This is a genomic window from Burkholderia sp. A2, from assembly GCF_001729305.1.
GTDB classification, from domain to species: Bacteria; Pseudomonadota; Gammaproteobacteria; order Burkholderiales; family Burkholderiaceae; genus Burkholderia; species Burkholderia sola.
This window is the reverse complement of sequence record NZ_LZXX01000087.1, coordinates 111,361-168,277: the sequence shown is the minus strand read 5'-3', so window position 1 is coordinate 168,277 and position 56,917 is coordinate 111,361. Positions and strand designations below refer to the sequence as shown.

Below are 56,917 nucleotides of genomic sequence, written 5' to 3'. Positions count from 1 at the left end.
CACGACGAAGAGACTGAACGTGATCGCGTAAAACTGCCAGCCCTGTTCGAAGCGGTTGCCGGCGCGCGACTCGAGCCAGAAGCCGAGCGCGCCGACGATGAAGTACAGCACGATCAGCTCGCCGATCCGCACCCACGCGTTCTTCTTCGTCGCGCCGAACGGCACGACGGCGAAGAGGCGTTGGTTCAGGAACGGCAGGTTGGCGCAGACGAGCGCCAACAGCACGATGAACCAGCCGGCTGCCGACATTACAGCGGCAGCGTGTGACGGATTGCCTGCAGGCAGGCGGTCAGCAGCGGGCTCGGAATGAGGCCGAGCACGACGACGGCCAGGCCGTTCAGCACGAGGATCGTGCGCTTGCAGAAATCGCCCGAGATCGGCGTCGAATCCTGCGGCGCATCGAAGTACATCAGCTTCACGATGCGCAGGTAGTAGAACGCGCCGAACAGCGACGTGATCACGGCCAGTACGGCCAGCCACGTGAGACCCGCGTTGACGGTCGCCTCGAGCACGGCGAGCTTCGCGTAGAAGCCGACGGTCGGCGGGATGCCGGCCAGCGAGAACATCATGACCATCATCACGAACGCGAACACCGGGCTGCGCTTGTTGAGGCCCTTGAAGTCGTCGATCGTTTCCGCCTCGAAATCGCGGCGCGCGAGCAGCATCACCACGCCGAACGAGCCGAGCGTCGTGATCAGGTAGACGATCGCGTAGAACATCGCCGAGCTGTACGCGTTCGCCGGTGCCGTCGCGTCGCCCTTCACGATGCCGGCGAGCAGGCCGAGCAGCACGAAGCCCATGTTCGAGATCGCCGAGTACGCGAGCATCCGCTTGATGTTGCGCTGGACGATACCGGTGATGTTGCCGACGATCAGCGACAGCGCGGCGAGGATCACGAGCGCGGTCTGCCAGTTCTGCGCGAGCGGCAGCAGGCCCATCACCAGGAAGCGCAGACCCCACGCGAACGCGGCCACCTTCGGGCCGCCGCCGACGAACAGCGTCATCGCGGTCGGTGCGCCCTGGTAGACGTCCGGCACCCACATGTGGAATGGCACGGCGCCCAGCTTGAACGCGATACCGGCGACGATGAAGACCACGCCGAACATCAGCACGGCCGCGTCGGTGTTGCCGCCGACGGCCTTGTACACCTCGCCGAGCTCGAGCGAGCCGGTCGCGCCATAGAGCATCGAGATGCCGTACAGCACGAAGCCCGACGCGAGCGCGCCCAGCACGTAGTACTTCATCGCGGCTTCGCTCGACTGGGCGGCGTCGCGGCGCAGCGCGATGACCGCATACAGCGACAGCGACATCAGTTCGAGGCCGAGGTACAGCGTCAGGAAGTTGTTGCCCGACACCATGACCAGCTGACCGAGCAGCGAGAACATGCCGAGCAGGAACACGTCGCCGCGGAACATGTCGCGGTCTTCGAGGTACTTGCGCGAATAGACGAGCGACACCGCGAAACCGAACGACACGACGGCCTTCATCGTGCTCGCGAACGAGTCGACGACGACCATCTTCGAGAAGAAGTAGTACTGCTGCGGGTCGAGCGCCTGGACCGAGAACCACACGCCGGCGACGACCGACGAGACGACCGCGATCAGATAGGTCAGGCGGCGGCCGGACGCACCGGTAAAGGTGTCGTTCAGCCATGCGACGACGATGGCGGCCAGCACCAGCGCGTCAGGCAACAGGACATTCATAGGGGCGTTTTGCATGATCTTGAGTTCCTCCGCTCGCGATTACTGGGCCAGCGGCAGCTTCGACTGCGCGACGTGGGAGAGGAGGTTTTCGACGGAAACGTGCATCACGTCGGTGAAAGGCTTCGGATACAGGCCCATCAGCAGCGTGAACGCGGCGAGCACGGCCAGCATCAGGAATTCGCGACGGCCGATGTCCTTCAGCTTGGCGACGTGATCGTTCGCGACCGCGCCGAAGTACACGCGCTTGTACATCCACAGCGTGTAGGCCGCGCCGAGGATCAGCGTGAAGGCCGCGCCGAAGGCGATCCAGAAGTTGTACTGGACGGCCGCGAGAATCACCATGAACTCGCCGACGAAACCCGACGTACCCGGCAGGCCGCAGTTGGCCATCGAGAACAGCATCGCGAATGCCGCGAACTTCGGCATCACGTTGACGACGCCACCGTAGTCGGCGATCTGGCGCGAGTGCACGCGGTCGTACAGCACGCCGATGCATAGGAACATCGCGCCCGACACGAAGCCGTGCGAGATCATCTGGATGATCGCGCCTTCGACGCCGAGCTGGTTGAAGATGAAGAAGCCGAGCGTGACGAAGCCCATGTGTGCGATCGACGAATACGCGACCAGCTTCTTCATGTCGGCCTGCACCATCGCGACGAGGCCGATGTAGATCACCGCGATCAGCGACAGCGTGATCACGACCGGAGCCAGGAAGTGGCTCGCGTCAGGCGTGATCGGCAGCGAGAAACGCAGGAAACCGTATGCGCCGAGCTTCAGCATGATCGCCGCCAGCACGACCGAGCCGCCCGTCGGCGCTTCCACGTGCGCGTCCGGCAGCCACGTGTGCACCGGCCACATCGGCACCTTCACCGCGAACGCGAGGAAGAACGCAATGAACAGCAGGACCTGCGGCGTCATCGCGATCTTCGCGTTCTGCCACGTCGCGAGGTCGAACGAATGCGTCTGCGTGTACAGGTAGATCAGCGCGACCAGCATCAGCAGCGAGCCGGCCAGCGTGTACAGGAAGAACTTGAACGCCGCATACACGCGGTTCGGGCCGCCCCACACGCCGATGATGATGTACATCGGGATCAGGGTCGCCTCGAAGAACACGTAGAACAGCAGGCCGTCGGCCGCCGAGAACACGCCGATCATGATCCCGGACAGGATCAGGAACGCCGCGAGGTACTGCGCGACGTTCTCGGTGATCACTTCCCAGGCGGCGATCACGACGATCACCGTGATCAGCGCGGTCAGCACGACGAACCACATCGAGATGCCGTCGACGCCGAGGTGATACGCAATGTCGAAGCGTTCGATCCAGGTCGACTTCTCGACGAACTGCAGCGCAGCCGTGCTCGAGTCGAAGCCCGTGATCAGCGGGATCGTGACCGCGAGGCCGAGCAGCGCGCCGATCAGCGCGACCCAGCGGGCCGTCCCCGGATTTTTGTCGTTACCCACCGCCAGCACGAGGAGGCCGAAAACGATCGGCAGCCAGATCGCGGTACTGAGAATCGGAAAAGCGTGCATTAGTGTTGTCTCCCGCCTTATTTGCCGCCGAGCGTTACAAACAGGGTCAGGAGCCCCAGCATGCCGATGATCATGGCGAACGCGTAGTGATAGATGTAACCGGATTGGAGGAAGCGGATCACGCCGGCGAACCAGCCGATGAACCGGGCGCTGCCGTTGACGAGGCCGTCGATCACCACGACGTCGCCCTCCTTCCACAGGCCGCGGCCGATCGCCACCGAACCGCGGGCGAACACCACTTCGTTGATCTTGTCCATGTAGTACTTGTTGTCCAGCAGCGTGTAGATCGGGCCGAACGCGCGGCGGATCGACGCCGGCAGCTCCGGACGCTTCAGGTACAGGAACCACGCGACGACCACACCGGCGAGCGCGAGCCACACCGGCAGGCCCGACACCGAGTGCAGGCCCATGCCGACCCAGCCGTGGAACTCCTCGGCCATCTCGGCCAGCGCCGGGTGGTTTTCGCCGATGAAGATCACCTTGTCGAATGCGACGCCGTGCTGGAAGAAATCGCCGAACAGCATCGGGCTGATCGCGATCGCGCCGATGATCACCGACGGGATCGCCAGCAGGACCAGCGGCACCCACACGACCCACGGGGTCTCGTGCGGCTCGTGCGCGTGGTCGTCGTGACCGTGGTCGTGGCCATGGCCGTGATCGTCGTGGCCATGTGCGGCAGCCATGCCCATCGGCGATTCCGGATGCTTCGGATGGCGGAAGCGCTCTTCGCCGTGGAACACCAGGAAGTACATGCGGAACGAGTACAGCGCCGTGACGAACACGCTCGCGACGACCGCGAAGTACGCGAAGCCCGAACCCGGCAGGTGCGACAGCTTCACCGCGTCGATGATCGAGTCCTTCGAGTAGAAACCCGAGAAGAACGGCGTGCCGATCAGCGCGAGCGAACCGACGAGCGACGTGATCCACGTGATCGGCATGTACTTGCGCAGGCCGCCCATGTTGCGCATGTCCTGGTCGTGGTGCATGCCCATGATGACCGAGCCGGCGCCGAGGAACAGCAGCGCCTTGAAGAACGCGTGCGTCATCAGGTGGAACACGGCGACCGGGTAAGCGGACACGCCGAGCGCGACCGTCATGTAGCCGAGCTGCGACAGCGTCGAGTACGCGACCACGCGCTTGATGTCGTTCTGGACGATGCCGAGGAAGCCCATGAAGAGCGCCGTGATCGCGCCGATCACCGTGATGAACGACAGCGCGGTATCCGACAGCTCGAACAGCGGCGACATGCGCGACACCATGAAGATGCCGGCCGTGACCATCGTCGCCGCGTGAATCAGCGCGGAGATCGGGGTCGGGCCTTCCATCGAGTCCGGCAGCCACACGTGCAGCGGGAACTGCGCCGATTTACCCATCGCGCCGATGAACAGGCAGATACAGGCGACGGTCAGCAGGCCCCAGTCGGTGCCCGGGAAGTGCAGGCTCGCGAGTTCCGCGCGCTTCGCGAACACTTCGCCGTAGTTCATCGAGCCGGCGAACGCGAGCAGCAGGCCGATGCCGAGCAGGAAGCCGAAGTCGCCCACGCGGTTCACGAGGAACGCCTTCATGTTCGCGTAGATCGCGCTCTCACGCGTGAAGTAGAAGCCGATCAGCAGGTACGACACCAGACCCACCGCTTCCCAGCCGAAGAACAGCTGCAGGAAGTTGTTGCTCATCACGAGCATCAGCATCGAGAACGTGAACAGCGAGATGTACGAGAAGAAGCGCTGGTAGCCGTCCTCTTCCGCCATGTAGCCGATCGTGTACACGTGCACCATCAGCGAGACGAAGGTCACGACGACCATCATCATCGCGGTCAGCGAATCGACGAGGAAGCCGACCTCGAGCTTAAGCGAGCCGACGTTCATCCATTCGTAGACGGTCGCGTTGAAGCTCGCGCCGCCCATCACGTCGAAGAAGACTTTCGCCGACAGGAGGAACGCGATCATCACGCCGAGGATCGTGATCCGGTGTGCGCCCTTGCGCCCGACTGCGTTCCCGAACAGCCCCGCAATCAGCGAGCCGGCCAGCGGAGCGAGCGGAATCGCCAGCAGCAGGTTTTCATTGAGTGTCGTTGACATAACAGCGTTGCCTGAAATTAACCTTTGAGCTGATCGAGATCCTCGACATTGATCGTGTCGAGCTTACGGAACAGGGTCACCAGAATCGCGAGGCCGATCGCGGCTTCCGCTGCGGCGACGGTCAGCACGAAGAACACGAAGATCTGGCCGTGCACGTCGCCGAGGTAATGCGAGAACGCGACGAAGTTGGTGTTCACCGCCAGCAGCATCAGTTCGATCGACATCAGGATGATGATGACGTTGCGGCGGTTCAGGAAAATCCCGACGATCGCGATCGCAAACAGGATCGCGCCGAGCACAAGGTAGTGAGCAAGAGTCAGCATGGTTTTCTTTTCCTCCGCTTAGCCGTTGGTGCCCGAACCGGCTTCGCTCTGCGCCGTCTCCGGCTGCGGCTTGTCCGCTTCCATCTTCACGAGGCGCACGCGGTCGTTGCGACGCACCTTGACCTGATCCGACACGCGCTGGCGCTTGCTGTCCTTGCCCTTGCGCTCGGTCAGCCCGATCGCGGCAATGATCGCGACCAGCAACACGAGGCCGGCGATTTCGAACGCGAAGATGTAGTCGGTGTAGATCACCTTGCCGATCAGGCGCGTATTCGACCAGTTGGCCATCTCGCCCGTCGCCATCGCATGCACGGTGTGCGTGTCGCCGTAGCCGCGCCACAGGATCAGCGCGGTTTCGATCACGATGATCGCGCCGACCACGGTCGCCATCGGGACGAAGCGCTTGAAGTCGCGGCGCAGGTAGTCGATGTTGATGTCCAGCATCATCACGACGAACAGGAACAGCACCATCACCGCGCCCACGTAGACCAGAACCAGCAGGATCGCGAGGAACTCCGCTTCGAGCAGCATCCAGATCGCGGCGGCGTTGAAGAACGCCAGCACAAGGAAAAGCGCAGACGCCACCGGGTTGCGCGAAGTGATCACCTTCAGCCCTGATACCACCAGGAGCAGCGCGAAGATGTAGAACAGTACGGTCGTGAATTCCATGATTACCGGTTCATCGTTAGGCCATAGTCAGGCGCGGCTTGCGGAACGCCCGCACCCGTCGCGGCGGCTCGGCCCGTTCATCGTTCATGCCGGGCCGGCACTGCAAACACAATCAACGATACGGCGCGTCGGCAGCCTTCGCCGCGGCGATGTCCTTCTCGTAGCGATCGCCCACCGCGAGCAGCATATCCTTCGTGAAATACAGGTCGCCGCGCTTTTCGCCGTGGTACTCGAGAATCTGCGTCTCGACGATCGAATCGACCGGGCAGCTCTCTTCGCAGAAACCGCAGAAGATGCACTTCGTCAGGTCGATGTCGTAGCGCGTGGTGCGGCGCGTGTTGTCGGCGCGCGTTTCCGATTCGATCGTGATCGCCAGCGCGGGGCACACGGCCTCGCACAGCTTGCACGCGATGCAGCGCTCTTCGCCGTTCTCGTAGCGGCGCAGTGCATGCAGCCCGCGAAAACGCGGCGAAATCGGCGTCTTCTCTTCCGGGAACTGCACGGTGAACTTGCGCTTGAACGTGTAGCGACCGGTCAGCGCGAGCCCCTTCAGCAGCTCGGTCAGGAAGAAGGTCTTAAAGAAGTGTTGGATAGCCGTCATGATTTCGTCCTTACTTCACCCAGATGTTCAGCGGCGACATCATCCAGAAGCCGACCACGACCACCCAGACCACCGTGACGGGCAGGAACACCTTCCAGCCCAGACGCATGATCTGGTCGTAACGGTAGCGCGGGAACGTCGCGCGCACCCAGATGAACACCGACAGCAGCGCGAAGACCTTCAGCACGAGCCAGAAGATGCCCGGGATGAACGACAGGAATTCGAACGGTGCGTCCCAGCCGCCGAGGAACAGCGTCGCCGCCAGCGCCGAGATCACGATCATGTTGATGTACTCGGCGAGGAAGAACAGCGCGAACGCCATGCCCGAGTAATCGATCATGTGACCGGCAACGATTTCCGACTCCCCTTCCACCACGTCGAACGGGTGACGGTTCGTTTCGGCGATGCCCGAGATGAAGTAGACGACGAACGCCGGCAGCAGCGGCAGCCAGTTCCACGACAGGAAGTTCACGCCGTGGCCGGCGAAGAAGCCGTGCTGTTGCGAACCGACGATTTCCGACAGGTTCAGGCTGCCGGCCGTCATCAGCACGAGCACCAGCGCGAAGCCCATCGAGATTTCGTACGACACCATCTGTGCCGCGGCGCGCATTGCACCGAGGAACGCGTACTTCGAGTTCGACGCCCAGCCCGCGAGAATCACCGCGTACACGCCGATCGACGAGATCGCCATCGCGTACAGCAGGCCCGCGTTCACGTTCGCGAGCACGGCTTCGGCCTGGAACGGGATCACCGCCCACACGGCGAATGCCGGCACGACGGTCATCACCGGCGCGATCAGGTACAGCCAGCGGCTGGCGGCGCTCGGCTGGATGACTTCCTTCAGCAGCAGCTTCAGCACGTCGGCGATCGGCTGCAGCAGGCCGCCGGGGCCGACGCGGTTCGGGCCGAGACGCACGTGCATCCAGCCGATCAGCTTGCGTTCCCACAGAATCAGGTACGCGACGCACAGCAGGATGACGACGGAGACGACGAGGATGCGCACGACGGCCCATACCGTCGGCCATGCGAAGCCGAGAAGCTGGGACCCGCCCGCGTTGATCGTATCGAACAAGCTCATTTACGCCTTCTCCACCACCAGTTCACCGGACAGGCTGCCGAGCGCTGCGCCGGCAGGCGTTGCCGCCGACACGCGAACGACCGTCTCCGCAAGATTCGCGTCGCGCACGGCCGGCAACTGCACCGCACGCTCGCCCTGGCGCACGCGCACCGCGTCGCCTTCCTTCAAGCCCAGCTTGTCGAACAGCGCGGCCGGCAGGGCTGCGGCATTCGCCGCCTTCGCGGCGGCCGTCAGGTGCAGCGCACCTGCACGGCGCACGAGCGCGTCGGCGTGATAGATCGGCACATCGGCCAGGCGCTCGAAGCCGCCGTTCGCGGCATTCGCTGCAGCGCGAACCGGCGCGACCGACGTCTGGTTCGACAGACGGCCCGCGACGCCGGCGTCGCCGAGCGCGGCGACACGCACTTCTTCCGCGGTCTCGTATTCGAAGTTCGGCAGACCGAGCAGGCTGCCGAGCACGCGCAGCACCTTCCAGCCCGGACGCGTGTCGCCGAGCGGACGCACGACGCCGTTGAAGCTCTGCACGGTGCCTTCGGCGTTGATGAACGTGCCGGCCGTTTCCGTGAACGGCGCAACCGGCAGCAGCACGTCGGCGTAGTCGAGGCCGTGCTTGAACGGCGACATCACGACGACCATCTCCGCCTGGTTCAGTGCGGCCAGCGCCTGTGCCGGATCGGCTGTGTCGAATTCCGGCTCGACGTTCAGCAGCACGTAGCCCTTGCGCGGCTGCGCGAACGCTTCGCGTGCATTCAGGCCGCCTTCGCCCGGCAGTGCGCCCACGACGTGCGCACCGACCGTGTTCGCCGCTTCCGTCAGGAAGCCGAACGTGGCGCCGGTGTTCTCGGCGATCCACTGCGCGACGGCGTGCAGCTTCGCGAATTGCGGATGACGGACCGCGACGTTGCCGAGCAGCACCGCGCGGCGGTCGCCGTTCGCGAGCGACTGTGCGACAGCTTGCGCGGCCGGCGATGCGGTGACGCCAGCCAGCGCGTCGGGCAGCGCGACGCCGCGCAGTTGCGCGACGGCGGCGGCGATGCCGGCCAGCTCGTCGAGCCATGCGGACGGTGCAGCAACGATGCGCTGCGCGGTCGGGATCAGTGCATCGTCACCGGTCGCGTGCAGGAAGTGCAGCTTCGCGCCGTTCTTCGCAGCCTGACGCAGGCGCGATGCGAACAGCGGGTGGTCGCGGCGCAGGAACGAACCGACGACGAACGCGGCGTCCACGTTCGACAGGTCGGCGATCGGCATCCCGAGCCACGGTGCGCCCTGGACCGGCGCCGAGAAATCCTGCTGGCGCAGACGGAAGTCGACGTTCGGCGTCTTCAGTTCGCTGGCGAGCTGCTTCACAAGGAACAGCTCTTCCGCGGTGCTGTGCGCGCTCGCGAGCATCGCCAGCGCGTTCGCGCCGTGATCCGCGGCGATGCCCTTCAGGCCCTTCGCGACGTATTCGAGCGCGGTTTGCCAGTCGGTTTCGATCCACTGGCCGCCCTGCTTCAGCATCGGCTTCGTCAAGCGCTCTTCGCTGTTGAGGCCTTCATACGAGAAGCGGTCCTTGTCCGAGATCCAGCATTCGTTGATCGCTTCGTTCTCGAACGGCAGCACGCGCATCACGCGGTTGTTCTTCACCTGCACGACGAGGTTCGCGCCGACGGAATCGTGCGGGCTCACCGACTTGCGGCGCGACAGTTCCCACGTACGGGCGCTGTAGCGGAACGGCTTGCTGGTCAGCGCGCCGACCGGGCACAGGTCGATCATGTTGCCCGACAGTTCGGAGTCGACCGTCTTGCCGACGAACGTCGTGATTTCCGAATGCTCGCCGCGGCCCAGCATGCCGAACTCCATCACGCCGGCGATCTCCTGGCCGAAGCGGACGCAGCGCGTGCAGTGGATGCAGCGGGACATTTCTTCCATCGAGATCAGCGGGCCCACGTTCTTGTGGAACACCACGCGCTTTTCTTCCGAGTAGCGCGACGACGACTTGCCGTAGCCGACCGCCAGATCCTGCAGCTGGCATTCGCCGCCCTGATCGCAGATCGGGCAATCGAGCGGGTGATTGATGAGGAGGAATTCCATCACCGACTGCTGCGCCTTGACGGCCTTGTCGGACTGCGTGCGGACGATCATGCCGGCCGACACGGGGGTCGCGCAGGCAGGCACGGCCTTCGGCATCTTCTCGACTTCGACGAGACACATCCGGCAGTTGGCCGCGACCGACAGTTTCTTGTGATAGCAGAAGTGAGGAATGTACGTATCCGCCTTGTGCGCAGCCTGGATCACCATGCTGCCTTCGGGCACCTCGACCTTCTTGCCGTCTATTTCAAGTTCAACCATGATGGTGAATGGTCCTTAACCTATTTCCGCCCGTTCGCGCGTTCGCCCGACCGTGCGCTCAAATTCCGCAACCGGGTGTTTCGCTTCAGGCCGCCGCAGCCGAAGCCACATGCGGCGCGTGACCGCCGACCATGCAATGCTTGTGCTCGACGTGGTACGCGAATTCGTCCCAGTAGTGCTTGAGCATCCCGCGCACCGGCATCGCCGCCGCATCGCCGAGCGCACAGATCGTGCGGCCCATGATGTTCTCGGCCACCGAGTTCAGCAGGTCCAGATCTTCCTGCCGCCCTTCGCCGTGCTCGATACGGTTCACGACGCGATACAGCCAGCCGGTGCCTTCACGGCACGGCGTGCACTGCCCGCACGATTCCTCGTAGTAGAAGTACGACAGGCGCAGCAGCGAGCGCACCATGCAGCGCGTCTCGTCCATCACGATCACCGCGCCGGAACCGAGCATCGAGCCCGCCTTCGCGATCGAATCGTAGTCGAGATCCGTCTGCATCATGATGTCGCCCGGGATCACCGGCGCCGACGAACCGCCCGGAATCACGGCCTTGATCTTCTTGCCGCCGCGCATCCCGCCGGCGAGCTCCATCAGCGTCGCGAACGGCGTGCCGAGCGGCACTTCGTAGTTGCCCGGACGCTCGACGTCGCCCGACACCGAGAAAATCTTCGTGCCGCCGTTGTTCGGCTTGCCGATCTCGAGGTAATTCTGCGGCCCGATGGACAGCAGGAACGGCACCGCGGCGAACGTCTCGGTGTTGTTGATCGTGGTCGGCTTGCCGTACACGCCGAAACTCGCCGGGAACGGCGGCTTGAAGCGCGGCTGGCCCTTCTTGCCTTCGAGCGACTCGAGCAGCGCCGTTTCCTCGCCGCAGATGTACGCGCCGTAACCGTGGTGCGCGTGCAGCTGGAACGAGAATTCCGAGCCCATGATGTTGTCGCCGAGGAACCCGGCCGCGCGCGCTTCATCCAGCGCGGCTTCGAAGCGTCGATACACTTCGAAGATCTCGCCGTGGATGTAGTTGTAGCCGACGGTGATGCCCATCGCGTATGCGCCGATGGCCATGCCTTCGATCAGCGCGTGCGGGTTCCAGCGCAGGATGTCGCGATCCTTGAACGTGCCCGGTTCGCCTTCGTCCGAGTTGCAGACGAGGTACTTCTGCCCCGGGAACTGGCGCGGCATGAAGCTCCACTTCAGGCCGGTCGGGAAGCCCGCACCGCCGCGGCCGCGCAGGCCCGACGCCTTCACGTCGGCGATCACCTGCTCGGGCGGAATCTTTTCTTCGAGAATGCGGCGCAGCTGCTTGTAACCGCCGCGCGCAACGTAGTCTTCGAGGTGCCAGTTCTCGCCGTTCAGACCAGCGAGGATCAGCGGTTTGATGTGACGGTCGTGGAGGGACGTCATTTCGAGAGCTCCTCAAGCAGCTGGTCGATCTTCTCGCGGCTCATGAAGCTGCACATTCTGTGATTGTTCACCAGCAGCACCGGCGCATCGCCGCACGAGCCCATGCATTCGCCTTCCTTCAGCGTGAACTTGCCGTCGGGCGTGGTCTCGCCGAAGCCGATGCCCAGCTTCTGTTTCAGGTAATCGGCAGTCGCTTCCGCGCCGCCGTGCGGGCCGAGCTGGCACGGCAGGTTCGTACAGAGCGTGATCTTGTGCTTGCCGACCGGTTTGAGCTCGTACATCGTGTAGAACGTCGCGACTTCCTGCACGGCGACGGCCGGCATGCCGAGATAGTCCGCGACGAACTGCATCAGTTCGGGCGACAGCCAGCCATGCTCTTCCTGAGCCACGGCCAACGCCGACATCACGGCGGACTGTTTCTGATCGGCGGGATACTTCGTCAACGCTCGATCGATTTCCTTCAGGCCTTCAGCTGAGATCATTTTCAGACACGACTCTTTCAATTCCTACCGAACGAACAACCTGCCGCACACTGGGGTGCATGGACGGCAGACCTGGCGCTCACTCTGTTGACAGCTTGCGAAGCCGCGCCGGTTCGGCGCATACCGCTTGTGACTCCGCGTGTGACTGACTGCTCGCCGCCCGCACTCGCGAGCGGCGCAACCATTAGCGATCGATTTCGCCGAACACGATGTCCTGCGTACCGATGATCGTGACGGCGTCGGCGATCATGTGACCGCGCGCCATTTCGTCGAGCGACGCCAGGTGCGCGAAACCCGGCGCGCGAATCTTGAGGCGATACGGCTTGTTGGCGCCATCCGACACGAGATAGATGCCGAACTCGCCCTTCGGATGCTCGACCGCCGCGTACGCTTCGCCTTCCGGCACATGGAAACCTTCGGTGAAGAGCTTGAAATGGTGGATCAAGTCTTCCATGTTGGTCTTCATGCCGACGCGCGACGGCGGGGCAACCTTGTGATTGTCCGTCATCACCGGGCCCGGATTCTTGCGGAGCCACTCAATACACTGTTTCGCGATGCGGATCGACTGGCGCATTTCTTCGACGCGCACCAGATAGCGGTCGTAGCAATCGCCGTTCACGCCAACCGGCACGTCGAAATCCAGCCGGTCGTACACTTCGTAGGGCTGCTTCTTGCGCAGGTCCCACGCGATGCCCGAGCCGCGCAGCATCGGGCCCGTCAGGCCCATCTGCAGCGCACGTTCCGGGCTCACCACGCCGATCCCGACCAGACGCTGTTTCCAGATCCGGTTGTCGGTCAGCAGCGTTTCGTATTCGTCGACGCACTTCGGGAAGCGCGTGAAGAAATCGTCGATGAAGTCGAGCACCGAGCCGCTGCGCGCTTCGTTCATCTTCGCGAGCGCCTTCTCGTTGCGAATCTTCGACGCCTTGTATTGCGGCATTGCGTCAGGCAGATCGCGGTAGACGCCACCCGGACGATAGTAGGCCGCGTGCATCCGGGCGCCGGACACCGCTTCGTACACGTCCATCAGGTCTTCGCGTTCGCGGAACGCGTACAGGAACACGGCCATCGCGCCGACGTCGAGCGCGTGCGCGCCGATCCACATCAGGTGGTTCAGCACGCGCGTGATTTCGTCGAACAGCACGCGGATGTACTGCGCGCGCTCCGGCACGTCGATGCCGAGCAGCTTTTCGATCGCGAGCACGTAGCCGTGCTCGTTGACCATCATCGACACGTAGTCGAGACGGTCCATGTACGGCACGGACTGGATGAAGGTCTTGGATTCCGCGAGCTTTTCCGTCGCGCGGTGCAGCAGGCCGATGTGCGGATCGGCGCGCTGGATGACTTCGCCGTCGAGCTCGAGCACGAGGCGCAGCACGCCGTGCGCTGCCGGGTGCTGCGGGCCGAAGTTGAGCGTGTAGTTCTTGATTTCTGCCATGACGCCCCCTTAATGTTTCAGACCGCCATAGCGATCCTCGCGGATCACGCGCGGCGTGATTTCGCGCGGCTCGATCGTCACCGGCTGGTATACGACCCGCTTCTCTTCCGGGTCGTAACGCATTTCGACGTAGCCCGACACCGGGAAGTCCTTGCGGAACGGGTGGCCGATGAAGCCGTAGTCGGTGAGGATGCGGCGCAGGTCGGGGTGGCCTTCGAACACGATGCCGTACAGGTCGAACGCTTCGCGCTCGTACCAGTTCGCCGAGGTCCAGATGTCGACCAGCGACGCCACGATCGGCAGATCGTCGTCCGGCGCGAACGCACGCAGGCGCAGGCGCCAGTTGTTCGTGACCGACAGCAGGTGCGACACGGCCGCGAAGCGCGGGCCGTCGTAGGCGCCGTCGCCGAAGGTCTGGTAGTCGACGCCGCAGAGGTCGATCAGTTGCTCGAAACGGAGCTTCGGATCGTCGCGCAGCGTCTTTGCGACTTCGAGGTAATCGCTCGCCTTCACGACGAGCGTCAGTTCACCGATCGCTTCGGTGAGGCTCACCACGCGCGCGCCGAACGCGGCTTCGAGGTTTGCCTTGAGAGTCTCGATTTTGCTTGCCATATTGAGGGGACGCTCGGGGCTTTATTGACGGGCGATGGTATTGGTGCGACGGATCTTCGCCTGAAGCTGGATCACGCCGTAGACCAGCGCCTCGGCCGTGGGCGGACAGCCCGGCACGTAGACGTCGACCGGCACGATCCGGTCGCAGCCGCGGACCACCGAGTACGAGTAGTGGTAGTAGCCACCGCCGTTCGCGCACGACCCCATCGAGATCACCCAGCGCGGCTCGGCCATCTGGTCGTACACGCGACGCAGCGCGGGCGCCATCTTGTTGCACAGCGTGCCGGCGACGATCATCACGTCCGACTGGCGCGGGCTCGGACGGAACACGACCCCGAACCGGTCCAGATCGTAACGGGCCGCGCCCGCATGCATCATCTCGACGGCGCAACACGCGAGCCCGAACGTCATCGGCCACAGCGAGCCGGTACGCGTCCAGTTGATCAGCTTGTCAGCCGTCGTGGTGACAAACCCTTCCTTCAAGACCCCTTCGATACTCATTTGCTTTCCACTCCAGACGAGCGACCGAGCGTGGCCGCCCATGCAAACCGGCGATTAACCCATCACTCCCAGTCGAGGCCGCCTTTCTTCCAGATATAGGCAAAGCCCAGCAGGAATTCGAGCAGAAAAATCATCATTGCGATGAAACCCGGCCAGCCGATGTCCCGGAGCGCGACGCCCCACGGGAACAGGAATGCGGTTTCGAGATCGAAGATGATGAACAGGATGGCGACGAGGTAATACCGAACGTCGAACTTCATCCGGGCGTCTTCAAAGGCCTCGAAGCCGCACTCGTACGGTGCGTTCTTCTCGACGTCCGGCTTGTTGGGACCAAGGAGCTTGCCGATGCTGACCAGCGCTATACCTAAACCAGTGCCCACGAGGAGGAACAACAAGACGGGGTAATAGGCTGCGAGGTTCAAGGCAATCCTCTATCGGTTGGTTCTGAGCGTCCGGAGAATACCACTTCCGGCGGAAGGAATCATTTCGGAGTACAGGCGATCGCAAGACAACCGCAAGCACACCCCAGAAATGAAAAATGCCAGCCACTAGAAGCGGCTGGCATTGAGTAACTTTGGTGCCGACGGCGAGACTCGAACTCGCACAGCTTTCGCCACTACCCCCTCAAGATAGCGTGTCTACCAATTTCACCACGTCGGCACTGCATGCAACTCGGGTTGTGCTGCTCGTTCCCGCGAATCGCTTCAAGAATTAAATTCTAACCCGAGTTCAGGATTTGTTCAACGCACAACCGCAAAAAAATTAACTTTTTATTTCGGGACATCCTGGCCCGGCGCGCTTGCGGCCGAACCGGCTGCAGCGGACGCCGCGACCGCCGGCGCCGATGCGGCGGGCGCCGATGCCGGCGCGGTCGCTGCCATGCCGAGCACACCTGCCGACGGCGTCGACTTGTACGAACCGAGGTACGTCAGCGCGAGCGTCGCGACGAAGAAGATCGCCGCGAGAATGCCCGTCGTGCGCGACAGGAAGTTCGCCGAGCCCGTCGCACCGAACAGGCTGCCCGACGCGCCGCTGCCGAACGCGGCGCCCATGTCGGCACCCTTGCCATGCTGCAGCAGCACGAGCCCGATCACACCGAGCGCAGACAGCACCTGCACCACAATAATCAACGTCTTGAATAACAGCATCACACCCACCCGATTGGATCGGGCGACCGGACCGACCGGCCGCCGTCATGGTTCAATTCGATCTCGGACCGCTCAACGCGCGGCCCGGCAGATCGCCAGGAAATCTTCCGCCTTCAGCGACGCGCCGCCGATCAGGCCGCCGTCGATGTCCGGCTGCGCGAACAGCTCTTCCGCGTTGTCCGGCTTCACGCTGCCGCCGTACAGCACGGACACGTCCGCCGCCCCCTTCGCCGCGAGACGCGTACGCAGGAACGCGTGCACGTCCTGCGCCTGCGCCGACGTCGCGCTCTTGCCCGTACCGATCGCCCAGACCGGCTCGTACGCGACGACGATGCGGGCGGCTTCGTCAGCCGTCAGCACGGCCAGCACCGCGTCGAGCTGCGCACCGACGACCTGCTCGGTCGCACCCGACTCGCGCTCGTCGAGCGTCTCGCCGACGCACACGACCGGCGTGAGGCCTGCCGCGAGCGCGCGTTGCGCTTTCGCGGCGACCGTCTCGCTGCTTTCGCCGTGATACGCGCGACGCTCCGAATGGCCGACGATCGCATACTGCGCACCGAACTCCGCCACCATCGCGGCCGCCACCTCGCCGGTGAACGCGCCTTGCTCGTGCGCAGACACGTCCTGCGCACCGAACGCGACACGCCCCCCGCCGAGTTGCGCCTGAACCTGCGCGAGATACGGGAACGGTACGCACACGCCGATCGACGTTTCAGCCGTCACCGCGCCCGCACCCTGCACCACTTCGCTCAGCAGCGCCTGGTTGCCGGCCAGCCGGCCGTGCATCTTCCAGTTGCCGATCACTCGCTTTGTTCGTTGTTTCGACATCGTGTCTGTCTCGTCACTATCTTGTCATTAACGTGCCGGAACCCGGCCGTCAGGTTGGATCTGGCGAAGCAAACCCGCGATTTTACTGCGCGCGGCTTGAACCGGTCAAACCGCGTATGTCAAGCGCCGCTGCGCGGGCCGTCACGCGTTCGCGCCCCAATCGAGCACGATCTTGCCGATGTGCTCGCCGCTCTCCATCAGCGCATGCGCCTGCGCGGCGTCGCCGGCCGGCAGCACACGATAAATCACGGGCTTGATGCGACCGTCGGCCAGCAGCGGCCACACGCGCGCCTTCAACTGCGCGGCGATGCGCGCCTTGAACTCGACCGGGCGCGGGCGCAGCGTCGAGCCCGTCACCGTCAGCCGGCGGCGCAGGATCTCGCTCAGGTTGACCTCGGCCTTCGCGCCGCCGAGCAGCGCGATCAGCACGAGACGACCGCCGTCCGCGAGCGCGGACAGCTCGCGCGGCACGTACGAGCCCGCCACCATGTCGAGGATCACGTCGACACCGCGATCGTGCGTCAGTGACTTCACGACTTCGACGAAGTCTTCGGTCTTGTAGTCGATCGCGCGCTCCGCGCCAAGCGCCTCGCACGCGCGGCACTTGTCGGCGGTGCCGGCCGTCGCGAACACGCGGAAACCGAGCGCATGCGCGATCTGGATCGCCGTCACGCCGATGCCGCTGGAGCCGCCCTGCACGAGCAGCGTCTCCTGCTCGCCGCCCTCGCCCGCGCCGAGCTGCGCACGGTCGAACACGTTGCTCCACACGGTGAAAAACGTTTCGGGCAACGATGCGGCCTCGATATCGGTGAGGCCCTCCGGCACCGGCAGGCACTGCGGCAGCGGCGCGACCGCGTATTCGGCATAGCCGCCGCCCGCAAGCAGCGCGCACACGCGATCGCCGAGCTTCAGGCCGAACGGGTTCAACGCCGCATCGGACACATCCCCGCCGACGATCTCGCCCGCGACCTCGAGGCCCGGCAGATCCGACGCACCCGGCGGCGGCGCATAGGCGCCCTTGCGCTGGAACACGTCGGGCCGGTTCACGCCGGCAGCCGCCACCTTGATCAGCACCTCGCCGCGCTTCGGTTCGGGGCGCGGACGCTCCGCGAGCTTCAGCACGTCGGGGGCGCCGAATTCGGTGATTTCGATGGCTTTCATGATGAAAATCGCTCCAGGATCGGAATCGGATGGCGCACCCGTGCGCACGGCGGCGGGCGCCTCGCCGGCGCTGCTGCGCCGCACAACGATGCTACAGAAAAAACGGCCGGCACGCTTTCGCACTGCCGGCCGTTGGTCCGCCTGTCCGCTTACTGCTGCGGCGGCGTATCCGACTGCGCTGCCGCCGCTGCTTCATTCAGCAGCGCCTTGGCCGACAGACGCACGCGACCCTTCTCGTCCGTCTGGATCACCTTGACCTTCACCTGCTGGCCTTCCTTCAGGTAGTCGTTGATGTCCTTCACGCGCTCGTTGACGATTTCCGAGATGTGCAGCAGGCCGTCCTTGCCCGGCAGCAGGTTCACGATCGCGCCGAAATCGAGCAGCTTGAGCACCGTGCCTTCGTACACCTGGCCGACTTCGATTTCAGCGGTGATCTGCTCGATGCGCTTCTTCGCTTCGGCCATGCCTTCGCTGCTCGTGCTCGCGATCGTCACGACGCCGTCGTCCGAGATGTCGATCGTCGTGCCCGTTTCTTCGGTCAGCGCGCGGATCACCGAACCGCCCTTGCCGATCACGTCGCGGATCTTTTCCGGGTTGATCTTGACCGTGATCATGCGCGGCGCGAATTCCGACAGTTGCGTGTTCGCACCCGACACAGCCGACGTCATCTTGCCGAGGATGTGCATGCGGCCTTCCTTCGCCTGCGCGAGCGCGACCTGCATGATTTCCTTCGTGATGCCCTGGATCTTGATGTCCATCTGCAGCGCCGTCACGCCTTGCTCCGTGCCGGCCACCTTGAAGTCCATGTCGCCGAGGTGATCTTCGTCGCCGAGGATGTCGGTCAGCACCGCGAACTTGTTGCCTTCGAGGATCAGGCCCATCGCGATACCCGCGACGTGCGCCTTCATCGGCACGCCGGCGTCCATCAGCGCGAGGCAGCCGCCGCACACCGACGCCATCGACGACGAACCGTTCGATTCGGTGATTTCCGACACGACGCGGATCGAGTAGCCGAATTCGTCGGCGCTCGGCAGGCACTTGACCAGCGCGCGCTTAGCCAGCCGGCCGTGGCCGATTTCGCGACGCTTCGGCGAGCCGACGCGGCCCGTTTCGCCGGTCGCGAACGGGGGCATGTTGTAGTGGAGCATGAAGCGCTCGCGGTATTCGCCTTCGAGCGCGTCGATGATCTGCTCGTCACCCTTCGTGCCGAGCGTCGCGACGACCAGCGCCTGCGTTTCGCCGCGCGTGAACAGCGCCGAGCCGTGAGTACGCGGCAGCACGCCGGTGCGGATCTCGATCGGGCGCACGGTGCGCGTGTCGCGGCCGTCGATGCGCGGCTCGCCGTTCAGGATCTGCGAACGGACGATCTTCGCCTCGATGTCGAACAGCACGTTGCCGACCGTGGCCTTGTCGGCCGCGACCGTACCGGCCGCCAGCGCGTCTTCCTCGAGCTTCGCCGACGTCGCCGCGTAGACTTCCTTCAGCTTCGCCGAACGCGCCTGCTTGTCGCGCAGCTGATAAGCGGCGAGCAGATCGTTCTGCGCCAGCTCGGTCACGCGTGCGATCAGCGCCTCGTTCTTCGGCGCCGGCTGCCAGTCCCACTCGGGCTTGCCGCCGTCGCGCACCAGTTCGTGGATCGCGTCGATCGCGATCTGCATCTGCTCGTGGCCGAACACAACGGCGCCCAGCATCACTTCTTCCGACAGTTGATCGGCTTCCGACTCGACCATCAGCACGGCGCGCTCCGTACCCGCGACGACGAGGTCGAGGCTCGATGCCTTGAGCTGGTCACGCGTCGGGTTCAGCACGTACGTGTTGTCGATGTACGCCACGCGCGCGGCACCGACCGGGCCGTTGAACGGCAGGCCCGACACGGCGAGCGCGGCGGATGCGCCGATCAGCGCGGGGATGTCCGCCGGGATTTCCGGGTTCACGGACAGCACGTGGATCACGACCTGGACTTCGTTGTAGAAGCCTTCCGGGAACAGCGGGCGCAGCGGACGGTCGATCAGGCGCGACGTCAGCGTTTCATGCTCCGACGGACGGCCTTCGCGGCGGAAGAAGCCGCCCGGGATCTTGCCGGCCGAGTAGGTCTTCTCGAGGTAGTCGACGGTCAGCGGGAAGAAATCCTGGCCCGGCTTCGCCGACTTCGCGCCGACGACGGTTGCCAGCACGACGGTGTCTTCGACGTCGACGATCACGGCGCCGCTCGCCTGGCGGGCGATTTCACCGGTTTCGAGGCGCACCTTGTGCTGGCCCCATTGGAATTCCTTCACGACCTTGTTGAACATGGACATGGTTGCTCCTTTGTATTCATGCATTTCATTCGCCGCGCCGGCCATTCCGCGCGGCGGCGTCCCGACCGAATCACCCGGAGCAAGGTGTGTTTTTTATGCCATTCCAGCGCGGCGCTCATGCAGCGACGCGCTGGAATGACACAAATCCTGCCCCGGTATCGGTCGTGGCGGCGACCCCGTACGAACGTGCGGGACCGCCTGCGATGCGTGTGACGCTACGCACCGCGCAAAAACAAAATGCCTGTATCAGCGGACTGACACAGGCATCTTGCTGGCGGCAATCGCCTCGATTACTTACGCAGACCCAGCTTCTCGATCAGTGCGCGGTAACGGTCGGCATCCTTGCCCTTGAGGTAGTCGAGCAGCTTGCGGCGGCGGCTCACCATGCGCAGCAGGCCGCGGCGGCTGTGGTGATCCTTCGCGTGGGTCTTGAAGTGACCCGTCAGTTCGACGATACGTGCGGTCAGCAGTGCGACCTGGACTTCGGGCGACCCCGTGTCGTTGGTACCGCGGGCGAACTGAGCAACGACTTCCGACTTCTTGATATCTGCAACAGACATGTGATTTCCTTTCTAACTGAACAGGCGGACACGGAAGAATGGCCGTGCCGTGACTTACAACCGGCGCGCATTGTAGCACAACTCGGTGCCATTCTTGGCGCTTCCCGTCACGGGCGCGTCATCGAGCACGTCGACGGCATCTCCGTGCGTTGCGCCGGCACCGCGAGCACCGTCCGGAAGCCGTAGCCCGACCCCTCGTTGTCGAAGCGCACGCCCGGCGTGCCGGCCTTGTCCATTTCCATCACGTAAAGGGGCTGGATCAGCTGGTGATCCTGCGCGCGCATCCGCGACGCGTGGAAGCCGTCGTCGAACGACAGCCCCTCGAGCGCACGCGCGACCGCGACGGGGTCGGCCGACCCCGCGCGGCTCATCGCGGCGCCCAGCATCTGGATCATCTGGCTCATCCGCCGCACCGGGTAGTCGTCCTGCGCGGCAGGGAAACGGGTCCGGAACGCGCGGTAGAACGCGTCGGACGGGGCGCCGCCCGCGTTCGGGTGCCAGTCGGCCACCGCCACGACGCGGCCGACACCCGCGTCGCCCAAGGCCGCCGGCGCGCCGAGGCTGTTGCCGTAGAACGTATAGAATTTCGCGTTCAGCCCTTGTTCGCGCGCGGCCTTCACGAGCAGCGTGAGGTCGTTGCCCCAGTTGCCGGTCACGACGGCGTCCGCGCCGCTGGCACGGACCTTCGCGATATACGGCGAGAAATCCTTGATCCGGCCGATCGGATGGAATTCGTCGCCGGCGATCGTCACGTCCGGGCGCCGCACGGCCAGCGCCTGCCGCGCGAGGGTGCTGACGTCGTGACCGAAGCTGTAGTCCTGGTTCAACAGATAGACCTTGCGCAGCGCCCGATCGCGCGCCATCACGTCCGCGAGCGCCGCCATCCGCATGCCGGCATGCGCATCGAAGCGGAAATGCCAGAAACTGCAGCGCGCGCCGGTCAGCGCCGGATCGTCGGCCGAGTAGTTCAGGAACAGTATCCGGTTGTCCGGATCGCGTGCGTTCAGCTTGTCGAGCGCCGCGACGAGCGCGGCCGCGACGGCCGAGCTGTTGCCCTGCGCGACGAAGCCGACATGCCGGTCGGCGGCCGCGCGCAACTGCACGAGCGCCTCCTCCGGGCTACCCTTGCTGTCCAGCACGACGAGCTCGAGCGGATGCGCGCCGTCGCGCAGCTTCACGCCGCCCGCCGCGTTGACCTGCTCGACGCCGAAGCGCAGGTTGCGCTCGACCGCCGCGCCCGCGTTCGCGAACGGGCCCGACATCCCTTCGATCAGCGCGATCCGCACCGGCTCGCCGCCGGCAAACGCGGACGACACCAGCATCCACCCCGCGCTCCACGCGAGCGCGCATCGCTTCCATCCCTGCATCGGCCACCTGCCCTTCAATCTGCCCGAGAAGCGCGGATCATAGGCCGCCGCGCCCGTCGCCCGCAAGCGCGACGGCCCGCGATCCGCACCGATTTTTTCCGCCCGATGCGCGATCGCGCGCCGTCCGTGATAAAACGGGACTTGTTTCCGTGTTCTGGAGAATCCGATGCGCTTTCGCATTCCCGCGCGCCTGCCGGTGCTGGCCGCCTGCGCGGCCGCGCTGCTGGCCGGTTGCGCGCAACCGTGGCAGCAATACCAGGCCGGCCAGGACGAATCGGCGATCGTCGCGCGCATGGGCCCGCCGCGCGAAATCTACGACCTGCCGGGCGGCGGCAAGCGCCTGATGTGGCCGACCCAGCCGATGGGCGAGATCACGGTCGCGGCCGACGTCGACGCGGCCCACCGGATCGTCAACGTGCGCCAGGTGCTGCAGCCGAGCGAGTTCTATCGCGCGGAGATCGGCAAGTGGACGAAGACCGACGTCCTCGTCAATTTCGGACGCCCGGTCGAGACCGCCTACTTTCCGCTGATGAAGCGCGAGGTGTGGACGTACCGGTATCTCGAGGACAACGTCTGGTACATGATGTACAGCTTCTACTTCGATCCGCAGGGCATCCTGCGCACCACGCAGAAAACGCCGGATCCGCTGCACGATCCCGATCGCCGCAATCTGTTCTGACCGATTGCGCATTGACGCGCAATTGTCGCAATGGCCATTCACGAATAATTGCGTGAATGGCCATTTCATTTTTTCCGTCGCCTTATTTAATTTCACGAATAAGACGGAAAACTTTTCCGATCATTAACGTTTCGATGGCAATACCCTGAACCTCCCGTCATGCGGGCGCCTGCTCATAAACAGGCATGCCCCGCGCATCTCATGCGTCTCGCTGGTGCATGCAATGCACTACGCCCAGTCAATTTGAAACAATTTGTTTCAACCCACCCGGAGTGCTAGGGCATACCCCTAATATCAGTCGAAATCGAACCTTTCAACTTAGAAAGAATGTCGGTACGCCATTTCGATCGATATTTATTCGCCTTGTTCATAAAGGAGTCCTCATGAACCGCCCCAAGAGCATGCTGGTTGCCAACATTGCCTGGGCCCGCGAGACGCGCGAACACGCGCCCGGCTTCTTCGACGCGCTCACGCGCGGCCAGAACCCGCGCGTACTGTGGATCGGCTGCGCCGACAGCCGCGTGCCGGCCGAAACCATCACGCACTGCGCGCCCGGCGAGCTGTTCGTCCATCGCAACATCGCGAACCTGTTCCAACCGGACGACGACAATTCCGCCAGCGTGCTCGAGTACGCGGTGCGGGTGCTGAAGGTCGACCACGTGATCGTGTGCGGTCACTACGGGTGCGGCGGCGTGCGCGCATCGCTGCTGCCGCCCCCCGCCGACCTGCCGCACGTCGCGCGCCGCATCGCACCGCTCTGCGCGCTCGCGCGGCGCCATCGCGACACGCTCGACGGGCTCGACGACCTGGCCGCCGCCGATCGCCTCGCCGAGCTGAACGTGCTCGAACAGGTGCGGCTGCTGCGCGCGTCGCCGATCGTGCGCGGCCGCGAACGGCCGCCGCTCGTGCACGGCTGGATCTTTTCGCTCGCCGACGGCCGCCTGAAGGAGCTCGATTCCGGCTATGCAGCACCGCCGGCCGAAGCCGAGCCCGAGCCCGTTGCTGCCGCTGCGCTCGGTTGACCCGCGCCCTGCCTCCTCCACGCCAACGAAACCGCCCAACCATGAAACTGAACGAGCGCCTGTCCACCCTGCCGCGCGACATCGTCGCCGGCATCGTCGTTTTCCTCGTCGCGCTGCCGCTCTGTCTCGGCATCGCCAATGCCTCCGGCGTCGAACCATTCGCCGGGCTCGTGTCCGGCATCGTCGGCGGCATCGTCGTCGCGCTGCTGAGCGGGTCCTCGCTGTCCGTCAGCGGGCCGGCCGCCGGCCTCGTCGTGATCGTCGTCGAAGGCATCGCGCAACTCGGCAGCTTCTCCGCGTTCCTGCTCGCGGTGCTGCTGTCCGGCGTGCTGCAATTCGGCTTCGGCATGCTGCGTGCCGGCCGCTTCGCCGCCTACGTGCCGTCGCCCGTCATCAAGGGCATGCTCGCCGCGATTGGCCTGCTGCTGATCGTGAAGCAGGTTCCGTTCGCATTCGGCATCGGCGGCACGGCCTCGCAATCGTTTGCGAACTGGCTGGCGCAGCCGACCGCATGGGCCGCCACGGCGATCGCGCTTGCGTCGCTGGCGCTGCTGATCGCGTGGGACACGCCGGCACTCAAGCGCTTCGCATGGGTACGTTCGGTACCCGCCCCGCTTGCGGTCGTCGTGCTCGGCATCGGCGCGACGCTCGTGCTCGGCATGGTCGCACCGGCGGCCGCACCGGGCGCCGCACATCGCGTCACGCTGCCCGAATTCGACTCGTTCGCGGCGCTCGCGGCATCGCTCAAGCATGCGGAACTCGGTCCGAACTTCGCGCACCTGGTCAATCCGGACGTCTGGCGGGTTGCGATCACGCTCGCGGTCGTCGCGAGCCTCGAGACGCTGCTGTGCCTCGAAGCAGTCGAACAGATCGATCCGAAGCGGCGGCCGACGCAACCCGATCGGGAACTGAAGGCCCAGGGCGTCGGCAATCTGGTCGCGGGCGCGGTCGGCGGCCTGCCGATCACGTCGGTGATCGTGCGCAGTTCGGCCAACGTCAACGCCGGCGCGCAAAGCCGGATGTCCGCGATCGTGCACGGGATCCTGCTGCTCGCGAGCGTGTTCGCGCTCACCGGCCTGATCAACCTGATCCCGCTCGCGAGCCTGGCCGCGATCCTGATCCACACCGGTCTGAAGCTCGCGAAACCGGCGCTGTTCCGCTCGGTGATGAAGCAAGGCCCGGCCGCGTTCGCGCCGTTCGCCGCGACGATCGTCGGCGTGCTCGCAGTCGATCTGCTGTTCGGCATCGCGCTCGGCCTCGCGTGCAGCGTGCTGGCCGTCGCCGTCGCGAACCTGAAGAGCCCCGTCACGCTCGCGCAGCATGACGACCACTTCCTGCTGTCGTTCCGCAAGGACGTGTCGTTTCTGGGCAAGGTGCAGGTCAAGCACCACCTGCGGCACATTCCGGACCGGGCGGCGGTGATCATCGATGCGACGCGCGCCGACTACATCGATCACGACGTGCTCGAGCTGCTCGATGCGTTCGTCGCCGATGCGCCGCGGCGCGGGATCGCGGTCGAGTTCCGCCGTCGCCAGCCGGCGGCACGCGCGGCGGCGCGCCGCTGGCTGTTCCGCGCGCCGGCCGCCGAATGAGCGGCCAATGAAAAAACGCCCCGGCGGCGCAGGGCCGCACGGGGCGTTTCGGGGCTACGTCATGCGCGCGGCGCTTACGAACGCTGCGGGTTGACCTTGTCGTCCTTCGAGTGCAGCTTGTTCAGCGCGGAAATGTACGCCTTCGCGGACGCGGCGACGATATCCGGATCGGTGCCGACGCCGTTGACGATCCGCCCGCTCTTCGACAGCCGGACCGTCACTTCGCCCTGCGCCTGCGTGCCGGTCGTGATCGCGTTCACCGAATACAACAGCAGCTCGGACCCGCTGCCGACTTCGCCCTCGATCGCATTGAACGTCGCATCGACCGGGCCGTTACCGCGTGCCTCGCCGGTCACTTCCTTGCCTTCGACCGCGAACACGACCTTCGCCTGCGGCTGCTCGCCCGTTTCCGAACGCTGCGACAGCGACACGAACTTGAAGTGCTCCTGCTCCTGCGCGAGCGCCGATTCCTCGGACACGATCGCGATGATGTCCTCGTCGAAGATCTCCGCCTTGCGGTCGGCCAGATCCTTGAAGCGCATGAACGCGGCATTCAATTCGGCTTCGCTGTCGAGCGATACGCCGAGTTCCTGCAGGCGCTGCTTGAACGCGTTGCGGCCCGACAGCTTGCCGAGCACGATCTTGTTCGCGGTCCAGCCCACGTCTTCCGCGCGCATGATCTCGTAGGTGTCGCGCGCCTTCAGCACGCCGTCCTGGTGAATGCCCGACGCGTGCGCGAACGCGTTCGCGCCGACCACTGCCTTGTTCGGCTGCACGACGAAACCGGTGATCTGCGACACGAGCTTCGACGTCGGCACGATCTGCGTGGTGTCGATGCCGACGTCGAGGCCGAAGTAGTCCTTGCGCGTCTTCACGGCCATCACGATTTCTTCAAGCGACGTGTTGCCCGCGCGCTCGCCGAGGCCGTTGATCGTGCACTCGATCTGGCGCGCACCGCCGATCTTCACGCCCGCGAGCGAGTTCGCAACCGCCATCCCGAGGTCGTTGTGGCAATGCACCGAGAAGATCGCCTTGTCCGAGTTCGGAATGCGTTCGCGCAGCGTCTTCACGAGGTTGCCGTAGAGTTCCGGCACGCCATAGCCGACCGTGTCGGCGATATTGATCGTCGTCGCGCCTTCGGCGATCACGGCTTCCAGCACGCGGCACAGGAAGTCGAGGTCCGAACGGCTGCCGTCTTCCGGCGAGAACTCGACGTTGTCGGTGAACTTGCGCGCGAAACGCACCGCGAGACGCGCCTGCTCGAACACCTGGTCCGGCGTCATCCGCAGCTTCTTCTCCATGTGCAGCGGCGACGTTGCGATGAACGTGTGGATCCGCGAGCTGTTGGCCGGCTTCAGCGCGTCAGCGGCGCGCTGGATGTCCTTGTCGTTGGCCCGCGCCAGCGAGCAGATCGTGCTGTCCTTCACGAGACCGGCGATCGTGTGGATCGCGTCGAAATCGCCGTTCGAGCTGGCGGCGAAGCCGGCCTCGATCACGTCGACCTTCATCCGCTCGAGGTGCTTCGCGATGCGGATTTTCTCTTCCTTCGTCATCGACGCACCCGGCGATTGCTCGCCGTCGCGCAACGTCGTATCGAAAATGATCAGCTTGTCTGTCATGGGGGGCTCCAGGGCTCTTTATACGGAAGTCAAACGTAATGAGATCGCGCCACCGCTGGCGACGCTCAACAACAGACGAGGCTTGAGACGGAGGGCGAGAACGGTCAGCGCGGCAGGCGCGCCAATGCTAGCGCGCGTAGCGGCGCACCGGCTAGAAGGAGGGAGAGGCGGGAAAATGCAGTCATGCCGAAGACTATAGCGACATTCCGTTGGCCGCGCAATCGGACGGCACCCGGGAATCGACGCGCCCGGCCCCAAAAAAGGGGCAAATAAAAACGGCGGCCCCCAAGGCCGCCGTTCCGGGCAGATCACGGATCGCGCGTCGGCGTCAGTGATCGCGCTGCGACGAGCGCGCCGGATTCGCACGCCCGCGGACGGCCATGTAGGCCCAGAACACGTAGCCGGACAGCCCGTACAGCACGAACAGGCAGAACAGCATCAGCGGCGGATCGGACGACACGAGCACGAACGCGACGACGACGAGCAGGATCGCGGCGAACGGCACGCGGTGCCGCACGTCGAGCGCCTTGCCGCTGTAGAACGGTGCGTTCGACACCATCGTCACGCCCGCGTAGATCGTCAGCACGAACGCGACCCACGGCAGCCAGCCGAGCTTCATCGGCACGCGGTTGTCGGTCGCGAGCCAGACGAAGCCGGCGATCAGCGCGGCGGCGGCCGGGCTCGGCAGCCCCTGGAAGAAGCGCTTGTCGACGCTGCCGATGTTCGTGTTGAAGCGCGCGAGACGCAGCGCGGCGCCCGAGCAATAGACGAACGCGGCGAGCCAGCCCCAGCGGCCGAGATCCTTCAGCACCCACTCGTACATCACCAGCGCGGGCGCGACGCCGAACGACACCATGTCGGACAGGCTGTCGAACTGCTCGCCGAACGCGCTCTGCGTATGCGTCATGCGCGCGACGCGCCCGTCCATGCCGTCGAGCACCATTGCCACGAAGATCGCGATCGCGGCGATCTCGAAGCGGACGTTCATCGCCTGCACGACCGCGAAGAAGCCGCAGAACAGCGCGGCGGTCGTGAATGCGTTCGGCAGCAGATAGATGCCGCGCGTCTTCAGGAACCGCTGGCGCGCCGCGCGGCGGCTTTCGAGCGGCGCCGCATCGGGCGCCATCACCTTGTTGCGGCGGAACGGGCGTGGCGTCTGGCCGGAGCCGTTACGCGGCCGACGCGGTTTGAATGCGGCCATTGTGCCCCCGCCGCTTACTGTTCGAGCTCGGCGAGGATCGTCGACGACGCGTAGACCTTCTCGCCGATCGACACCTTCGCGCGGCTGCCGAGCGGCAGGTACACGTCGACGCGCGAACCGAAGCGGATGAAACCGTAGCGCTGGCCGCGCGACAGCGGCTCGCCGGCGCGCACGTAGCAGAGGATCCGGCGGGCGATCAGGCCGGCGATCTGCACGGACGTGACGGTCTTGCCGCTCGCCGTCTGGATCACGACCGCATTGCGCTCGTTCTCGGTCGACGCCTTGTCGATCGCCGCGTTCAGGAACGCGCCCGGGAAGTACTCGACCTTGCTGATCGCGCCATCGACCGGCGAACGCTGCGAATGCACATTGAAGACATTCATGAACACGCTGATCTTCAGCGCTTCGCGGTTCGCGTACGGATCCTGCGCGGTCTCGACCGCGACGATGCGGCCGTCCGCCGGGCACAGCACCGCGTTCGGCTGCGCCGGGATCGGGCGCTGCGGATCGCGGAAGAACTGGACGACGAAAACGAGCAGCAGCCAGAACGGCCACGCGAAGCCGAAGCCCCCGACGGCATGGATCAACAGCGCGACGACGGCTGCAATCGCGATGAACGGCCAGCCTTCGCGCGCGATGATCGGATGAGGATAGTTCATGGATTCGTTCTGTGTTCGGTGAATTGCAAAGCCCGTAGCATAACAAAAGCCGCCCGGGGCACTGCTGCCTTCGGACGGCTTTTTGATGCCGGCCCTCCGCTTGAAGGGCCGGAACAGCACGTTTTGCTGCTGAACGGTGCTTAGTTCTTCGTCTGGTCGACGAGCTTGTTCTTCGCGATCCACGGCATCATCGCACGCAGCTTCGCGCCAACCTGCTCGATCTGGTGCTCGGCCGTCAGGCGGCGGCGCGACTGCAGCGTCGGCGCACCTGCCTTGTTCTCGAGAATGAAGCTCTTCGCGTACTCGCCCGTCTGGATGTCGGTCAGGCACTGCTTCATCGCCTTCTTCGTCTCTTCCGTGACGACGCGCGGGCCGGTCACGTATTCGCCGTACTCGGCGTTGTTCGAGATCGAGTAGTTCATGTTCGCGATGCCGCCTTCGTAGATCAGGTCGACGATCAGCTTCAGTTCGTGCAGGCACTCGAAGTACGCCATTTCCGGCGCGTAGCCGGCTTCGACCAGCGTCTCGAAACCGGCCTTGATCAGCTCGACGGTACCGCCGCACAGCACGGCCTGCTCGCCGAACAGGTCGGTTTCGGTTTCTTCACGGAAGTTCGTCTCGATGATGCCGGCACGGCCGCCGCCGTTCGCCGCCGCGTACGACAGCGCGATGTCGCGCGCCGCGCCCGACTTGTTCTGCGCAACCGCGATCAGGTGCGGCACGCCGCCACCTTGCGAGTACGTGCCGCGCACGGTGTGGCCCGGCGCCTTCGGCGCGATCATGATCACGTCGAGGTCGGCGCGCGGAATCACCTGGCCGTAGTGGACGTTGAAGCCGTGCGCGAATGCGAGCGCCGCGCCCTGCTTGATGTTCGCGTGGACTTCCTTCGCGTACACGTCGGCGATCTGCTCGTCCGGCAGCAGCATCATGACGACGTCCGCGCCCTTCACTGCTTCGGCGACTTCCTTGACCGACAGGCCGGCGTTTTCAGCCTTGCTCCACGACGCGCCGTCCTTGCGCAGGCCGACCGTCACGTTCACGCCGCTCTCCTTCAGGTTCAGCGCGTGCGCATGGCCTTGCGAGCCGTAGCCGATGATCGTGACTTGCTTGCCCTTGATGAGGGAGAGGTCGGCGTCTTTGTCGTAGAAAACGTTCATGATGGTTCCTTCGCTAATTCAAAAAATTCAATAATTCGTTCGGATGGAGTACTGCGGGCCGGGACATGACGGCGCACCCGGCGTGCCATTTTTGGCTATGTCGGCATCACACCTTCAGGATGCGCTCGCCGCGTCCGATGCCGGAGCTGCCGGTGCGCACGGTCTCGAGGATCGCGCTCGCGTCCAGCCCCTGGATGAATGCGTCGAGCTTGTCGCTCGCGCCCGTCAATTCGATCGTGTAGGTCTTTTCGGTCACGTCGATGATGCGGCCGCGGAAAATATCCGACATCCGCTTCATTTCTTCGCGCTCCTTGCCCACTGCACGTACCTTGATCAGCATCAGCTCGCGTTCGATGTGTGCACCGTCGGTCAGGTCCACCACTTTCACCACCTCGATCAGGCGGTTCAGATGCTTCGTGATCTGTTCGATCACGTCGTCGGAGCCAATGGAAACGATGGTGAGCCGCGACAGCGATTGGTCTTCGGTCGGCGCCACCGTCAAGGTTTCGATGTTGTAGCCGCGTGCGGAAAACAGGCCGACCACGCGCGACAGCGCGCCCGGTTCGTTCTCCAGCAGGACGGAAATGATGTGTCTCATGTTCGCTTCTTCCAGAATGTGCCGTGTCGATTCACTCGCGCCGCGCGCCGCCGCGTGCCGCACCGCCCTTCGTGAAGGCGGCCGCATCGGGCCTGAGCGCGCGTCGCGCCGTTACAGATCTTCCGATCCGAGCAGCATCTCGGTGATGCCCTTGCCGGCCTGTACCATCGGCCAGACGTTTTCGGTCGGATCGGTCTGGAAGTCGAGAAACACGGTGCGGTCCTTCAGGCGCAGCGCTTCCTTCAGCGCCGGCTCCACATCCGAAGTCTTTTCGATCCGCATGCCGACGTGGCCGTACGCTTCGGCGAGCTTCACGAAATCGGGCAGCGCATCCATGTACGAATGCGAATAGCGCTTGCTGTATTCGATCTGCTGCCACTGGCGGACCATGCCGAGGTAGCGGTTGTTCAGCGAAATGATCTTCACCGGCGTGTCGTACTGCAGGCAGGTCGACAGTTCCTGGATGCACATCTGGATCGAGCCTTCGCCCGTGATGCACAGCACGTCGTCGTCCGGGTGGGCCATCTTCACGCCCATCGCCGCCGGCAGGCCGAAGCCCATCGTGCCGAGGCCGCCGGAGTTGATCCAGCGACGCGGCTTGTTGAAACGGTAGAACTGCGCGGCCCACATCTGGTGCTGGCCGACGTCCGAGCACACGAACGCATTGCCGTCCGTCAGCTCCCACGCCTTCTCGACCACGTACTGCGGCTTGATGATCTCGCTTTCGCGGTCGTACTTCAGGCAGTCCTTCGCACGCCAGCCCTCGATGTCCGTCCACCATTGCGCGAGCGCGTCGGTGTCGGGCCCATGCTCGGCCGTCTGCAGTTGCTCGATCAGTTCCTTCAGCACTTCCTTCACGTCGCCGACGATCGGAATGTCGACCTTCACGCGCTTCGAGATCGACGACGGGTCGATGTCGATGTGAATGATCTTGCGCGGGCGCGACGCGAAGTGCGCCGGGTCGCCGATCACGCGGTCGTCGAAGCGGGCGCCGATCGCGATCAGCACGTCACAGTGCTGCATCGCCATGTTCGCTTCGTAGGTGCCGTGCATGCCGAGCATGCCGAGGAATTTCTTGTCCGACGCGCGATAGCCGCCGAGGCCCATCAGCGTGTTCGTGACCGGGTAGCCGAGCAGGTCCGCGAACTGGTTCAGCTCGCGCGACGCGTCGGCGAGGATGATGCCGCCACCCGTGTAGATGTAGGGGCGCTTGGCCGTCAGCAGCAGCGACACGGCCTTGCGGATCTGGCCCGAATGGCCTTTCGTGACGGGGTTGTACGAACGCAGCGACACGCTCTTCACCGGCTCGTACTGGCACGGCGTCTTCGAGATGTCCTTCGGGATGTCGATCAGCACCGGGCCCGGACGGCCGGTGCGGGCGATATAGAACGCCTTCTTGACGGTTTCCGCGAGGTCGCGCACGTCCTTCACGAGGAAGTTGTGCTTCACGCACGGGCGCGTGATGCCGACGGTGTCGCATTCCTGGAACGCATCCTGGCCGATCGCGGCGGTCGGCACCTGGCCGCTGATCACGACCATCGGGATCGAATCCATGTACGCCGTTGCGATGCCGGTCACCGCGTTGGTGACGCCGGGGCCCGACGTCACGAGACAGACGCCGACATTGCCGGTGGAGCGCGCATACGCATCGGCTGCGTGCACGGCTGCCTGTTCATGGCGCACCAGCACGTGCTGAATCTTGTCCTGCTTGTACAGCTCATCGTAGATGTAGAGAACCGAGCCGCCGGGGTAGCCCCAGATGAATTCGACGTTTTCGTCGGCCAGTGCCTTCATGAGCACGGTACCGCCGATGGAGTCGCTATCGGGAGGGGAAAGGGGTTCCGACGTGGAGAATTCCGCGCTGGGCATGTTCATTTTGACCTTTCGAATTTTCGGCAAAAAATTGATCGGGTGCTCTCTGCCGGGCTTGTGGCTCGGGTTCAAGCGGCGCGTCCAGTTTGAAGGGCGGGCTTCTTGGGCCAGCCTCAAATGAGACCATCACTTCATGTTGCGAATCGCCGACAATAGCGGGTCGAAGCGGGGCCGTCAAGCAAAATATCCCGCAGCGCATCATGCACGCCGCCTGGCGCCCGGCCGGCGCGGTTCGCGCGCAACGTGCGGCGGCCGACCCGGTGCCAAGCCGCATGAAAATTTGATAGCATCCGCGGGTTTTACGAAATTTTTCGACCTTTTACACCACGCAGCGGGCCGCAGCGCATACCTTCACGGAATGGCATCAGACAAGGAACTCGCCGACTTTCTGGCGGGCGTCGAAAGGCGCGCGTTCAAGCAGGCTGCGTACGCCGTACGTGACGACGATGCATCGCTCGACATCGTGCAGGACGCGATGATCAAGCTCGCGGAAAAGTACGGGGACCGCCCGTCGGCCGAGCTGCCGCTGCTTTTTCAGCGGATCCTGCAGAACGCGATCCACGACTGGTTCCGCCGGCAGAAGGTCCGCAACACGTGGGTGACGCTCTTCTCGTCGCTGAACAACACCGACGACGACGACTTCGACCCGCTCGAAACGCTCGAATCCGCGGACGACAACGCGGGCGTCGAGAGCAGCGAGCACCGCCTCGAAAGAGAGCAGGTTCTGGCCCTGATCGACGAAGAAATCCAGAAGCTTCCGACGCGTCAACGGGAAGCGTTCCTGATGCGTTATTGGGAAGATATGGATGTCGCCGAGACTGCCGCCGCAATGGGGTGCTCCGAGGGCAGCGTCAAGACGCACTGCTCGCGAGCCACTCACACCCTGGCGCAAGCGCTCAAGGCCAAAGGAATCACGCTATGAGCTCCGCAAACCGAGAACACGAATTCGCGCTGAAGGTGCGCCGCGCGCTGGACGAGCGCGCGGCCGCGCTGCCTGCCGCGACCACCGATCGGCTGGCCGTCGCCCGCCGGGCCGCGCTCGCGCGCAAGAAGCCCGAAGCCGCGAGCGCGCCGGTGTTCGTGCCGGCCTTCGCCGGCGCGGCCGGCGCCTACGGCTCGACGCCCGGGAACCGCCCGCCCGCGGGCCGCCCGTACGCGTCGTTTGCCCGCCGCCTGCTGCGTGCGTGGCCGCTCGCGTTGCTGCTCGCGGGGCTCGTCGGCATCGCGTACTGGGAAGACATGCAGCGCACCGCCGAACTCGCCGACATCGACGCGGCGATGCTCAGCGACGACCTGCCGCTCAATGCGTATCTCGATCACGGGTTCAACGCGTATCTTTCGCGCGCTCACTAACAGACAATAACGAGGGGATCGCACGGGTGAGTCAGAAGCGCGGCCTGGCCGTATTTTTCGGATGCGTGATCGCGATCGCCGTTTCCTACGTCGCCACGTATTCCCGATTCCACCCGGCCCCCGCGACGGCACCCGTCGCGACCACCAGCCCCGCCGCGCCCGCGTCAACCGCGACCGGGCTGACCGCCGAACTCCCGCCGCTTCCCCTTCCGCTGCCGGCCGCCGCCGGCCCGCTGTCGTGGGCACGCCTTACGCCGGCGCAGCACGCGGCCCTCGCGCCATTCGCCGACCAGTGGGACGGATTCAGCGACGCCCGCAAGCGCAAATGGCTGAAGATCGCATCGCGTTTCGCGAAGTTGTCGCCAGATGACCAGAAGCGGCTGCAGGACCGGATGACCGAATGGGCGAAAATGACGCCCGAACAGCGCCGCGTCGCGCGCGAGAACTACCAGAGTGCGAAGGAGTTGTCCGCGCAGGCGCGCGAGCGCGCGTGGAAAGCCTATCAGCAGCTCCCCGAGGAACAGAAGGAACGGCTTGCCGCCGCCGAGCGCCGCCGCAGGCCGAGCGTCGTCAGCGCGCCGCCGACGGTCGCCGACCGTGACGTCCGCCGCCTCGTCAACTCGCACGAACATCCGGCGAGCGGCGCGACCGCCACCCCGGCGCCCGCGTCGGCCGGCGTCGTCGTGCAGCCGGTGCCTGCATCGTCGACGTCCGGCACCGCATCGGCACCGGCCGCGGTCGTGCCGGTGTCACCCGCCGACGCGCCGTCGCTGTTCAAGGGCTCCTGAGCGGCCGTGGCGAACGCCCGCGCTCCCGAGACCCCGGCCGCCGCGCCGTCCGTGCGGCGGCGCCTCGCCGCGCTGCTCTACGAAGGCGTGCTGCTGTTCGGCGTCGTGTTCTTCGCCGGGCTCGCGTTCAGTCTCGCGACGCAGCAACGCAACGGCCTCGTTCATCACAACCTGCTTGCCGCGTGGATCGCGCTCGTCGTCGGCGCGTATTTCGTGTGGTTCTGGACGCACGGCGGCCAGACGCTGCCGATGAAAACCTGGCGGCTGCGGCTCGAATCGTCGAGCGGCCGGCCGCTGAGCGCCGGCCACGCGCTCGTCCGCTACGCGCTGGGCTGGCTGTGGTTCCTGCCGCCGCTCGCGCTGCACCCGCTCCTCGGCCTGTCGGTGCCCGTCACGCTCGCGCTCGCCGCCGCATGGATCGTCGTGTGGGCCGGCGCCGCCCGGTTGCACGCCGGCCGCCAGTTCCCGCACGACCGGATCGCGCGCACGCGCGTCGTCGCGATACCGCGCTGACGCGCCGCATTCGTCCGACGAAAACCGCTCGCCCGGCCCGTTCCCGATCGAGCCGGACAGCCTTGCCGGACACGCGCCGACCGTTCAGTGCGGCAGCTTACGCAACGCCCGCTCATTTACTGCTAAACACCCTTCGACGACCGTAATAAGAACGTCTCGTGACTGTCACGGCACAGTCACGCCCGCATGGCGGAATGCCGGTAATGTCAACCGGCGCGAGTCATGCATGGGCCAGAAAACGTCCGCGACTTCATTGTTTCGTCATCCCATCGGCGCCCGCGCCGCCACAGCGTTCCTGTCCGGCTCGGGGGCAACCGACGGCGTGGTGTCGCACAAGCCGCCGGTCGCGCACACCACACAGCACGACGACCCCGAGCCGTCCGCCCATCGCTACCGCACCATCTGGCTGTCCGACATCCACCTCGGCTCGAGCGGCTGTCAGGCGCCCTACCTGCTGGATTTCCTGCGTCACAACGACTCGGAATACCTGTACCTCGTCGGCGACATCATCGACGGCTGGCAGCTGAAAAAAGGCTGGTACTGGCCGCAGGCGCACAACGACGTCGTGCAGAAGATCCTGCGCAAGGCGCGCAAGGGCACGCAGGTCGTCTACATCCCCGGCAACCACGACGAAGGCGCGCGGCAGTTCTGCGATCTCGCGTTCGGCGACATCCAGGTGCGCGGCGAGGCGTTCCACACGACACTCGCGGGCAAACGTTTGTGGATCGTGCACGGCGACCTGTTCGACGGCGTGATCCAGCACGCGAAATGGCTCGCGTACCTCGGCGACACTCTCTACACGCTGATCCTCGTGCTGAACCGCTGGTTCAACCGGATCCGCAGCCGGCTCGGCTTCCAGTACTGGTCGCTGTCGCAATACCTGAAGCACCAGGTCAAGAACGCGGTCAACTTCATCTCGCAGTTCGAGACCGTGATGACCGACGAGGCGCGCCGCCGCGGCTGCGACGGCGTCGTGTGCGGCCACATCCACAAGGCCGAGATCCGCGACATCGACGGCGTGCTGTACTGCAACGACGGCGACTGGGTCGAAAGCCTGTCCGCGCTCGTCGAAACGATGGAAGGCGAATTGAAGATCGTCTACTGGACGGTGATGCGCACCGCGCCATCCGAGACCACGTCGCGCAAGGCCAAGGCCGCTGCCTGACACAACCCTACTTACAGGACATGCCGCGATGAAGATCATGATCGTCACCGACGCGTGGGAACCGCAGGTCAACGGCGTCGTACGCACGCTGAAGAGCACGTCGCGCGAACTCACGGCGCTCGGCCACCGCGTCGAACTGCTGACGCCGCTGGAATTCCGCACGGTGCCCTGCCCGACCTACCCCGAGATCCGCCTGTCGATCCTGCCGTATCGCAAGCTGCGCGCGCGGATCGATGCGTTCGCACCCGACGCGCTGCACATCGCGACCGAAGGCCCGCTGGGCCTGGCCGCGCGGCGCTATGCGCGCGCCCGCAAGCTGCCGTACACGACCGCGTACCACACGCGCTTTCCGGAATACGTGCAGGCGCGCTTCGGCATCCCGCTGGCGGCGACCTACAAGTTCCTGCACTGGTTCCACGGCCCGTCGCTCGCGGTGATGGCGCCGACGCCGGTCGTCAAGCAGGACCTCGAGAAATTCGGCTTCACGAACGTCGTGCTGTGGACCCGCGGCGTCGACCTCGACACCTTCCGGCCGATGGACTCGAAGGTGCTCAACACCGCGCGGCCGATCTTCCTGTACGTGGGCCGCGTCGCGATCGAGAAGAACGTCGAGGCGTTCCTGCGCCTCGACCTGCCCGGCTCGAAGTGGGTTGCGGGCGAAGGCCCCGCGCTCGCGGAACTGAAATCGCGCTATCCGGAGGCGAACTATCTCGGCGTGCTGTCACAGACGGAGCTCGCGAAGGTGTATGCTGCGGCCGACGTGTTCGTATTCCCGAGTCGCACCGACACGTTCGGCCTCGTGCTGCTCGAAGCCCTCGCCTGCGGCACGCCGGTGGCCGCGTATCCCGTAACCGGCCCGATCGACGTGCTCGGCGGTGGCGATGCCGGCGCGATGCACGAGGACCTGCAGGAAGCCTGCCTCGAGGCGCTGAAGATCGAACGCACGACTGCGCGCGCGTGGGCGGAACGCTTCTCGTGGCGCGCCGCATCCGAGCAGTTCGCGTCGCATCTGAAGCCGCTGCCGAAGACCGCGTACTCGCCAGCCGAAGGTGCAGCCGTTTGAAACGAGACCTGAACGACAAGATCCCGCCCCCCGCCGCGACGCCGTCACGGCACCGCCCGTTCGACGAGGAAGAGCCGCATGCCGACGCGGACGCGCACCCGCACGAGCCGCTCGGCCCCGACGACCGGCTCGCGCCGCTGCCGCCGAATCCGTACAAGCGCCACCGCGGCATCACGCGTGCGTGGTTCGCGCTCAAGCATTCGCTGAACGGCTTTCGCGTCGCGATCCGCGAGGAAAGCGCGTTTCGCCAGGAGCTCACGCTCGCCGCGCTGATGCTGCCGGTCGGCGCATTCTCGCCGGTGCCCGCCGCGTCGCGCGCGCTGCTGATCGGCTCGGTGCTGCTGGTGCTGATCGTCGAGCTGCTGAACTCGAGCGTCGAAGCCGCGATCGACCGCATCTCGCTCGAGCGCCACGAACTCTCGAAGCGCGCGAAGGACCTCGGCAGCGCGGCCGTGACCGTCGCGCTGTTCGCGTGCGTGACGACGTGGGGCTTCGTGCTCGGCCCCGTCGTCGCACGCTGGCTCGGCTTCTAGGCCACCGCCGGGCGCCTTTCGCCACGCCTGCATGCGGCGCCGCACCATGCGCCGCGCCGGGGCCGCGATCACGAAATGCCCCGGCGTGGCGAAACCCCGGTTTATAATCGTCCGCCAGACATAGAACAGCAACCCGCGCCGGACGAATCACGCAGCATCGATTGCAGCGCCTGCCAGTCCGGCACATACAGGGCCGGACGACATGGAAGCGAAACCTCCCCGCCGCACCCGCGAACGGATTCTCGAGTTGTCGTTGAAACTCTTCAACGAGATCGGCGAGCCGAACGTCACCACCACGACGATCGCCGAGGAAATGGAAATCAGTCCAGGCAACCTGTACTACCATTTCCGCAACAAGGACGACATCATCAACAGCATCTTCGCGCAGTTCGAGCAACAGATCGAACGGCGGCTGCGCTTCCCCGAAGATCACCGTCCGACGATCGACGAAACCTGGTCGTACCTGCAGTACATGGCCGATTTCATGTGGACCTACCGGTTCCTGTATCGCGACCTCAACGACCTGCTCGCACGCAACCGCACGCTCGAGACGCACTTCAAGCAGATCATCAGCCACAAGGTGCGCTTCGCGCACGACATGTGCGAGCTGCTCGTCTCCGACGCCGAGATGGTCGCGACGCCCGCCGAGATCGAGGTCATCGCGACCAACATGGCGGTGATCTCGACGTACTGGCTGTCGTACCAGTACGTGATGCATCCGCGCAAGTACAACGACCAGGACGCGATCCGCGAAGAGCTGCACCAGGTGAGCATGCACGTGATCTCGATCATGGCCCCGTACCTGCGCGGCCGTTCGCGCCAGCTGTTCGACGATCTCGTGTCCGGCAAGCTGCCCAAGCGCCAGTTCACCGACTACCTGCCGCCGCGCGACGGTTCGCCGCGCCCGGCGGGCGGCCCCGTCGCCACCGGACAGGCCTCCGCCAAGGACGCGAAGCAATGAAGGCGGTCTGCGTTTACTGCGGCTCGTCGTCCGGCGTGCGGCCCGTCTATGCCGACGCCGCGCGCGCGTTCGGCCGCGCGCTCGTCGATGCGGGCCTCACGCTCGTGTACGGCGGTGGCCGCGTCGGCCTGATGGGAGTGATCGCCGACGAGGTGATGGCGGCCGGCGGCCGTGCGGTCGGCGTGATCCCCGAGTTGCTCGTCGACAAGGAAGTCGGCCATACGGGGCTGTCGGAACTGCACGTCGTGCCCGACATGCACCATCGCAAGAAAATGATGGCCGACCTCTCCGACGCGTTCGTCGCGATGCCCGGCGGCGCCGGCACGCTCGAGGAGCTCTTCGAGGTCTATACGTGGGCGCAGCTCGGCTATCACCGCAAGCCCGTCGCGCTCTACAACATCGATTCGTTCTACGATCCGCTGATCGCGCTGCTGCGCCATACGGTCGACGAAGGCTTCATGCGGCCGGCCTATTTCGACGCGCTGTGCGTCGAATCGGAACCCGTCGCGCTGATCGAACGGCTGCGCCGCTATCAGCCGCCCACCCGCGACAAGTGGGCGCCCGACGCAGCGAAGTAAACGTCACCGGAAACCGCACGCGATGACCGCACCGTCCGACCGCAAGGCTGTCCTCATCACCGGCGCGAGCCGCGGCATCGGCCGCGCGACCGCCGTGCTCGCGGCCGAACGCGGCTGGGACGTCGGCATCAACTACGCGCGCGACGCGGCCGCGGCCGAGCTGACCGCGCAGGCCGTGCGCGACGCGGGCGGCCGCGCGTGCATCGTCGCGGGCGACGTCGCGAACGAGGCGGACGTCGTCGCGATGTTCGACACCGTTGCGGCCGAGTTCGGACGCCTCGACGCGCTCGTCAACAATGCCGGCATCGTCGCGCCGTCGTTGCCGCTCGCCGACATGCCGGTCGACCGGCTGCGGCGAATGTTCGATACCAACGTGCTCGGCGCCTACCTGTGCGCGCGCGAAGCGGCGCGGCGGCTGTCCACCGATCGCGGCGGGCGCGGCGGCGCGATCGTCAACGTGTCGTCGATCGCGTCTCGACTCGGCTCGCCGAACGAGTACGTCGACTACGCGGGCTCGAAAGGCGCGGTCGATTCGCTGACGATCGGCCTGGCCAGGGAACTCGGTCCGCACGGCGTGCGCGTCAACGCGGTGCGCCCGGGCCTGATCGAGACCGACATTCATGCAAGCGGCGGCCAGCCGGGCCGTGCGGCCCGTCTCGGCGCGCAAACGCCGCTAGGACGCGCGGGCGAAGCGCAGGAGATCGCCGAGGCGATCGTCTGGCTGCTCGGCGATGCGGCGTCCTACACAACGGGCGCCCTGCTCGACGTCGGCGGCGGCCGCTAAACTGACGCGCGGCGCAACAATACAGCGGTCGAAACCGCCCCTTGGTCACGGCGCCACAAATCTCCACAATTCCGTGACACTTCCAGTAAACATCCGTAACAATTCCGTGCTCTACTAGCGGCCATTCAGACAGGTGTCTCAAACACGCTGTCCGTTACCCCGGATGTAGCCCCTTATCGGTCCAGCCCATGTCGCCGGACCGGCTCGACTCGACCCGAGATCTTTTCCATGCCTGGAACCGCAGCGCCCAGCCGGCGACGCACGTCCGTGCCCGCCCCGGCCGCGCACACCCGCTCGACCGCCGATACCGACGTCATCGCGACGCTGGACGTCGCCGGCACGCCCGTCGCGGCCTCGACCGCCGCCATCAGCCCCCCGCGCGACCGCTCGCTGCTGCTCGGCTGGCGCGCATGGCTGTTCGTCGTCGCGCTGGTGTGCGCGTACACGCTGCCGGGCGTGCTCGGGCACGATCCGTGGAAACAGGACGAAACCTATACGTTCGGCATCGTCCAGCACATGCTCGAGACCGGCGATTTCATCGTCCCGACCAATGCCGGCCTGCCGTTCATGGAAAAGCCGCCGCTTTACGCGTGGGTCGCGACCAGCCTCGCGTGGCTGCTGCAGCGCGTGATGCCGCTGCACGACGCAGCGCGCCTCGCGAGCGCCCTGTTCGCCGCGCTCGCGTTCGGCTTCATCGCGCGGGCGGCCCGCGTGGCCAGTCGCGCGGACGGCTGGTTCGACCTGCGCGTGATCGGTCCGGTCGTGCTGAGCGCGGGCACGCTCGTCGTCATCAAGCACGTGCACGACATGATGACGGACGTCGCGCTGTTTGCCGGCACCGCAATGGCGTTCTGCGGGCTGCTCGAACTCGTGATGCAGCACGTCGCGCGCGCGCAGCCGATGCGTCACGGGCTGCCGGCGCACCCGGCGGGCCGCTGGGCCGCGCCGATCTTCGGCGCGGGTGTCGGCATCGCGCTGATGGCGAAGGGGCTGTTCGTGCCGCTCGTGTTCGCGGCCACGCTCGTCTGCACGCTGGTGCTGTACCCGGCCTGCCGCACCCGCGCGTTCGCGCGCGCGCTCGGCGTCGCCGCGCTCGTGTTCGCGCCGTTCGCGCTGATCTGGCCGACCGCGCTGTTCCTGCGCTCGGAAACGCTGTTCATGACGTGGTTCTGGGACAACAATGTCGGCCGCTTCTTCGGCTTCTCCGTTCCCGAACTGGGCGCGGAAAACGACAAGCCGTTCTTCATCCTGCGCGCGTTCCTGCTCGTCGGCTTCCCGGTCGCGCCGCTCGCGATCGCCGCGCTCGCCCGCGGCGCGTGGCGCGACTGGCGTACGCCGCGCATCGCGCTGCCCGTGCTGTTCGCCGGCATCGGGCTCGTGGTGCTGCAGGTGTCCGCGACGTCGCGCCAACTCTACATCCTGCCGTTCTTCGCACCGCTCGCGCTGGTCGCCGCGCAGGTGATCGACCGCCTGCCGCGCCGGCTGCATCTTGCGTGGGATTACCTGAGCCGCGTCCTGTTCGGCACGGTCGTCGTGCTCGCGTGGGCGATCTGGGCGGTGATGGCCGATCCGGCCGCGTCGCGCGCCGATCTCGCGCTGCTCGGCCGCTGGCTGCCGCTCGACTGGACGATGCCGATCCGGCCCGCGCTCGTGACCGGCGCGCTCGCGCTGACGGTCGGCTGGCTGACGCTGCTGCCGAAGCTGCGCACGACGGGGCCGTGGCGCGGCGCGCTGTCGTGGGGCGCCGGCGCGCTCGTCGCGTGGGGGCTCATCTATACGCTGCTGCTGCCGTGGCTGGACGTCGCGAAGAGCTACCGGTCGGTGTTCGACGACCTGAACGCGCATCTCGCGCTCGAATGGAACGACGGCGACTGCATGGCGAGCCTGCACGGGCTCGGCGAATCGGAAGCGCCGATGCTGTATTACTTCTCCGGCATCCAGCACACGCCGATCGACGACGCGAAGACGACGCGCTGCACGTGGATGATCGTGCAGGGCGTGCGGGCCGTCGATCCGGCGCCCGGCGACGAATGGAAGCTGTTCTGGACCGGCGCCCGCCCGGGCGACAACGACGAGTTGCTGCGCGTCTACGTGCGCACGCCCGAACGGCACCAGCAGTGACACGGGGCGGCGCGATGCGCCGCCCTGCCCGCCTTCACTTGCTTCTTCGGCACGGGCCGCCTTCATCCGTCCGACCGACCGGTGCGCAGCCTTTGCTGCAATACCGGCGCCGGCACGAACCCGCAAGCGTCCCAGGGTTCGCCGCCCCGTTCCGTCGTCTCGCCAATGGACGGAACGTCAGAACGACGAACCGGGCTCCCGCAGAAACGCCGCTTCCTCGTCGGTCGACGTGCGACCGAGAATCGCGTTCCGGTGCGGAAAGCGGCCGAAGCGCTCGACGACCGCCGCATGCAGCAACGCGTAGCGGTGATAGCTCTCGCACCCGGCCTCGTCGCGGATGCCCGCGCACAGGCGCACGGCCTCGCGCTGGCTCTCGACCGACTCGTCGTGCTCGAACGGCAGATACGCGAACGCACGATGATGTCCGCTCGGCAAGCGAGCGTCCCAGCCGGCCGCGACGACGCGGCGGGCCAGCGCGAGCGCCTTCGGATCGGCGGCAAACGCGCGCGGCGTGCCGCGATGGATGTTGCGCGAGAACTGGTCGAGCACGACGATCAACGCCAGCGCACCCGACGGCGAATCGGCCCAGTGATCGCATGCGCCGTCGCATGCAGCATCGAGCAGCGCGCCGTAACGCGTGCGCAGCACGTCGTCGAACGCCGCACCGCCGTTGAACCAGACCTTGCGGTTCTGCCCGAACTCGGCCGAGCCCGGCTCGCCGAACCAGAAATCGAGAATCTCCCGCGCCCGCGGATCGAGCGCCGCCTCGCCCGCTTTCCCGGTATCGATCGTCATGCAAGCTCCAGTACGAGGCGCCGTGTGCGCGCACTCTTCTTTTCCAGTTTCGCGACCCGCAGCCCGCCGATTTCGGACGTGTTGCGCACGTGCGTGCCGCCGCACGGCTGCAGGTCGACGTTCTCGATGCGCAGCAGCCGCACGCGGCCGAGGCCCATCGGCGGCTTCACGCTCATCGTGCGTACGAGTTCGGGCCGCTCGGCCATCTCGTCGTCGGTAATCCATTCGGTCATGACCGGATGCGCGCCGGCGACGAAACCCGCGAGGCGACGCTCGACGTCGTCGCGGTCGATCGCGTCGGACGTCGCGAAATCGAGCCGCACGTAGTCGGCCGTCACGCTGCAGCCGTCGACCGCGTACGGCAGCACCGCGCACATCAGGTGCGCGGCCGTATGCAGGCGCATGTGCCGGTAGCGGCGCGGCCAGTCGATCGCCGCGACCACGCGCATGCCGGGAGCAAGCGTCGCGACGCGCGCTTCCTGGCCCGGCGCGGGCAGATGCACGGCGTCGTCGGGCGTCGCGCCGTCGAACTTCGCCTTGCGCGTATCGGCAACCGCGATCGTGCTGCCGCCGGGCAGCGTCAGCGTGCCGGTGTCGCCCGCCTGGCCGCCGCCGAGCGGGTAGAACACGGTGCGATCGAGCCGGATGCCGTCGTCGCCGACGGCCTCGACGATCGCGTCGCATTGCATGAGATACGCGTCTTCGCGAAACAGCGCCTGTGTCGTCATCGGGATGAGCCTCGTATCGATGGGGGAAACGGCCAGTGTCGCGCTGGGCCGCCCGTACGCCCAGACGCAGATCGTCCCGCGCGCGGGCAGCGGCGTACCGGTCGATCAACCGGGCCGGTTGCGCATCCAGTCGGCCGTGTCGTAGAACGAATGCATGAGCCGCTCGCGCAGCGGCTCCGGCAGCCCGACATCCTCCATCGCCCACGCCATGCAGCGCAGCCACTGGTCGCGCTCGACCGACGCGATCGGGAACGGCAGGTGCCGCGCACGCAGACGCGGATGGCCGAACCGGCTGATGTAGTGGTCAGGGCCGCCGAGCCAGCCGCACAGGAACCAGAACAGCTTGTCGCGCGAACCGTCGAGCGACGGCGGATGCAGCGCGCGAATCTGCGCGAACTCGGGCTCGAGGTCCATCAGGTCGTAGAAGCGGTCCACCATGTCGCGCACGCGGGCTTCGCCGCCCACGAGCTCGAACGCCGTCGGCTGCGACGGCGCATCGTCATTCACATCGGTCATACGGATAGTCGGGAAACGGGATCTTCGGGGCCGCCGGCGACGCTCACGCGTCGCGCAGCGACTGCAGCGCGGGGCGCCGCAACACATTATGCAGGCTCAGCCAGCCGGCCGCACCGGCGCAGAAGACGCCGGCCGCGACGCCGGCCGGCACGAGCCACGGATCGACGGCGAGCTGGAAGTCGAACACGCGCGACGCGAGCACCCAGCCGACCGCGATCGCGCCCACCGACGCCAGCACGCCGGCCAGCGCGCCGACCACGACGAATTCCGCGCGCTGCACCGCGTTGACCTGCGCGCGCGACGCGCCGAGCGCGCGCAGCAGCGCGGCCTCGCGCACGCGCTCGTCGCGCGAGCCGGCAAGCGCCGTGTACAACACGAGCACGCCGGCCGCGAGCGTGAACGCGAACAGGAACTGCACGGCTCCGACCACCTGCAGCATCATCCGCTGCAACTGCGCGAGGATCGGCGCGACGTCGATCGCGGTCAGGTTCGGGTAGCGCGCGATCAGCGGATCGAGCAGCGCGGCGTTCGATGAGGGCAGATGGAAGCTCGTCAGGTAGACGGCCGGGAAATCCTTCAGCACCGGCGGCGGCATCAGCACGAAGAAGTTGACGCGAAACGAGCCCCAGTCGAGCTTGCGCACGCTCGTGATCGGCGCATCGACCGTCAGCCCCGTCACGTCGAAGCGCAGCGTGTCGCCGGGTTTCACGTTCAACGTCTTCGCGAGGCCGGCTTCGATCGAGATCTGCGGCGTGGCCGCGGCGCCGAACCAGTCGCCTTCGACGATCCGGTTGTCGGACGGCAGCTCGGTCGTATACGACAGGTTGAATTCGCGATCGACGAGCCGGCGCGCCTCTTCCGACGGGTACGCGTCCGGATTCACCGGCTTGCCGTTGATCGCGACGAGGCGGCCGCGCACCATCGGCGCGGGCACCGCGTCGTGCACGCCGTGCGCGGCCAGATAGGCGGCGACCTCGGCGCGCTGGTCGGGCTGGATGTCGATCAGGAACTGGTTCGGCGCATCGGGCGGCGTCGACTGCCGCCAGCCCGCCACGAGGTCGTTGCGCGTGATCGCGATCAGCAGCAGGCACATCAGGCCGAGCGCGAGCGCGGTGATCTGCAGCGCGCTGGCCGTGCCGCGCCGGTGCAGCGACGCCAGCGCGTAACGCCAGCCGACGCCCGCGGCCACGCGCGCATTGCGCACCGCGCGGGCGGCCGCGAACAGCACGAGCCGGGCGATCAGCGCGAACCCGACGAGCGCGCCGGCAAAGCCGCCCGCGACGATCAGGCCGAGCTTCAGGTTGCCGGCGGCCACGATCAGCAGCCCCGCGAACAGCGCGACGCCGACCGCATACGCGGCCCACGCGGTGCGCGACGCATCGCCCCACTCGCGTCGCAGCACGCGTACCGGCGACACGCGCGTGAGCGGCACGAGCGGCGGCAGCGCGAAACCGAGCAGCAGCACGAGCGCGGCGCCCATGCCGATCAGCGCCGGCCACAACGTGGGTGGCGGCAGCGCGACGTCGATCAGGCTGCCGAGCGCGGCCAGCAACGCCCAGTGGCCGCCGTAGCCGAGCACCGCGCCCGCGGCGCCCGATACGATGCCGACACCGGCGAATTCGAGCGCGAACAGCGCGCCGAGCGTGCGGCGGCTCACGCCGAGGCAGCGCATCGTCGCGCAGCCGTCGAGATGACGCCGCATGTAGCGCTGCGCGGCCATCGCGATCGCGACGGCCGCGAGCAGCGCGGTCAGCAATGCCACGAGCGTCAGGAAATGGCGCGCGCGATCCAGCGTCTGCCGCACCTGCGGCTGCCCTTCCTGCAACGACTCGAGCCCGACGCCGCGCAGCTTCCCGCCGTCGACGCGGGCATGCGCATAGGTTTCGAAGCGCGCGACGGCCGCTGCGTCGCCGGCGACCAGCAGCCGGTACGTGACGCGGCTGCCATAGCCGGTGAGCCCCGTCGCGGCGAGCTCGTCCGCGCGCATCATCAGCCGCGGCGAAAAATTCACGAACGAAAAGCCGCGATCGAGTTCGCGGGCAATCGCCGCGGCGACCGTGAACGTGCGCAGCCCGACGCGCACCGTATCGCCCGCCTTCAGGTGCAGCGCGTCGAGCAGCGCCGGGTCGGCCCACACGGTGCCCGGCGCGGGGATCGCGGACGCCTTCTGCGCGGTGGTCGCACCGGCCGGCAGGATCTCGACCGCGCCGCGCAGCGGATAGCCGGGCGACACGGCCTTCACGGCCGCGAGGCGCGACGGCGCCGCATCGGCGGCCTGCCCGCCCGCGGCGGACGCGATCATGCTCGGGAAGATGGCGGTCGTCGCGGTACGCAGGCCGAGCGCGCGAGCCTGGCGGTCGAACGACGGATCGACGGGGCGATCGGCGCGCACGACGAAATCGGCGCCGAGCATCTGGCGCGCGTCGCGCTCGAGCCCCTGGCGCAGCCGATCGGCGAGAAAGCCGACGCTCGTCAGCGCCGCGACCGCGAGCACCAGCGCGAGCACCAGCAGCGTCAATTCGCCCGCGCGCCAGTCGCGCGCGGTCATCCGGGCAGCCTGATGGATCAGGTCGCGCAGGCCGAAGCGGCCGGCATGCGCATGCCCGTCATGGCCGGGGTGCCCGGCCGGCGGCTGCGCCGCGTGTTGCGGCCCCTTCAATCGCGCTTCCCTCCGATCGAGTTGAGCCGCGACACCATGTGGTTCGCCATTCCGCGAAAGCCGCCCGACACGCCGCGCCACAGGCGCGGCAGCGCCCACGCCGACGCGGCGATGAACGCGGCGAGCAACACGAGGAACGCGAGCGGAACGAAGAACGCGAGGACGAGCCCGCCGACCACGAGACCATCCTCGGTCGACGACGCGAACCAGTTCGAAATCGGTTCGGGAGACAGGTTGATCAGCGCGCGCGTGCCGGCCTTCGCGACGTGCGCGGCGCCGGCGAGCGAGCCGCCGGCGAGCCCCGCGACCGCCAGCATGGCCGGATCGGCATGGCCGAGCGCGCCGGCCGCGAGCACGGCGCCCGCCGGAATGCGGATGAAGGTATGCACGGCATCCCACAGCGAGTCGAACGCGGGGATCTTGTCGGCAAGGAATTCGGTGACGGCGAGCACGGCCGCGGCGCCGATGACCCACGGCGACATCAGCACCGCCAGCGTGTCGGGCAGATGGAGCCAGCCGAACCGCGCCAGCATGCCGGCGATCAGCACCGTCAGGTACAGGCGCAGGCCGCTCGCCCACGCGAGCCCCGCGCCGAGCGAAATGGCTTCGATCATGGCCCTCTCCTTGCACTTTCCGTGCGTTTTGCCGATTGATCGGATCGGGTCGGACAGACCGGCCGCGCGGCGCATGGCGACCGGCACCGCGTGCCGCGAGCGGCACGACGGGATTCAGGCCCGAATACGTTCCATTATAGACAGGCTGGCCGGGCGACCGGCGCAATTCCGCGGCGCGGGGCGGCGCCCGGGCACATGCGCGCCCCGCATACCGTCGTCAGGCGGCCGACGACAATTTCAGGCCGACCAGCCCCGCGACGATCAGCGCCGCGCTCGCGACGCGCGCGACGCTCAGCGCCTCGCCCATCATCACGATGCCGAACACGAACGCGCCGACCGCGCCGATGCCCGTCCACACCGCGTACGCGGTGCCGAGCGGCAACTGGCGCATCGCGACCGCGAGCAGCCCGAAGCTGGCCAGCGCCGTCACGATCGTGAACACCGACGGACCGAGCTTCGTGAAGCCGTCCGACGATTTCAAGCCGGCCGCCCAGGCCACTTCCAGCAAACCGGCAATCAACAACCATACCCAGGCCATCTCGACGTACTCCGTATCGGATGGGGCCGTCCCCGTTGAAGCGAATGGCCCGGGGTCGTCCCCGGGCGGCGCCGAGTATAACAAGCAGCTTACAGACCTGCCGGCGGCCGGGCATGCCGTCGGTCGATGCGCGGCGCGACCGGCCGGACGCGGTCAGTTCGCCACGCGCTTCGGCGCGCCGCCGCCGACGCAGCGGTCGTCGCGGTACAGCGCCCATTCCTCGCACACGCGGCCATCCTTGAACACGCACATGCCGACCTGCCCGCTCGACAGGTTACGGATCACGTGGCGGCCGCCGAGCTTCTCGCAGTTGACCGACGCGGGATTGGCCAGCGCCGCCGGCGCGGGCGGATGCTGCCCGGGCGGCAGCGGCTGGGCGAACGCGCCGGGCGCAACCAGCGCCAGCACACAGATGACGACCAGACGGACGGACATTGCACGCTCCTCGATTTCGTTCGCGCAACGGTCAGGATAGCGGGGATTGCGCAGCCGGTGTGCAAGGCCGGCGCCGGTCGCGCGGCTGTCGCGCCGGCGCAACCCTGCCGGGGCGCGACGTCGCGGCCGCATGCGCGGCCGCGCACCGCCCGTCACACGGCGCCGACGAGCCGGTAGCCGACGCCCGTCTCGGTGACGATGTGCTCGGGCTGCGCGGGATCGGCCTCGAGCTTCTGGCGCAGATGCGCCATGTAGATGCGCAGGTAGTGATGGCTCTCGACGTGCGACGGCCCCCACACGTCGCGCAGCAGTTGCCGGTGCGTGAGCACGCGCCCCGCGTGACGCACGAGCGTCGCGAGCAGCCGGTATTCGAGCGGCGTCAGGTGCACGATCTCGCCGTCGCGCCAGACCTGGCGCAGCGCGAGATCGACGCTCACGCCGCCGAAGCTCACCTTCGGCGACTCGTTCGCGCCGCCCTGGTTGCGCCGGCGCAGTTGCGCGCGAATCCGCGCACGCAGTTCGGACACGCCGAACGGCTTGGTCAGGTAGTCGTCGGCGCCCGCGTCGAGCGCCGCGACTTTCTCGTCCTCCTGCGTGCGGGCGGACAGCACGATCACCGGCACTTCGGACCAGCCGCGCAGCTCGCGGATCACGTCGAGGCCGTCGGTGTCGGGCAGGCCGAGATCGACGATCACGAGGTCGGGCTTGCGCGTCGCCGCGTCGATCAGCCCCTGCTTGCCCGTCTCGGCTTCGAACACCGCGATGTCCTCCTCTTCGAGCGCGGCGCGCACGAAGCGGCGGATCTGCTTTTCGTCTTCGATCAGGACGACGGTCAGGGTGGGTTCACTCATGGTCGGGCAATGACTCGGATGGGGGCGATGCGTCCGGCAGGTCGGATTCGTCGTCGGGCACGGCCGGCGCGGCTGGCGGCGTGTCGACCGGCAGCGTGAACCAGAAGCGCGCGCCCGTCACGCGGCCGTCGGGCGCGGTGCGGTTGAGCGCGCCGATTTTACCGCCGTGCGCCTCGACGATCGCGCGGCAGATCGCGAGGCCGAGCCCGATGCCCGGCGTCGCCGATTCCTTCTCGCCGCGCGTGAACTTGTCGAAGATGCGCACTTCCATCCCGGCCGGCAGGCCCGGGCCGTGATCGTCGACGTGCACGCGCACGAATGGCTGGCCGTCGTCGGTCACGCGCTCCGCGCCGATGTCGAGCGACGTATCGGGCGGCGTGTACTTCGCCGCGTTCTCGAACAGATTGGTGAACAGCCGCTCCATCAGCACCGCGTCCATCTGCAGCAGCGGCAGGTCCGCCGGCAGCGCGACGCGCACGGGATGGCGCGCGAGCACGCGCCGGCAGGCTGCGAGCGCGGCGCCGACGGTTTCCTCGAGCAGCGACCACTGGCGCTTGAGCTGCAGGCTGCCGGCCTGCAGCCGTGCCATGTCGAGCAGGTTCGTGACGATGCCCGTCATGCGCAGCGCCTCGTCGTGAATCGCGTCGACGAGTTCGCCCTCGCGCTGCGCGAGCCGGCCGGCCGCCGCGGCATCGCCGGCCTGCGCGGCCGCGCGCCCGTTCGCGAGCATCGACGAAAAACCGACGATCGTCGTGAGCGGCGTGCGCAGGTCGTGCGAGATCGCCGACAGCAGCGAGTTGCGCAGCCGCTCGGATTCCATGTTGACGAGCGCGTCGCGCGCGATCTCGACGTAGTGCACGCGTTCGAGCGCGAGCGCGATCTGCGCGGCGAATGCGTCGAGCATCCGCTGCTGCTCGGGGACCTCGAGTTCGCGCGGCTCGCGCGACGCGACCGCGAGCACGCCGCGCGTGCGCATCGGCGCCTTCAGCGGCAGGTACAGCGCGGCCGTCGCCGGCAACGTATCCGTGCCGCGCCCGGCCGGCTTCTGCTGGTCGTACACCCACTGGCCGACGTCGCTGTCGAGCTCCGCACCCGTCAGCGTGACGGCCGCGTCGGGCTCCTCGATCTTCTGCCGCACCTGATCCGCGCTGTCGGGCAGCAGGAACGCGACGCGCGCGCGGAACACCTCGCCCACGTGACGGCTGCCGATCTCGACGATCTGCTCGGTCGTCAGCGCCGCGCCGAGCTCGCGCGCCATCGCGTAGATCGCGCCCGTGCGACGCTCGCGGCGCTGCGCGATGCTCGCCTGGCGCGTCAGCGTCGACGTCAGGTGGCTGATCACGAGCGACGTCAGCAGCATCCCGAAGAAGGTCAGCAGGTATTGCGTGTCGCTGACCGAGAACGACATGCGCGGCGGCACGAAGAAGAAATCGAACGCGGCCACCGACAGGAACGATTGCAGCACGCCCGGGCCGCGCCCCAGCCGCACCGCCGAAAACACCACGCCGAGCAGGTACAGCATCACGAGGTTCGTGAGGTCGAGCCGCCCGGACACGACACTCGCGACGCCGGTGATCGCCGCGCAGATCGCGGCCGCATACGCGTAGTGGCGCGGCGGCGAGCGATGCGTGCCGAACTGCGCGAACGCGTCGCGCCAGTCGCGCGCCCGCGCGTCGAGCGGCGCGGCGCGCGTCTCGTCGCTCGCGGACGCGCGGATCAGCATCAGGTCGACGTCGCCCGCGCGCTCCGCCAGCTGCTCGCCGAACGGCCGCGCGAAGCGGCGCGCGAGCCCGACCTTCGGCGAGCCGCCCGCGACGAGCTTCGACACGTTGCGCACCTTCGCATAGCCGATCAGCGCGGCGACCGCGTCGGCGCCGGCGAGCGTGGCCGTCTCCGCGCCGAGCTCGGCCGCGAGCTTCAGCGCGTCGAGCGTGCGCTGCCGCCGCGCGTCGGGCAGCCGCTGCAGGCGCGGCGTCTCGACGTATACGGCGATCCAGTCGGCCTTCAGGCTCGCGGCGAGGCGCGCCGCCGCGCGCACGAGCGTCGGCGCTTCGGCGCCCGGGCCGACGCACACGAGCAGCCGCTCGCGCGCCTGCCAGATGCGCTGGATCGAACGATCGGCGCGGTACTCGCGCATCTGCGCGTCGACGCGATCGGCCGTGCGCCGCAGCGCGAGCTCGCGCAGCGCGATCAGGTTGCCCTTGCGGAAGAAGTTGCGCACCGCGCGCTCGGCCTGCTGCGCGAGATACACCTTGCCGTCGCGCATCCGCTCGAGCAGCTCCTCGGCCGGCAGGTCGACGAGCGTGACTTCGTCGGCCGCGTCGAACACGCGATCGGGCACGGTCTCCCACACGCGGATGCCGGTGATCGCGCCGACCACGTCGTTCAGGCTTTCGAGGTGCTGGACGTTGACGGTCGTATACACGTCGATGCCCGCGTCGAGCAGCTCGTAGACGTCCTGCCAGCGCTTCAGGTGCCGTGCGCCCTGCACGTTCGAATGCGCGAGCTCGTCGACGAGGATCAGTTGCGGCGCACGCGCGAGCGCGCCGTCGAGATCGAATTCGGCGAGCGGGCGGCCGCGATAGTCGATGCGGGCGGGCGGCAGCACGTCGAGGCCGTCGAGCAGCGCGGCGGTTTCGGCACGGCCGTGAGTCTCGACGATGCCGACGACGACGTCGACGCCTTCCTGCCGGCGCTGGCGCGCGGCCTGCAGCATCGCGTAGGTCTTGCCGACGCCGGCGGACGCGCCGAAGAAGATCTTGAGCTGGCCGCGCCGCTGCTTTTCTTCGTCTCGTTGCAGCTTGTCGAGGAGTTGGTCGGGATCGGGACGGTTCATGCGTCAGAAGGGCGGCGCGCCGGATGGCGCGCGAGATACAGCCATTGTGGTTCCAAATCGCCGCAAAAGGCAAAGACGGCGCGCGCGCCGTCGAAACGAAGTCGGGCCCGGCGCGCAGCCAGCCGCGCCGGGAAGCCTGCGCGCACGCTCGCTCAGCGCGCGGCCTGCGCCGCGTCGAGCGCGAGATTCAGCTTCAGCACGTTCACGCGCGGCTCGCCGAGCACGCCGAACTGGCGGCCCGTCGTGTTCGCGGCGACGATCCGTGCAACCGCGTCCGGCGCCAGGTTGCGCGCCTTCGCGACGCGCGCGACCTGGTACGCGGCCGCGGCCGGCGTGATCTCCGGATCGAGGCCGCTCGCCGACGCCGTCACGAGGTCGACCGGCACCGGCTTCGACAGGTCGGTGCCCGCGTCGCGCAGCGCGGCGATGCGCGCCTTCACCTGGTCGGCGAGCGACGGGTTCAGCGGGCCGAGGTTCGAGCCGCCGGAGCCGGCCGCGTTGTACGGCATCGGCGCGGTGGCCGACAGCCGGCCCCAGAAATACTTCGGCGCGTCGAACGACTGGCCGATCAGCGCGGAGCCGACGACCTTGCCGTCCTGCTCGATCAGGCTGCCGTTGGCCTGCGACGGGAACACGGCCTGACCGAACACGGTCATCACGGCCGGGTAAGCGAGCCCCGTCACGGCGGTCAGGATGACGAACAGCACGACGAGCGGGCGAATCAACGATTTCATGATGGTTCCTTCAAGGACGGCCGGCTCAGGCCCAGCCGAGCGCGGCGAGCGTCATGTCGATCAGCTTGATGAACGGGAACGGCAGCAGCACGCCGCCGAGGCCGTAGACCAGCAGGTTGCGGCGCAAGAGCGACGCGGCGCCGAGCGGCCGGTAGGTCACGCCCTTCAGCGCGAGCGGGATCAGCGCGACGATGATCAGCGCGTTGAAGATCACCGCGGACAGGATCGCGGACGCCGGCGACGTCAGATGCATGATGTCGAGCACGCGCAGTTGCGGATAGGTCGTCACGAATGCGGCGGGGATGATCGCGAAGTACTTCGCGATGTCGTTCGCGATCGAGAACGTCGTGAGCGACCCGCGCGTCATCAGCATCTGCTTGCCGATCTCGACGATCTCGATCAGCTTCGTCGGGTTCGAGTCGAGGTCGACCATGTTGCCGGCTTCCTTCGCCGCCTGCGTGCCGGTGTTCATCGCGACCGCCACGTCGGCCTGCGCGAGCGCCGGCGCGTCGTTGGTGCCGTCGCCCGTCATCGCGACGAGCCGCCCGGCCGCCTGGTGCTCGCGGATCGTCGCAAGCTTGGTTTCCGGCGTCGCTTCCGCGAGGAAATCGTCGACGCCCGCTTCCGCCGCGATCGCCGCGGCCGTCAGCCGGTTGTCGCCCGTCACCATCACGGTCTTGATGCCCATCTTGCGCAGCTCCGCGAAGCGCTCCTTGATGCCGCCCTTCACGATGTCCTTCAGCTCGATCACGCCGAGCACGCGCGCCGCGCCGGCCTGCAGGTCGGCCACGACGAGCGGCGTGCTGCCGCGGCGCGCGACGTCGTCCACCGCGCGGCGCACTTCTTCCGGGAAGCGGCTGCCGTGGGTTTCGACGTAGCGGCGAATCGCGTCGGCCGCGCCCTTGCGGATCTCGCGGCCGGGCAGATCGACGCCGCTCATCCGCGTCTGCGCGGAAAAGCCGAGGAACGTCGCATGCAGTTGCGCCATGTCGCGCTGACGGATGTTGAAGCGCTCCTTCGCGAGCACGACGATGCTGCGGCCTTCCGGCGTTTCGTCGGCGAGCGACGACAGTTGCGCGGCATCGGCCAGCGCTTCCTCGGTCACGCCCGGCGCCGGCACGAACATCGATGCCTGACGATTGCCGAGCGTGATCGTGCCGGTCTTGTCGAGCAGCAGCACGTCGACGTCGCCGGCCGCTTCGACCGCGCGGCCCGACGTCGCGATCACGTTCGCCTGCATCATGCGGCTCATCCCGGCCACGCCGATCGCGGACAGCAACCCGCCGATCGTCGTCGGGATCAGGCACACGAGCAGCGCGACGAGCGCGGTGATCGTCACCACGTGGCCGGCCTTCATCGCGTCGACCGAGAACATCGAGAACGGCAGCAGCGTCGCGGTCGCGAGCAGCATCACGATCGTCAGCGCGACGAGCAGGATCGTCAGCGCGACCTCGTTCGGCGTCTTCTTGCGCTTCGCGCCTTCGACCATCGCGATCATCCGGTCGAGGAACGCCTCGCCGGGGTTCGCGGTGACCCTGACGACGATCCAGTCGGACAGCACGCGCGTGCCGCCCGTCACCGACGAGAAGTCGCCGCCCGATTCGCGGATCACCGGCGCGGATTCGCCGGTGATCGCCGATTCGTCGACCGACGCGACGCCGTCGACGACTTCGCCGTCGGCCGGGATCACGTCGCCGGTCTCGACCAGCACGACGTCGCCTTTGCGCAGGTCGGATGCGGTCGTGATGCGGATCGGCGACTTCGGATGCGGCTCGTTGAGCTTCTTCGCCATCACGTCCTTCTTCGCGCTGCGCAGCGACGCGGCCTGCGCCTTCGAGCGCCCTTCGGCGAGCGCTTCGGCGAAGTTCGCGAACAGCACCGTGAACCACAGCCACAGCGCGATCGCGAGGATGAAGCCCGCGGGCGCCTCGGCCTGGCCGGAGAGCGCCGCGATCCACAGGATCGTGGTCAGGATGCTGCCGACGTACACGCAGAACATCACCGGGTTGCGGAACTGCGTGCGCGGCGTGAGTTTCTTGAACGAATCCACGATCGCCGGGCGCAGCAGCGCCGGATCGAACATGGACCGTGTTGCGGAATGTTGAGTCATTGCGATCTCTTCAAGCTCTTCAGTCTTTTCGGTGTGTCGCCATGCGGGCGCGCGTCACGCGCCCAGCCACATCATCAGGTGCTCGACGCCCGGGCCGAGTGCGAGCGCCGGCACGTAGGTCAGCGCGCCTACCAGCAGCACGGTGCCGAGCAGCAGCACGACGAACAGCGGGCCGTGGGTCGGCAGCGTGCCGCTCGTCACCGCGATGCGCTTCTTCGCGGCGAGCGAGCCGGCGATCGCCAGCACCGGCACGATCGTGCCGAAGCGGCCGAACCACATCGCGATCGCGGTCATCCAGTTGTAGAACGGCGTGCCGACCGTCAGGCCCGCGAACGCGCTGCCGTTGTTGTTCGCGGCCGAGCTGAACGCATAGAGGATTTCCGAGAAGCCGTGCGGGCCCGGGTTGGCGATGCCGGCCTTGCCCGCGTCCGCCAACACGGCGATCGACGTGCCGACCAGCACGAGCAGCGGCGTGAGCAGCACGACGATCGACACCATCTTCATCTCGTACGACTCGATCTTCTTGCCGACGTATTCCGGCGTGCGGCCGATCATCAGGCCGGCGACGAACACCGCGAGCAGCGCGAACACGAGCATCCCGTAGAGGCCGGAGCCGACGCCGCCGTAGACCACCTCGCCCAGCTGCATCAGCAGCATCGGCACAAGGCCGCCGACCGGCGTCAGCGAATCGTGCATCGCATCGACCGCGCCGCACGACGCGGCCGTCGTCGCGACCGTGAAGATGCCGGTCTGCGCGATCCCGAAGCGGGTTTCCTTGCCCTCCATGTTGCCGCCCGGCTGCAGCGCGCTCGCCGACTGGTCGACGTGCAGCGCGGCGAGCGTCGGGTTGCCGCCCTGCTCGGCGCTCACCTCGACGCCGGTCGCGACCGCGAACGCGACCGTCATCGCCGCGAGCACCGCGATGCCCTGCCGCCGGTCGCCGATCATGCGGCCGAACACGAGGCACAGCGCGGCCGGGATGATCAGGATCGAGAAGATCTGCAGAAAGTTCGCGAACGGCGTCGGGTTTTCGAACGGGTGTGCGGAGTTCGCGTTGAAGAACCCGCCGCCGTTGGTGCCGAGCATCTTGATCGCTTCCTGCGACGCGACCGGTCCCATCGCGAGCGTCTGCTTCGTGAGTGGTGTCGGCACCGTCACCGGGTTGCCCTTGTCGTCCTTCACCGGGTTGCCCTGCGCGTCGAGCTTCGGCGCCGCATAGGTGCTCGCCTGGAGCACCGGCACGTCCTGGTACGCCTTCATGTTCTGCAGCACGCCCTGGCTCATCAGCAGCGCGGCGACGAGCGCCGCCATCGGCACGAGCACGTACAGCGTCACGCGCGTGAGGTCGACCCAGAAGTTGCCGATCGTCTGCGCGGTGTGACGCGCGAAGCCGCGGATCAGCGCGATCACGACGACGATGCCGGTCGCCGCCGACAGGAAGTTCTGCACGGTCAGGCCCAGCATCTGCGACAGATAGCTGACGGTCTGCTCGGGCGCGTAGTCCTGCCAGTTCGTGTTCGCGACGAAGCTGACGGCCGTGTTGAACGCGCCATCGGGCGTCATCGCGCCGAACTGCTGCGGGTTGCCGGGCAGGAAGCCCTGCAGGCGCAGCAGCCCGTAGAGGAACAGCGCGCCGAGCGCGTTGAACGCGATCGTCGCGAGCGCGTACTGCTTCCAGTTCATCTCGGTGCCGGCATCGACGCCGGCGACGCGGTACAGCGCGCGTTC

53 protein-coding genes and 1 tRNA gene (2 of these 54 running past the window's edge) are annotated in these 56,917 nt (G+C 66.7%); 14 read left to right on the top strand and 40 right to left on the bottom strand.

What is annotated here, in order from left to right; all coding sequences use genetic code 11:
* From A9Z05_RS11355 to A9Z05_RS11250, 22 genes are all read right to left on the bottom strand, one after another.
* Window positions 1–249: the 5' portion of a DUF2818 family protein gene (locus tag A9Z05_RS11355; protein ID WP_006484867.1), read on the bottom strand. 48 nt of this gene lie to the left of the window's left edge; only the first 249 of its 297 coding nucleotides appear in the window; it begins with the start codon at window positions 247–249; its stop codon lies off the left edge, out of view.
* Window positions 249–1,703 (bottom strand): NADH-quinone oxidoreductase subunit NuoN, encoded by a 1,455-nt coding sequence (nuoN, locus tag A9Z05_RS11350; RefSeq protein WP_069618169.1) that lies wholly within the window; start codon window positions 1,701–1,703, stop codon window positions 249–251. The genes A9Z05_RS11355 and nuoN overlap by 1 nt, the downstream gene beginning before the upstream one ends.
* A 39-nt stretch (window positions 1,704–1,742) precedes the next feature.
* The gene (locus tag A9Z05_RS11345; RefSeq protein ID WP_069618168.1) at window positions 1,743–3,233 is read right to left on the bottom strand and encodes an NADH-quinone oxidoreductase subunit M; all 1,491 of its coding nucleotides are present in this window, start codon (window positions 3,231–3,233) and stop codon (window positions 1,743–1,745) included.
* 17 nt (window positions 3,234–3,250) lie between these two features.
* Window positions 3,251–5,311 (bottom strand): NADH-quinone oxidoreductase subunit L, encoded by a 2,061-nt coding sequence (gene nuoL, locus A9Z05_RS11340; RefSeq protein WP_069618167.1) that lies wholly within the window; start codon window positions 5,309–5,311, stop codon window positions 3,251–3,253.
* A 17-nt stretch (window positions 5,312–5,328) separates the two neighbouring features.
* Window positions 5,329–5,634: an NADH-quinone oxidoreductase subunit NuoK gene (gene nuoK / locus A9Z05_RS11335; RefSeq protein ID WP_006478272.1), complete on the bottom strand. Its 306-nt coding sequence runs from the start codon at window positions 5,632–5,634 to the stop codon at window positions 5,329–5,331.
* Window positions 5,635–5,652: 18 nt separating this feature from the next.
* Window positions 5,653–6,303, bottom strand: a complete 651-nt coding sequence (locus tag A9Z05_RS11330) for an NADH-quinone oxidoreductase subunit J (RefSeq protein WP_011545812.1) — start codon at window positions 6,301–6,303, stop codon at window positions 5,653–5,655.
* Between the two features lie 112 nt (window positions 6,304–6,415).
* Window positions 6,416–6,904: an NADH-quinone oxidoreductase subunit NuoI gene (gene nuoI, locus A9Z05_RS11325; protein ID WP_006484869.1), complete on the bottom strand. Its 489-nt coding sequence runs from the start codon at window positions 6,902–6,904 to the stop codon at window positions 6,416–6,418.
* A 10-nt stretch (window positions 6,905–6,914) separates the two neighbouring features.
* Entirely contained in the window at window positions 6,915–7,982 is a 1,068-nt protein-coding gene (nuoH, locus tag A9Z05_RS11320) for an NADH-quinone oxidoreductase subunit NuoH (protein ID WP_069618166.1), read from the bottom strand.
* Complete coding sequence (gene nuoG / locus A9Z05_RS11315; protein ID WP_069618165.1) at window positions 7,983–10,313, bottom strand: NADH-quinone oxidoreductase subunit NuoG; 2,331 nt, start codon at window positions 10,311–10,313, stop codon at window positions 7,983–7,985.
* A gap of 85 nt (window positions 10,314–10,398) precedes the next feature.
* Window positions 10,399–11,721, bottom strand: coding sequence for an NADH-quinone oxidoreductase subunit NuoF (gene nuoF, locus A9Z05_RS11310; protein WP_017331620.1), 1,323 nt, complete (start codon window positions 11,719–11,721; stop codon window positions 10,399–10,401).
* Window positions 11,718–12,203 (bottom strand): NADH-quinone oxidoreductase subunit NuoE, encoded by a 486-nt coding sequence (gene nuoE / locus A9Z05_RS11305; protein ID WP_006478266.1) that lies wholly within the window; start codon window positions 12,201–12,203, stop codon window positions 11,718–11,720. The genes nuoF and nuoE overlap by 4 nt, the downstream gene beginning before the upstream one ends.
* Window positions 12,204–12,387: 184 nt before the next feature.
* Window positions 12,388–13,641: an NADH-quinone oxidoreductase subunit D gene (locus tag A9Z05_RS11300; protein WP_009694120.1), complete on the bottom strand. Its 1,254-nt coding sequence runs from the start codon at window positions 13,639–13,641 to the stop codon at window positions 12,388–12,390.
* A 9-nt stretch (window positions 13,642–13,650) separates the two neighbouring features.
* Entirely contained in the window at window positions 13,651–14,253 is a 603-nt protein-coding gene (locus A9Z05_RS11295) for an NADH-quinone oxidoreductase subunit C (protein ID WP_069618164.1), read from the bottom strand.
* 21 nt (window positions 14,254–14,274) lie between these two features.
* The gene (locus tag A9Z05_RS11290; protein ID WP_006398799.1) at window positions 14,275–14,754 is read right to left on the bottom strand and encodes an NADH-quinone oxidoreductase subunit B family protein; all 480 of its coding nucleotides are present in this window, start codon (window positions 14,752–14,754) and stop codon (window positions 14,275–14,277) included.
* A 62-nt stretch (window positions 14,755–14,816) separates the two neighbouring features.
* Entirely contained in the window at window positions 14,817–15,176 is a 360-nt protein-coding gene (locus tag A9Z05_RS11285; RefSeq protein WP_006398798.1) for an NADH-quinone oxidoreductase subunit A, read from the bottom strand.
* A gap of 153 nt (window positions 15,177–15,329) precedes the next feature.
* A tRNA-Leu gene (locus tag A9Z05_RS11280) sits at window positions 15,330–15,414 on the bottom strand.
* Window positions 15,415–15,524: 110 nt separating this feature from the next.
* Window positions 15,525–15,902: a preprotein translocase subunit SecG gene (gene secG, locus A9Z05_RS11275; protein WP_069618163.1), complete on the bottom strand. Its 378-nt coding sequence runs from the start codon at window positions 15,900–15,902 to the stop codon at window positions 15,525–15,527.
* A gap of 72 nt (window positions 15,903–15,974) precedes the next feature.
* Complete coding sequence (gene tpiA, locus A9Z05_RS11270) at window positions 15,975–16,730, bottom strand: triose-phosphate isomerase (RefSeq protein ID WP_069618162.1); 756 nt, start codon at window positions 16,728–16,730, stop codon at window positions 15,975–15,977.
* 141 nt (window positions 16,731–16,871) lie between these two features.
* Window positions 16,872–17,891 carry an NAD(P)H-quinone oxidoreductase gene (locus tag A9Z05_RS11265; protein ID WP_069618161.1) on the bottom strand — a complete coding sequence of 340 codons (1,020 nt, stop codon included), beginning with the start codon at window positions 17,889–17,891 and terminating at the stop codon, window positions 16,872–16,874.
* 149 nt (window positions 17,892–18,040) lie between these two features.
* The gene (pnp, locus tag A9Z05_RS11260) at window positions 18,041–20,188 is read right to left on the bottom strand and encodes a polyribonucleotide nucleotidyltransferase (RefSeq protein ID WP_069618160.1); all 2,148 of its coding nucleotides are present in this window, start codon (window positions 20,186–20,188) and stop codon (window positions 18,041–18,043) included.
* A 290-nt stretch (window positions 20,189–20,478) separates the two neighbouring features.
* Window positions 20,479–20,748, bottom strand: coding sequence for a 30S ribosomal protein S15 (rpsO, locus tag A9Z05_RS11255; protein WP_006398792.1), 270 nt, complete (start codon window positions 20,746–20,748; stop codon window positions 20,479–20,481).
* Between the two features lie 107 nt (window positions 20,749–20,855).
* Window positions 20,856–22,115, bottom strand: a complete 1,260-nt coding sequence (locus tag A9Z05_RS11250; RefSeq protein ID WP_069618159.1) for a branched-chain amino acid ABC transporter substrate-binding protein — start codon at window positions 22,113–22,115, stop codon at window positions 20,856–20,858.
* 166 nt (window positions 22,116–22,281) lie between these two features.
* Here A9Z05_RS11250 and A9Z05_RS11245 point away from each other — a divergent pair, with 166 nt between their 5' ends.
* From A9Z05_RS11245 to A9Z05_RS11235, 3 genes are all read left to right on the top strand, one after another.
* Entirely contained in the window at window positions 22,282–22,794 is a 513-nt protein-coding gene (locus tag A9Z05_RS11245; RefSeq protein WP_069618158.1) for a hypothetical protein, read from the top strand.
* Between the two features lie 383 nt (window positions 22,795–23,177).
* Entirely contained in the window at window positions 23,178–23,816 is a 639-nt protein-coding gene (locus A9Z05_RS11240) for a carbonic anhydrase (protein ID WP_069618157.1), read from the top strand.
* A gap of 41 nt (window positions 23,817–23,857) precedes the next feature.
* Complete coding sequence (locus tag A9Z05_RS11235) at window positions 23,858–25,408, top strand: SulP family inorganic anion transporter (protein WP_069618156.1); 1,551 nt, start codon at window positions 23,858–23,860, stop codon at window positions 25,406–25,408.
* A gap of 74 nt (window positions 25,409–25,482) precedes the next feature.
* Here the strand turns inward: A9Z05_RS11235 and A9Z05_RS11230 are convergent, their stop codons facing one another.
* From A9Z05_RS11230 to A9Z05_RS11205, 6 genes are all read right to left on the bottom strand, one after another.
* Window positions 25,483–27,027 (bottom strand): 2-isopropylmalate synthase, encoded by a 1,545-nt coding sequence (locus A9Z05_RS11230; RefSeq protein WP_069618155.1) that lies wholly within the window; start codon window positions 27,025–27,027, stop codon window positions 25,483–25,485.
* Window positions 27,028–27,355: 328 nt separating this feature from the next.
* On the bottom strand, window positions 27,356–28,228 hold the full coding sequence (gene pssA, locus A9Z05_RS11225; RefSeq protein ID WP_069618154.1) for a CDP-diacylglycerol--serine O-phosphatidyltransferase: 873 nt from the start codon (window positions 28,226–28,228) through the stop codon (window positions 27,356–27,358).
* 14 nt (window positions 28,229–28,242) lie between these two features.
* Window positions 28,243–28,887 (bottom strand): phosphatidylserine decarboxylase, encoded by a 645-nt coding sequence (locus A9Z05_RS11220; RefSeq protein ID WP_006478253.1) that lies wholly within the window; start codon window positions 28,885–28,887, stop codon window positions 28,243–28,245.
* A gap of 140 nt (window positions 28,888–29,027) precedes the next feature.
* Window positions 29,028–30,044, bottom strand: coding sequence for a ketol-acid reductoisomerase (ilvC, locus tag A9Z05_RS11215; RefSeq protein WP_034190794.1), 1,017 nt, complete (start codon window positions 30,042–30,044; stop codon window positions 29,028–29,030).
* A 106-nt stretch (window positions 30,045–30,150) separates the two neighbouring features.
* The gene (gene ilvN / locus A9Z05_RS11210) at window positions 30,151–30,642 is read right to left on the bottom strand and encodes an acetolactate synthase small subunit (RefSeq protein WP_006750445.1); all 492 of its coding nucleotides are present in this window, start codon (window positions 30,640–30,642) and stop codon (window positions 30,151–30,153) included.
* Window positions 30,643–30,753: 111 nt separating this feature from the next.
* Window positions 30,754–32,517, bottom strand: coding sequence for an acetolactate synthase 3 catalytic subunit (locus A9Z05_RS11205; RefSeq protein WP_069618153.1), 1,764 nt, complete (start codon window positions 32,515–32,517; stop codon window positions 30,754–30,756).
* 355 nt (window positions 32,518–32,872) lie between these two features.
* Here A9Z05_RS11205 and A9Z05_RS11200 point away from each other — a divergent pair, with 355 nt between their 5' ends.
* The 11 genes from A9Z05_RS11200 to A9Z05_RS11150 all read left to right on the top strand — a co-directional run bounded on the left by A9Z05_RS11200 (window position 32,873) and on the right by A9Z05_RS11150 (window position 42,373).
* Window positions 32,873–33,436 (top strand): RNA polymerase sigma factor, encoded by a 564-nt coding sequence (locus A9Z05_RS11200; protein ID WP_006491033.1) that lies wholly within the window; start codon window positions 32,873–32,875, stop codon window positions 33,434–33,436.
* The gene (locus A9Z05_RS11195; RefSeq protein WP_069618152.1) at window positions 33,433–33,867 is read left to right on the top strand and encodes a DUF3619 family protein; all 435 of its coding nucleotides are present in this window, start codon (window positions 33,433–33,435) and stop codon (window positions 33,865–33,867) included. The genes A9Z05_RS11200 and A9Z05_RS11195 overlap by 4 nt, the downstream gene beginning before the upstream one ends.
* A 26-nt stretch (window positions 33,868–33,893) precedes the next feature.
* Complete coding sequence (locus tag A9Z05_RS11190) at window positions 33,894–34,655, top strand: DUF3106 domain-containing protein (RefSeq protein WP_069618151.1); 762 nt, start codon at window positions 33,894–33,896, stop codon at window positions 34,653–34,655.
* Between the two features lie 6 nt (window positions 34,656–34,661).
* Complete coding sequence (locus A9Z05_RS11185; protein WP_069618150.1) at window positions 34,662–35,168, top strand: RDD family protein; 507 nt, start codon at window positions 34,662–34,664, stop codon at window positions 35,166–35,168.
* Window positions 35,169–35,394: 226 nt separating this feature from the next.
* A complete protein-coding gene (locus A9Z05_RS11180; protein WP_069618149.1) occupies window positions 35,395–36,333 on the top strand; it encodes a UDP-2,3-diacylglucosamine diphosphatase in 939 nt (312 codons plus the stop codon).
* 28 nt (window positions 36,334–36,361) lie between these two features.
* Window positions 36,362–37,396 (top strand): glycosyltransferase family 1 protein, encoded by a 1,035-nt coding sequence (locus A9Z05_RS11175; protein ID WP_069618148.1) that lies wholly within the window; start codon window positions 36,362–36,364, stop codon window positions 37,394–37,396.
* On the top strand, window positions 37,393–37,929 hold the full coding sequence (locus A9Z05_RS11170) for a diacylglycerol kinase (protein ID WP_069618147.1): 537 nt from the start codon (window positions 37,393–37,395) through the stop codon (window positions 37,927–37,929). Before A9Z05_RS11175 ends, A9Z05_RS11170 begins: the two co-directional genes overlap by 4 nt.
* 202 nt (window positions 37,930–38,131) lie before the next feature.
* Window positions 38,132–38,890: a TetR/AcrR family transcriptional regulator gene (locus A9Z05_RS11165; protein WP_069618146.1), complete on the top strand. Its 759-nt coding sequence runs from the start codon at window positions 38,132–38,134 to the stop codon at window positions 38,888–38,890.
* On the top strand, window positions 38,887–39,468 hold the full coding sequence (locus tag A9Z05_RS11160; protein WP_060312082.1) for a TIGR00730 family Rossman fold protein: 582 nt from the start codon (window positions 38,887–38,889) through the stop codon (window positions 39,466–39,468). Before A9Z05_RS11165 ends, A9Z05_RS11160 begins: the two co-directional genes overlap by 4 nt.
* 22 nt (window positions 39,469–39,490) lie before the next feature.
* On the top strand, window positions 39,491–40,252 hold the full coding sequence (locus A9Z05_RS11155) for an SDR family oxidoreductase (RefSeq protein WP_069618145.1): 762 nt from the start codon (window positions 39,491–39,493) through the stop codon (window positions 40,250–40,252).
* A 228-nt stretch (window positions 40,253–40,480) separates the two neighbouring features.
* The gene (locus tag A9Z05_RS11150; RefSeq protein WP_069618144.1) at window positions 40,481–42,373 is read left to right on the top strand and encodes a glycosyltransferase family 39 protein; all 1,893 of its coding nucleotides are present in this window, start codon (window positions 40,481–40,483) and stop codon (window positions 42,371–42,373) included.
* Window positions 42,374–42,550: 177 nt separating this feature from the next.
* On the opposite strand, the gene A9Z05_RS11145 is transcribed toward A9Z05_RS11150, so the two are convergent.
* The 12 genes from A9Z05_RS11145 to kdpA all read right to left on the bottom strand — a co-directional run.
* Entirely contained in the window at window positions 42,551–43,168 is a 618-nt protein-coding gene (locus A9Z05_RS11145; RefSeq protein ID WP_069618143.1) for a DUF924 family protein, read from the bottom strand.
* Window positions 43,165–43,896, bottom strand: a complete 732-nt coding sequence (locus tag A9Z05_RS11140) for an alanyl-tRNA editing protein (protein ID WP_069618142.1) — start codon at window positions 43,894–43,896, stop codon at window positions 43,165–43,167. Before A9Z05_RS11140 ends, A9Z05_RS11145 begins: the two co-directional genes overlap by 4 nt.
* A 105-nt stretch (window positions 43,897–44,001) precedes the next feature.
* The gene (locus A9Z05_RS11135; protein WP_034207992.1) at window positions 44,002–44,412 is read right to left on the bottom strand and encodes a group II truncated hemoglobin; all 411 of its coding nucleotides are present in this window, start codon (window positions 44,410–44,412) and stop codon (window positions 44,002–44,004) included.
* 43 nt (window positions 44,413–44,455) lie between these two features.
* Window positions 44,456–47,071, bottom strand: a complete 2,616-nt coding sequence (locus A9Z05_RS11130) for an ABC transporter permease (protein WP_069618141.1) — start codon at window positions 47,069–47,071, stop codon at window positions 44,456–44,458.
* The gene (locus A9Z05_RS11125) at window positions 47,068–47,685 is read right to left on the bottom strand and encodes a DUF4126 domain-containing protein (RefSeq protein WP_069618140.1); all 618 of its coding nucleotides are present in this window, start codon (window positions 47,683–47,685) and stop codon (window positions 47,068–47,070) included. Before A9Z05_RS11125 ends, A9Z05_RS11130 begins: the two co-directional genes overlap by 4 nt.
* A 217-nt stretch (window positions 47,686–47,902) precedes the next feature.
* On the bottom strand, window positions 47,903–48,223 hold the full coding sequence (gene sugE / locus A9Z05_RS11120; protein WP_069618139.1) for a quaternary ammonium compound efflux SMR transporter SugE: 321 nt from the start codon (window positions 48,221–48,223) through the stop codon (window positions 47,903–47,905).
* Window positions 48,224–48,376: 153 nt separating this feature from the next.
* Window positions 48,377–48,658: a DUF333 domain-containing protein gene (locus A9Z05_RS11115; RefSeq protein ID WP_069618138.1), complete on the bottom strand. Its 282-nt coding sequence runs from the start codon at window positions 48,656–48,658 to the stop codon at window positions 48,377–48,379.
* A 152-nt stretch (window positions 48,659–48,810) separates the two neighbouring features.
* Window positions 48,811–49,509: a two-component system response regulator KdpE gene (gene kdpE, locus A9Z05_RS11110; protein ID WP_069618137.1), complete on the bottom strand. Its 699-nt coding sequence runs from the start codon at window positions 49,507–49,509 to the stop codon at window positions 48,811–48,813.
* The gene (locus tag A9Z05_RS11105) at window positions 49,502–52,345 is read right to left on the bottom strand and encodes a DUF4118 domain-containing protein (RefSeq protein WP_069618136.1); all 2,844 of its coding nucleotides are present in this window, start codon (window positions 52,343–52,345) and stop codon (window positions 49,502–49,504) included. Before A9Z05_RS11105 ends, kdpE begins: the two co-directional genes overlap by 8 nt.
* Before the next feature lie 152 nt (window positions 52,346–52,497).
* On the bottom strand, window positions 52,498–53,079 hold the full coding sequence (gene kdpC, locus A9Z05_RS11100; protein ID WP_069618135.1) for a potassium-transporting ATPase subunit KdpC: 582 nt from the start codon (window positions 53,077–53,079) through the stop codon (window positions 52,498–52,500).
* Window positions 53,080–53,104: 25 nt separating this feature from the next.
* Entirely contained in the window at window positions 53,105–55,189 is a 2,085-nt protein-coding gene (gene kdpB, locus A9Z05_RS11095; protein WP_069618134.1) for a potassium-transporting ATPase subunit KdpB, read from the bottom strand.
* Window positions 55,190–55,243: 54 nt separating this feature from the next.
* Window positions 55,244–56,917, bottom strand: partial view of a potassium-transporting ATPase subunit KdpA gene (gene kdpA / locus A9Z05_RS11090; protein ID WP_069618133.1) — the 3' portion only. Its footprint extends 132 nt past the window's final position; the window shows 1,674 of its 1,806 coding nt (coding positions 133–1,806); the start codon falls outside the window, past its right edge; the stop codon is at window positions 55,244–55,246.

What these genes read in the sequence shown, in the direction of transcription:
- nuoN (WP_069618169.1), bottom strand. Translation starts at nt 1,703, where the DNA reads ATGAATGTCCTGTTGCCTGACGCGCTGGTGCTGGCCGCCATCGTCGTC.
- A9Z05_RS11345 (WP_069618168.1), bottom strand. Translation starts at nt 3,233, where the DNA reads ATGCACGCTTTTCCGATTCTCAGTACCGCGATCTGGCTGCCGATCGTT.
- nuoL (WP_069618167.1), bottom strand. Translation starts at nt 5,311, where the DNA reads ATGTCAACGACACTCAATGAAAACCTGCTGCTGGCGATTCCGCTCGCT.
- nuoK (WP_006478272.1), bottom strand. Translation starts at nt 5,634, where the DNA reads ATGCTGACTCTTGCTCACTACCTTGTGCTCGGCGCGATCCTGTTTGCG.
- A9Z05_RS11330 (WP_011545812.1), bottom strand. Translation starts at nt 6,303, where the DNA reads ATGGAATTCACGACCGTACTGTTCTACATCTTCGCGCTGCTCCTGGTG.
- nuoI (WP_006484869.1), bottom strand. Translation starts at nt 6,904, where the DNA reads ATGACGGCTATCCAACACTTCTTTAAGACCTTCTTCCTGACCGAGCTG.
- nuoH (WP_069618166.1), bottom strand. Translation starts at nt 7,982, where the DNA reads ATGAGCTTGTTCGATACGATCAACGCGGGCGGGTCCCAGCTTCTCGGC.
- nuoG (WP_069618165.1), bottom strand. Translation starts at nt 10,313, where the DNA reads ATGGTTGAACTTGAAATAGACGGCAAGAAGGTCGAGGTGCCCGAAGGC.
- nuoF (WP_017331620.1), bottom strand. Translation starts at nt 11,721, where the DNA reads ATGACGTCCCTCCACGACCGTCACATCAAACCGCTGATCCTCGCTGGT.
- nuoE (WP_006478266.1), bottom strand. Translation starts at nt 12,203, where the DNA reads ATGATCTCAGCTGAAGGCCTGAAGGAAATCGATCGAGCGTTGACGAAG.
- A9Z05_RS11300 (WP_009694120.1), bottom strand. Translation starts at nt 13,641, where the DNA reads ATGGCAGAAATCAAGAACTACACGCTCAACTTCGGCCCGCAGCACCCG.
- A9Z05_RS11295 (WP_069618164.1), bottom strand. Translation starts at nt 14,253, where the DNA reads ATGGCAAGCAAAATCGAGACTCTCAAGGCAAACCTCGAAGCCGCGTTC.
- A9Z05_RS11290 (WP_006398799.1), bottom strand. Translation starts at nt 14,754, where the DNA reads ATGAGTATCGAAGGGGTCTTGAAGGAAGGGTTTGTCACCACGACGGCT.
- secG (WP_069618163.1), bottom strand. Translation starts at nt 15,902, where the DNA reads ATGCTGTTATTCAAGACGTTGATTATTGTGGTGCAGGTGCTGTCTGCG.
- tpiA (WP_069618162.1), bottom strand. Translation starts at nt 16,730, where the DNA reads ATGTCGAAACAACGAACAAAGCGAGTGATCGGCAACTGGAAGATGCAC.
- A9Z05_RS11265 (WP_069618161.1), bottom strand. Translation starts at nt 17,891, where the DNA reads ATGAAAGCCATCGAAATCACCGAATTCGGCGCCCCCGACGTGCTGAAG.
- pnp (WP_069618160.1), bottom strand. Translation starts at nt 20,188, where the DNA reads ATGTCCATGTTCAACAAGGTCGTGAAGGAATTCCAATGGGGCCAGCAC.
- rpsO (WP_006398792.1), bottom strand. Translation starts at nt 20,748, where the DNA reads ATGTCTGTTGCAGATATCAAGAAGTCGGAAGTCGTTGCTCAGTTCGCC.
- A9Z05_RS11250 (WP_069618159.1), bottom strand. Translation starts at nt 22,115, where the DNA reads ATGCAGGGATGGAAGCGATGCGCGCTCGCGTGGAGCGCGGGGTGGATG.
- A9Z05_RS11245 (WP_069618158.1), top strand. Translation starts at nt 22,282, where the DNA reads ATGCGCTTTCGCATTCCCGCGCGCCTGCCGGTGCTGGCCGCCTGCGCG.
- A9Z05_RS11240 (WP_069618157.1), top strand. Translation starts at nt 23,178, where the DNA reads ATGAACCGCCCCAAGAGCATGCTGGTTGCCAACATTGCCTGGGCCCGC.
- A9Z05_RS11235 (WP_069618156.1), top strand. Translation starts at nt 23,858, where the DNA reads ATGAAACTGAACGAGCGCCTGTCCACCCTGCCGCGCGACATCGTCGCC.
- A9Z05_RS11230 (WP_069618155.1), bottom strand. Translation starts at nt 27,027, where the DNA reads ATGACAGACAAGCTGATCATTTTCGATACGACGTTGCGCGACGGCGAG.
- pssA (WP_069618154.1), bottom strand. Translation starts at nt 28,228, where the DNA reads ATGGCCGCATTCAAACCGCGTCGGCCGCGTAACGGCTCCGGCCAGACG.
- A9Z05_RS11220 (WP_006478253.1), bottom strand. Translation starts at nt 28,887, where the DNA reads ATGAACTATCCTCATCCGATCATCGCGCGCGAAGGCTGGCCGTTCATC.
- ilvC (WP_034190794.1), bottom strand. Translation starts at nt 30,044, where the DNA reads ATGAACGTTTTCTACGACAAAGACGCCGACCTCTCCCTCATCAAGGGC.
- ilvN (WP_006750445.1), bottom strand. Translation starts at nt 30,642, where the DNA reads ATGAGACACATCATTTCCGTCCTGCTGGAGAACGAACCGGGCGCGCTG.
- A9Z05_RS11205 (WP_069618153.1), bottom strand. Translation starts at nt 32,517, where the DNA reads ATGAACATGCCCAGCGCGGAATTCTCCACGTCGGAACCCCTTTCCCCT.
- A9Z05_RS11200 (WP_006491033.1), top strand. Translation starts at nt 32,873, where the DNA reads ATGGCATCAGACAAGGAACTCGCCGACTTTCTGGCGGGCGTCGAAAGG.
- A9Z05_RS11195 (WP_069618152.1), top strand. Translation starts at nt 33,433, where the DNA reads ATGAGCTCCGCAAACCGAGAACACGAATTCGCGCTGAAGGTGCGCCGC.
- A9Z05_RS11180 (WP_069618149.1), top strand. Translation starts at nt 35,395, where the DNA reads ATGGGCCAGAAAACGTCCGCGACTTCATTGTTTCGTCATCCCATCGGC.
- A9Z05_RS11175 (WP_069618148.1), top strand. Translation starts at nt 36,362, where the DNA reads ATGAAGATCATGATCGTCACCGACGCGTGGGAACCGCAGGTCAACGGC.
- A9Z05_RS11165 (WP_069618146.1), top strand. Translation starts at nt 38,132, where the DNA reads ATGGAAGCGAAACCTCCCCGCCGCACCCGCGAACGGATTCTCGAGTTG.
- A9Z05_RS11160 (WP_060312082.1), top strand. Translation starts at nt 38,887, where the DNA reads ATGAAGGCGGTCTGCGTTTACTGCGGCTCGTCGTCCGGCGTGCGGCCC.
- A9Z05_RS11155 (WP_069618145.1), top strand. Translation starts at nt 39,491, where the DNA reads ATGACCGCACCGTCCGACCGCAAGGCTGTCCTCATCACCGGCGCGAGC.
- A9Z05_RS11150 (WP_069618144.1), top strand. Translation starts at nt 40,481, where the DNA reads ATGCCTGGAACCGCAGCGCCCAGCCGGCGACGCACGTCCGTGCCCGCC.
- A9Z05_RS11145 (WP_069618143.1), bottom strand. Translation starts at nt 43,168, where the DNA reads ATGACGATCGATACCGGGAAAGCGGGCGAGGCGGCGCTCGATCCGCGG.
- A9Z05_RS11140 (WP_069618142.1), bottom strand. Translation starts at nt 43,896, where the DNA reads ATGACGACACAGGCGCTGTTTCGCGAAGACGCGTATCTCATGCAATGC.
- A9Z05_RS11135 (WP_034207992.1), bottom strand. Translation starts at nt 44,412, where the DNA reads ATGACCGATGTGAATGACGATGCGCCGTCGCAGCCGACGGCGTTCGAG.
- A9Z05_RS11125 (WP_069618140.1), bottom strand. Translation starts at nt 47,685, where the DNA reads ATGATCGAAGCCATTTCGCTCGGCGCGGGGCTCGCGTGGGCGAGCGGC.
- sugE (WP_069618139.1), bottom strand. Translation starts at nt 48,223, where the DNA reads ATGGCCTGGGTATGGTTGTTGATTGCCGGTTTGCTGGAAGTGGCCTGG.
- A9Z05_RS11115 (WP_069618138.1), bottom strand. Translation starts at nt 48,658, where the DNA reads ATGTCCGTCCGTCTGGTCGTCATCTGTGTGCTGGCGCTGGTTGCGCCC.
- kdpE (WP_069618137.1), bottom strand. Translation starts at nt 49,509, where the DNA reads ATGAGTGAACCCACCCTGACCGTCGTCCTGATCGAAGACGAAAAGCAG.
- A9Z05_RS11105 (WP_069618136.1), bottom strand. Translation starts at nt 52,345, where the DNA reads ATGAACCGTCCCGATCCCGACCAACTCCTCGACAAGCTGCAACGAGAC.
- kdpC (WP_069618135.1), bottom strand. Translation starts at nt 53,079, where the DNA reads ATGAAATCGTTGATTCGCCCGCTCGTCGTGCTGTTCGTCATCCTGACC.
- kdpB (WP_069618134.1), bottom strand. Translation starts at nt 55,189, where the DNA reads ATGACTCAACATTCCGCAACACGGTCCATGTTCGATCCGGCGCTGCTG.